This is a genomic window from Oceanobacillus locisalsi (genome assembly GCF_042675985.1).
Lineage (GTDB): Bacteria > Bacillota > Bacilli > Bacillales > Amphibacillaceae > Oceanobacillus > Oceanobacillus locisalsi.
Genome location: NZ_JBHTKK010000011.1, coordinates 57,672 through 115,342, shown reverse-complemented (window position 1 = coordinate 115,342; position 57,671 = coordinate 57,672). Strand labels below are relative to the sequence as shown.

At 40.0% G+C, this 57,671-nt stretch carries 59 protein-coding genes and 2 riboswitches (2 of these 61 cut by a window edge); of the genes, 19 read left to right on the top strand and 40 right to left on the bottom strand.

What is annotated here, in order from left to right:
• Together menD and ACFQ19_RS10705 are read right to left on the bottom strand one after the other, a co-directional pair.
• Positions 1-1,053, bottom strand: the 5' portion of a protein-coding gene (gene menD / locus ACFQ19_RS10710) for a 2-succinyl-5-enolpyruvyl-6-hydroxy-3-cyclohexene-1-carboxylic-acid synthase (RefSeq protein WP_379592071.1). Its footprint begins 693 nt before the window's first position; 1,053 of the gene's 1,746 nt are visible here — the first part of the coding sequence; it begins with the start codon at positions 1,051-1,053; its stop codon lies beyond the left edge, outside the window.
• Between the two features lie 4 nt (positions 1,054-1,057).
• Positions 1,058-2,458 carry an isochorismate synthase gene (locus ACFQ19_RS10705; RefSeq protein ID WP_379592070.1) on the bottom strand — a complete coding sequence of 467 codons (1,401 nt, stop codon included), beginning with the start codon at positions 2,456-2,458 and terminating at the stop codon, positions 1,058-1,060.
• A gap of 291 nt (positions 2,459-2,749) precedes the next feature.
• On the opposite strand from ACFQ19_RS10705, the gene ACFQ19_RS10700 reads away from it, so the two are divergent.
• Complete coding sequence (locus ACFQ19_RS10700) at positions 2,750-3,685, top strand: 1,4-dihydroxy-2-naphthoate polyprenyltransferase (RefSeq protein WP_379592069.1); 936 nt, start codon at positions 2,750-2,752, stop codon at positions 3,683-3,685.
• Positions 3,686-3,718: 33 nt separating this feature from the next.
• A complete protein-coding gene (locus ACFQ19_RS10695) occupies positions 3,719-4,078 on the top strand; it encodes a hypothetical protein (protein WP_379592068.1) in 360 nt (119 codons plus the stop codon).
• Between the two features lie 136 nt (positions 4,079-4,214).
• Here the strand turns inward: ACFQ19_RS10695 and ACFQ19_RS10690 are convergent, their stop codons facing one another.
• Both ACFQ19_RS10690 and ACFQ19_RS10685 read right to left on the bottom strand, forming a co-directional pair.
• Entirely contained in the window at positions 4,215-4,796 is a 582-nt protein-coding gene (locus tag ACFQ19_RS10690) for an ECF transporter S component (protein ID WP_379592067.1), read from the bottom strand.
• A 203-nt stretch (positions 4,797-4,999) separates the two neighbouring features.
• A riboswitch (FMN riboswitch) is annotated at positions 5,000-5,124 on the bottom strand.
• A gap of 87 nt (positions 5,125-5,211) precedes the next feature.
• Positions 5,212-6,276, bottom strand: a complete 1,065-nt coding sequence (locus ACFQ19_RS10685; protein WP_379592066.1) for a M20/M25/M40 family metallo-hydrolase — start codon at positions 6,274-6,276, stop codon at positions 5,212-5,214.
• A 119-nt stretch (positions 6,277-6,395) separates the two neighbouring features.
• Between ACFQ19_RS10685 and ACFQ19_RS10680 the strand changes: the two genes are divergently transcribed.
• From ACFQ19_RS10680 to ACFQ19_RS10665, 4 genes are all read left to right on the top strand, one after another.
• Positions 6,396-6,950, top strand: coding sequence for a thioredoxin family protein (locus tag ACFQ19_RS10680; RefSeq protein WP_379592065.1), 555 nt, complete (start codon positions 6,396-6,398; stop codon positions 6,948-6,950).
• 166 nt (positions 6,951-7,116) lie between these two features.
• Positions 7,117-8,115, top strand: a complete 999-nt coding sequence (locus tag ACFQ19_RS10675) for a potassium channel family protein (RefSeq protein WP_379592064.1) — start codon at positions 7,117-7,119, stop codon at positions 8,113-8,115.
• A 461-nt stretch (positions 8,116-8,576) separates the two neighbouring features.
• Positions 8,577-8,945, top strand: coding sequence for a S1 domain-containing post-transcriptional regulator GSP13 (gene yugI / locus ACFQ19_RS10670; RefSeq protein ID WP_379592063.1), 369 nt, complete (start codon positions 8,577-8,579; stop codon positions 8,943-8,945).
• 202 nt (positions 8,946-9,147) lie between these two features.
• Entirely contained in the window at positions 9,148-10,494 is a 1,347-nt protein-coding gene (locus ACFQ19_RS10665) for a glucose-6-phosphate isomerase (protein WP_379592062.1), read from the top strand.
• 876 nt (positions 10,495-11,370) lie between these two features.
• On the opposite strand, the gene ACFQ19_RS10660 is transcribed toward ACFQ19_RS10665, so the two are convergent.
• Positions 11,371-11,550: a hypothetical protein gene (locus ACFQ19_RS10660; protein ID WP_379592061.1), complete on the bottom strand. Its 180-nt coding sequence runs from the start codon at positions 11,548-11,550 to the stop codon at positions 11,371-11,373.
• 84 nt (positions 11,551-11,634) lie between these two features.
• On the opposite strand from ACFQ19_RS10660, the gene ACFQ19_RS10655 reads away from it, so the two are divergent.
• Positions 11,635-12,822 carry a MalY/PatB family protein gene (locus ACFQ19_RS10655; RefSeq protein WP_379592060.1) on the top strand — a complete coding sequence of 396 codons (1,188 nt, stop codon included), beginning with the start codon at positions 11,635-11,637 and terminating at the stop codon, positions 12,820-12,822.
• Positions 12,823-12,935: 113 nt separating this feature from the next.
• On the opposite strand, the gene ACFQ19_RS10650 is transcribed toward ACFQ19_RS10655, so the two are convergent.
• From ACFQ19_RS10650 to ACFQ19_RS10640, 3 genes are all read right to left on the bottom strand, one after another.
• Positions 12,936-13,544: a superoxide dismutase family protein gene (locus ACFQ19_RS10650; RefSeq protein ID WP_379592059.1), complete on the bottom strand. Its 609-nt coding sequence runs from the start codon at positions 13,542-13,544 to the stop codon at positions 12,936-12,938.
• Between the two features lie 75 nt (positions 13,545-13,619).
• Positions 13,620-13,832, bottom strand: a complete 213-nt coding sequence (locus tag ACFQ19_RS10645) for a hypothetical protein (protein ID WP_379592083.1) — start codon at positions 13,830-13,832, stop codon at positions 13,620-13,622.
• A gap of 89 nt (positions 13,833-13,921) precedes the next feature.
• Positions 13,922-14,185 carry a phosphocarrier protein HPr gene (locus tag ACFQ19_RS10640; protein WP_379592058.1) on the bottom strand — a complete coding sequence of 88 codons (264 nt, stop codon included), beginning with the start codon at positions 14,183-14,185 and terminating at the stop codon, positions 13,922-13,924.
• Positions 14,186-14,394: 209 nt separating this feature from the next.
• Here ACFQ19_RS10640 and deoD point away from each other — a divergent pair, with 209 nt between their 5' ends.
• Together deoD and ACFQ19_RS10630 are read left to right on the top strand one after the other, a co-directional pair.
• Positions 14,395-15,102, top strand: coding sequence for a purine-nucleoside phosphorylase (gene deoD, locus ACFQ19_RS10635; RefSeq protein WP_379592057.1), 708 nt, complete (start codon positions 14,395-14,397; stop codon positions 15,100-15,102).
• A 120-nt stretch (positions 15,103-15,222) separates the two neighbouring features.
• Positions 15,223-15,702, top strand: a complete 480-nt coding sequence (locus ACFQ19_RS10630) for a divergent PAP2 family protein (RefSeq protein WP_379592056.1) — start codon at positions 15,223-15,225, stop codon at positions 15,700-15,702.
• 60 nt (positions 15,703-15,762) lie between these two features.
• Here ACFQ19_RS10630 and ACFQ19_RS10625 read toward each other — a convergent pair whose 3' ends face one another.
• Positions 15,763-16,074 (bottom strand): YuiB family protein, encoded by a 312-nt coding sequence (locus tag ACFQ19_RS10625; protein ID WP_379592055.1) that lies wholly within the window; start codon positions 16,072-16,074, stop codon positions 15,763-15,765.
• Between the two features lie 191 nt (positions 16,075-16,265).
• On the bottom strand, positions 16,266-17,474 hold the full coding sequence (locus ACFQ19_RS10620; RefSeq protein WP_379592054.1) for an NAD(P)/FAD-dependent oxidoreductase: 1,209 nt from the start codon (positions 17,472-17,474) through the stop codon (positions 16,266-16,268).
• 290 nt (positions 17,475-17,764) lie between these two features.
• Here ACFQ19_RS10620 and ACFQ19_RS10615 point away from each other — a divergent pair, with 290 nt between their 5' ends.
• The gene (locus ACFQ19_RS10615; protein ID WP_379592053.1) at positions 17,765-18,748 is read left to right on the top strand and encodes an NAD(P)/FAD-dependent oxidoreductase; all 984 of its coding nucleotides are present in this window, start codon (positions 17,765-17,767) and stop codon (positions 18,746-18,748) included.
• A gap of 241 nt (positions 18,749-18,989) precedes the next feature.
• Here ACFQ19_RS10615 and ACFQ19_RS10610 read toward each other — a convergent pair whose 3' ends face one another.
• The 4 genes from ACFQ19_RS10610 to ACFQ19_RS10595 all read right to left on the bottom strand — a co-directional run bounded on the left by ACFQ19_RS10610 (position 18,990) and on the right by ACFQ19_RS10595 (position 21,809).
• Complete coding sequence (locus ACFQ19_RS10610; protein WP_379592052.1) at positions 18,990-19,871, bottom strand: transcriptional regulator; 882 nt, start codon at positions 19,869-19,871, stop codon at positions 18,990-18,992.
• A gap of 227 nt (positions 19,872-20,098) precedes the next feature.
• Positions 20,099-20,455 carry a HesB/IscA family protein gene (locus ACFQ19_RS10605; RefSeq protein WP_379592051.1) on the bottom strand — a complete coding sequence of 119 codons (357 nt, stop codon included), beginning with the start codon at positions 20,453-20,455 and terminating at the stop codon, positions 20,099-20,101.
• 154 nt (positions 20,456-20,609) lie between these two features.
• A complete protein-coding gene (dapF, locus tag ACFQ19_RS10600; RefSeq protein WP_379592050.1) occupies positions 20,610-21,464 on the bottom strand; it encodes a diaminopimelate epimerase in 855 nt (284 codons plus the stop codon).
• A 3-nt stretch (positions 21,465-21,467) separates the two neighbouring features.
• Positions 21,468-21,809 carry a YuzD family protein gene (locus ACFQ19_RS10595; RefSeq protein WP_379592049.1) on the bottom strand — a complete coding sequence of 114 codons (342 nt, stop codon included), beginning with the start codon at positions 21,807-21,809 and terminating at the stop codon, positions 21,468-21,470.
• A 166-nt stretch (positions 21,810-21,975) separates the two neighbouring features.
• On the opposite strand from ACFQ19_RS10595, the gene ACFQ19_RS10590 reads away from it, so the two are divergent.
• Positions 21,976-22,200, top strand: coding sequence for a NifU family protein (locus tag ACFQ19_RS10590; RefSeq protein WP_080875110.1), 225 nt, complete (start codon positions 21,976-21,978; stop codon positions 22,198-22,200).
• Positions 22,201-22,376: 176 nt separating this feature from the next.
• Here ACFQ19_RS10590 and ACFQ19_RS10585 read toward each other — a convergent pair whose 3' ends face one another.
• Both ACFQ19_RS10585 and ACFQ19_RS10580 read right to left on the bottom strand, forming a co-directional pair.
• The gene (locus ACFQ19_RS10585; RefSeq protein ID WP_379592048.1) at positions 22,377-23,342 is read right to left on the bottom strand and encodes a 2-hydroxyacid dehydrogenase; all 966 of its coding nucleotides are present in this window, start codon (positions 23,340-23,342) and stop codon (positions 22,377-22,379) included.
• A gap of 60 nt (positions 23,343-23,402) precedes the next feature.
• A complete protein-coding gene (locus ACFQ19_RS10580; RefSeq protein WP_379592047.1) occupies positions 23,403-24,368 on the bottom strand; it encodes a hypothetical protein in 966 nt (321 codons plus the stop codon).
• 87 nt (positions 24,369-24,455) lie between these two features.
• Here ACFQ19_RS10580 and ACFQ19_RS10575 point away from each other — a divergent pair, with 87 nt between their 5' ends.
• Positions 24,456-24,974, top strand: coding sequence for a phosphatidylglycerophosphatase A family protein (locus ACFQ19_RS10575; protein ID WP_379592046.1), 519 nt, complete (start codon positions 24,456-24,458; stop codon positions 24,972-24,974).
• A 93-nt stretch (positions 24,975-25,067) separates the two neighbouring features.
• Here the strand turns inward: ACFQ19_RS10575 and ACFQ19_RS10570 are convergent, their stop codons facing one another.
• The 3 genes from ACFQ19_RS10570 to ACFQ19_RS10560 all read right to left on the bottom strand — a co-directional run bounded on the left by ACFQ19_RS10570 (position 25,068) and on the right by ACFQ19_RS10560 (position 27,002).
• Positions 25,068-25,835 (bottom strand): TIGR01457 family HAD-type hydrolase, encoded by a 768-nt coding sequence (locus ACFQ19_RS10570; protein ID WP_379592045.1) that lies wholly within the window; start codon positions 25,833-25,835, stop codon positions 25,068-25,070.
• A gap of 61 nt (positions 25,836-25,896) precedes the next feature.
• The gene (locus tag ACFQ19_RS10565) at positions 25,897-26,535 is read right to left on the bottom strand and encodes a helix-turn-helix transcriptional regulator (RefSeq protein ID WP_379592044.1); all 639 of its coding nucleotides are present in this window, start codon (positions 26,533-26,535) and stop codon (positions 25,897-25,899) included.
• A 29-nt stretch (positions 26,536-26,564) separates the two neighbouring features.
• Positions 26,565-27,002, bottom strand: coding sequence for a DUF86 domain-containing protein (locus tag ACFQ19_RS10560; protein ID WP_379592043.1), 438 nt, complete (start codon positions 27,000-27,002; stop codon positions 26,565-26,567).
• A 169-nt stretch (positions 27,003-27,171) separates the two neighbouring features.
• On the opposite strand from ACFQ19_RS10560, the gene ACFQ19_RS10555 reads away from it, so the two are divergent.
• Both ACFQ19_RS10555 and ACFQ19_RS10550 read left to right on the top strand, forming a co-directional pair.
• Positions 27,172-28,608 carry an amidase gene (locus tag ACFQ19_RS10555; protein WP_379592042.1) on the top strand — a complete coding sequence of 479 codons (1,437 nt, stop codon included), beginning with the start codon at positions 27,172-27,174 and terminating at the stop codon, positions 28,606-28,608.
• Positions 28,609-28,661: 53 nt separating this feature from the next.
• Positions 28,662-28,910 carry a hypothetical protein gene (locus ACFQ19_RS10550; protein WP_379592041.1) on the top strand — a complete coding sequence of 83 codons (249 nt, stop codon included), beginning with the start codon at positions 28,662-28,664 and terminating at the stop codon, positions 28,908-28,910.
• Between the two features lie 68 nt (positions 28,911-28,978).
• On the opposite strand, the gene ACFQ19_RS10545 is transcribed toward ACFQ19_RS10550, so the two are convergent.
• The gene (locus ACFQ19_RS10545) at positions 28,979-29,254 is read right to left on the bottom strand and encodes a YutD family protein (protein WP_379592040.1); all 276 of its coding nucleotides are present in this window, start codon (positions 29,252-29,254) and stop codon (positions 28,979-28,981) included.
• Between the two features lie 143 nt (positions 29,255-29,397).
• On the opposite strand from ACFQ19_RS10545, the gene ACFQ19_RS10540 reads away from it, so the two are divergent.
• Positions 29,398-29,943, top strand: a complete 546-nt coding sequence (locus tag ACFQ19_RS10540; RefSeq protein WP_379592039.1) for a YhcN/YlaJ family sporulation lipoprotein — start codon at positions 29,398-29,400, stop codon at positions 29,941-29,943.
• A gap of 59 nt (positions 29,944-30,002) precedes the next feature.
• Entirely contained in the window at positions 30,003-30,938 is a 936-nt protein-coding gene (locus ACFQ19_RS10535; protein ID WP_379592082.1) for a M23 family metallopeptidase, read from the top strand.
• 63 nt (positions 30,939-31,001) lie between these two features.
• On the opposite strand, the gene ACFQ19_RS10530 is transcribed toward ACFQ19_RS10535, so the two are convergent.
• The 11 genes from ACFQ19_RS10530 to ACFQ19_RS10480 form a co-directional block, all read right to left on the bottom strand.
• Entirely contained in the window at positions 31,002-31,109 is a 108-nt protein-coding gene (locus ACFQ19_RS10530; RefSeq protein WP_379592038.1) for a methionine/alanine import family NSS transporter small subunit, read from the bottom strand.
• 12 nt (positions 31,110-31,121) lie between these two features.
• A complete protein-coding gene (locus ACFQ19_RS10525) occupies positions 31,122-32,645 on the bottom strand; it encodes a sodium-dependent transporter (protein ID WP_379592037.1) in 1,524 nt (507 codons plus the stop codon).
• Positions 32,646-32,905: 260 nt separating this feature from the next.
• Positions 32,906-34,468, bottom strand: a complete 1,563-nt coding sequence (locus ACFQ19_RS10520) for a Na+/H+ antiporter NhaC family protein (protein WP_379592036.1) — start codon at positions 34,466-34,468, stop codon at positions 32,906-32,908.
• 246 nt (positions 34,469-34,714) lie between these two features.
• Positions 34,715-34,892, bottom strand: a riboswitch (Lysine riboswitch).
• Positions 34,893-34,959: 67 nt separating this feature from the next.
• Positions 34,960-35,754, bottom strand: a complete 795-nt coding sequence (gene yunB, locus ACFQ19_RS10515) for a sporulation protein YunB (protein ID WP_379592035.1) — start codon at positions 35,752-35,754, stop codon at positions 34,960-34,962.
• A gap of 146 nt (positions 35,755-35,900) precedes the next feature.
• Positions 35,901-36,209 carry a YunC family protein gene (locus ACFQ19_RS10510; RefSeq protein WP_379592034.1) on the bottom strand — a complete coding sequence of 103 codons (309 nt, stop codon included), beginning with the start codon at positions 36,207-36,209 and terminating at the stop codon, positions 35,901-35,903.
• Between the two features lie 82 nt (positions 36,210-36,291).
• On the bottom strand, positions 36,292-37,686 hold the full coding sequence (locus tag ACFQ19_RS10505) for a bifunctional metallophosphatase/5'-nucleotidase (RefSeq protein ID WP_379592033.1): 1,395 nt from the start codon (positions 37,684-37,686) through the stop codon (positions 36,292-36,294).
• A gap of 12 nt (positions 37,687-37,698) precedes the next feature.
• Positions 37,699-38,538 (bottom strand): sulfite exporter TauE/SafE family protein, encoded by an 840-nt coding sequence (locus ACFQ19_RS10500; RefSeq protein WP_379592032.1) that lies wholly within the window; start codon positions 38,536-38,538, stop codon positions 37,699-37,701.
• A gap of 126 nt (positions 38,539-38,664) precedes the next feature.
• Positions 38,665-39,726, bottom strand: a complete 1,062-nt coding sequence (locus ACFQ19_RS10495; protein WP_379592081.1) for an SPFH domain-containing protein — start codon at positions 39,724-39,726, stop codon at positions 38,665-38,667.
• 51 nt (positions 39,727-39,777) lie between these two features.
• Complete coding sequence (locus tag ACFQ19_RS10490) at positions 39,778-40,557, bottom strand: TPM domain-containing protein (RefSeq protein WP_379592031.1); 780 nt, start codon at positions 40,555-40,557, stop codon at positions 39,778-39,780.
• On the bottom strand, positions 40,554-41,582 hold the full coding sequence (locus tag ACFQ19_RS10485; protein ID WP_379592030.1) for a TFIIB-type zinc ribbon-containing protein: 1,029 nt from the start codon (positions 41,580-41,582) through the stop codon (positions 40,554-40,556). Before ACFQ19_RS10485 ends, ACFQ19_RS10490 begins: the two co-directional genes overlap by 4 nt.
• Before the next feature lie 11 nt (positions 41,583-41,593).
• The gene (locus ACFQ19_RS10480) at positions 41,594-42,103 is read right to left on the bottom strand and encodes a hypothetical protein (RefSeq protein WP_379592029.1); all 510 of its coding nucleotides are present in this window, start codon (positions 42,101-42,103) and stop codon (positions 41,594-41,596) included.
• Positions 42,104-42,654: 551 nt separating this feature from the next.
• On the opposite strand from ACFQ19_RS10480, the gene ACFQ19_RS10475 reads away from it, so the two are divergent.
• The 3 genes from ACFQ19_RS10475 (at position 42,655) to ACFQ19_RS10465 (ending at position 46,378) form a co-directional block, all read left to right on the top strand.
• The gene (locus ACFQ19_RS10475; RefSeq protein ID WP_379592028.1) at positions 42,655-43,632 is read left to right on the top strand and encodes a C40 family peptidase; all 978 of its coding nucleotides are present in this window, start codon (positions 42,655-42,657) and stop codon (positions 43,630-43,632) included.
• Positions 43,633-43,973: 341 nt separating this feature from the next.
• A complete protein-coding gene (locus ACFQ19_RS10470) occupies positions 43,974-44,939 on the top strand; it encodes a bile acid:sodium symporter family protein (protein ID WP_379592027.1) in 966 nt (321 codons plus the stop codon).
• 887 nt (positions 44,940-45,826) lie between these two features.
• A complete protein-coding gene (locus ACFQ19_RS10465; RefSeq protein WP_379592026.1) occupies positions 45,827-46,378 on the top strand; it encodes a GNAT family N-acetyltransferase in 552 nt (183 codons plus the stop codon).
• A 68-nt stretch (positions 46,379-46,446) separates the two neighbouring features.
• Here ACFQ19_RS10465 and ACFQ19_RS10460 read toward each other — a convergent pair whose 3' ends face one another.
• The 9 genes from ACFQ19_RS10460 to ACFQ19_RS10420 form a co-directional block, all read right to left on the bottom strand.
• On the bottom strand, positions 46,447-46,755 hold the full coding sequence (locus ACFQ19_RS10460; RefSeq protein WP_379592025.1) for a hypothetical protein: 309 nt from the start codon (positions 46,753-46,755) through the stop codon (positions 46,447-46,449).
• Between the two features lie 69 nt (positions 46,756-46,824).
• Positions 46,825-47,529 (bottom strand): hypothetical protein, encoded by a 705-nt coding sequence (locus ACFQ19_RS10455; protein ID WP_379592024.1) that lies wholly within the window; start codon positions 47,527-47,529, stop codon positions 46,825-46,827.
• 37 nt (positions 47,530-47,566) lie between these two features.
• A complete protein-coding gene (locus ACFQ19_RS10450) occupies positions 47,567-48,412 on the bottom strand; it encodes an ABC transporter ATP-binding protein (RefSeq protein ID WP_379592023.1) in 846 nt (281 codons plus the stop codon).
• Between the two features lie 287 nt (positions 48,413-48,699).
• Positions 48,700-49,404 (bottom strand): metallophosphoesterase family protein, encoded by a 705-nt coding sequence (locus ACFQ19_RS10445; protein ID WP_379592022.1) that lies wholly within the window; start codon positions 49,402-49,404, stop codon positions 48,700-48,702.
• Positions 49,405-49,591: 187 nt separating this feature from the next.
• Complete coding sequence (locus ACFQ19_RS10440; RefSeq protein WP_379592021.1) at positions 49,592-51,289, bottom strand: SLC13 family permease; 1,698 nt, start codon at positions 51,287-51,289, stop codon at positions 49,592-49,594.
• A 101-nt stretch (positions 51,290-51,390) separates the two neighbouring features.
• Complete coding sequence (locus ACFQ19_RS10435) at positions 51,391-52,089, bottom strand: response regulator (RefSeq protein WP_379592020.1); 699 nt, start codon at positions 52,087-52,089, stop codon at positions 51,391-51,393.
• Complete coding sequence (locus ACFQ19_RS10430; protein ID WP_379592019.1) at positions 52,086-53,699, bottom strand: ATP-binding protein; 1,614 nt, start codon at positions 53,697-53,699, stop codon at positions 52,086-52,088. The genes ACFQ19_RS10435 and ACFQ19_RS10430 overlap by 4 nt, the downstream gene beginning before the upstream one ends.
• 380 nt (positions 53,700-54,079) lie before the next feature.
• Positions 54,080-56,386 (bottom strand): polyprenyl synthetase family protein, encoded by a 2,307-nt coding sequence (locus ACFQ19_RS10425; protein WP_379592018.1) that lies wholly within the window; start codon positions 56,384-56,386, stop codon positions 54,080-54,082.
• Between the two features lie 366 nt (positions 56,387-56,752).
• A protein-coding gene (locus ACFQ19_RS10420; protein ID WP_379592017.1) for a cation-translocating P-type ATPase crosses the window boundary here: on the bottom strand, positions 56,753-57,671 show its end. 1,730 nt of this gene lie beyond the right edge of the window; 919 of the gene's 2,649 nt are visible here — the last part of the coding sequence; its start codon lies beyond the right edge, outside the window — the gene reads right to left on this strand; it ends in the stop codon at positions 56,753-56,755.

The window sequence follows — 57,671 nt, the reverse complement described above, 5'->3', positions numbered from 1 at the left end:
TTTTGCGATTAATTGTTCACATAAGTACTTAGGGTCTGTATAGATGTAGGCTGTGTCATTACCAGTAGGATCACGAAAACCTGCGTCCGCCTCTACCACAAACTGCGGAATAGACAAATGTTCTTTCACAAAAAATAAATATGCTTTGGATACAGGCATGGCACCAAAACGAATGATATAATCCGGCTGCAATTGTGCTCGTATTTCTGCATCACGCAAGAAAGCATCATACGCTTCAATAACATGGCTTTTTTCATGGCCGCCTGTCCGCAGCTGCGATAAGGGGTCTGCTAAAATAGGAATATTCCAGCTTTGAGCTAATTGACATACAGACGCAGCAAAATCCCCATTCATCTCCGGACCGCAGACAAGGAGTCCTTTTTGGGAAGAATGGAAAAGGTCTGCAATTTCCTCTACTTGTTCCTCAGCCAAATGTTTGACCCCTTCTATTCTGTTCATGTCCGTACGCTTGGTGTCTGCTTCTGTATTCCAAATATCAGGAAGCGTGAAATCCGGAGCAAGTGGTTCTCTGAATGGGAAATTCACTTGGACAGGGCCTTTGTTCGCCTGTTCTGTGTATGCAAATGCCTGTGCTGCTTTTCGGCGTGCATACCCAAGCATCTGCGGCGTTGCTTCTGGGACCGCCATTTCATGAAACCATTTGACGTAATCCCCATACATTTTGATTTGCTCAATAGCTTGAGGGGCACCAACTTGACGCAATTCATGCGGACGATCCGCTGTCAAAACCAGAAGCGGCACCCTGCTGTAAAAAGCCTCCACAATCGCAGGATAATAATTCGCAGCAGCTGTACCAGATGTACATACTAAAGCGACCGGCCGATTGGTTTTTTTCGCTAATCCCAAAGCAAAAAAGCCGGCTGAACGCTCATCAATCACAATCCAATCCTTAATCGATGGATGCTCCCTGAATGTCAGTGCTAAGGGAGTAGATCTGGAACCAGGTGAAATAACGACATCTGTCATTCCGTTCCCCGCCAGCTCATCAATAAAATTGGCAGTGTAACGTGTTAAACTCTCTGTGTAATTCATTATTCTAATCCACTCCTAAAACAGATAACATCGGCATTAACTTAATCTTTGTTTCTTCATATTCACTCTCTGGGATGGAATCTTCCACAATGCCGCAGCCCGCAAACAAAGAAGCTTCATCTTGTTGGATCAATGCAGAACGTAAAGCAACTGCAAACTCCCCGTGCTTATTACTGTCCACCCAGCCGATAGGCGCTCCATACCAGCCCCGGTCCAATAATTCATTGTCGCGGATAAATGCCAGCGCATCTTCTCTCGGAGTTCCTCCTAATGCCGGTGTCGGATGAAGTCCGCTGATAATAGAAAAAATATGATGATTCTTTTGGAGCTTGGCCCGTACCGGCGTATATAAATGCTGCAATGTTTTATATTGATGCACAGCCGGCTCATCCGGAACGGTAACATCTGTACAATATGCCTCCATAGTACTGCGGATCATCTGCACGACATAATCATGCTCTTCCCTGTTCTTCGGATCTTCAAAAAGATGGTTCGCTATTGTCTCATCTTCTTCCATGGTTTTTCCGCGCGGCGCCGTGCCAGCCAAACAGGTAGACAATACATCCTCCCCTTTTACTTTCACAAGACGTTCCGGCGTAGCTCCAAGAAAACAATCCTCTCCCATTTCATAGGCAAATACATAGGAATTGGATTGGGTGTCTACAAGGCGTTTCAGAATGTCTGGAACGTTTGCTGACTGGTGAAAACGAAGCCGCACTTCTCTAGCAAGAACAATTTTATCAATTGCTGTATTTTTCATGACGTTTGTTGCTTTTTTTATCGTTTCTTTCCATTGTTCCGGCGCTATTTCCCTTTTACTTAGCACACGCAATACATGGTTATTATCTTGATAAACCGCACTATCTAATAACGTATGACGATAGGTTTGCAATTCCTCCCGCACCGTTTCATATTCTTCTCTTGGAAGAAGAAGACGATTTATAGTAAGGTAATAATTACCATTTGTATGTGTTAAAATATAATTTGGAACGGAGAAATGGTTACTTGGGAAGTTTTCCCATAGTTTGGTCCGCGGTTTTAACGGATCAAATGAAAAACCACCCATCGCCACAACGCCAGTTCCCGACATATGGTACGGGTTAGAAATAACAGCGTTCTTTAATAAAGCATTCCAATCCGCTTCTACTTGCTGATAGCGATTTTTAGAAGCTTCCACAGACAGCTCCACAGCATGCCCTGCTCCCGCCATTTGAAAATCTTCGTCTGCGCTCGACCAAAAGGTGCGCGGAAACGTCAACTCCCCCGCTTTTTCTAAAAATCTATATAAAGGAGCCTGATTTATTTTTTCAGTATAACTAAACAGTCTTTCTTGCTGATCTGTCTGAACAGATTGCATCGCAGCTTCCAAATCAGCTGTAAACTGTTTTTCTTTTACTTCCATCATGATGATAAACCTCCGTAATCATACGTGTTCAAATACTGCATTAAAAATAATATGATTATAGCGCAGTCTTTGAATATCCTTTCATTAATAAGACTGGTAATTTTAATATCTCTCCTTATTTTATGCCCTTTTTGTTACTTTCTCAAGAAAAGCCTTATAATTGATTGAAATCCATCCTTCTTTTCAAATTTTCAGTCGACAATCGGGGCTCTGTCCCGCAAAATTGGATTGACACGCTCTTGCCTCTTCACTAAAATAAATACGATATCGTTTTTTAGGAGGAAGCCCATAATGACGACAAAAGATACAGCTGAGATAAAAGAATTATTGAATGAACGGGAAGGATTTCATAAATGGTGGCGGTTAATGCGACCGCACACACTGACTGCCTCCTTTGTCCCTGTCTTTGTCGGGACAATGATTGCTTTTAACGAAGGAACCATTAATTGGCTGCTGTTTTTGGCCATGATGATTGCTTCTTTACTTATTCAGGCAGCTACCAATATGTTTAATGAATACTATGATTTCGTGCGCGGGTTAGATAACGATCAGTCTGTCGGCATCGGCGGTTCCATTGTGCGTGACGGGATGCACCCGGAACGGATACGTAATATTGCCCTTATTTTTTATGCTATATCCATTGGCATCGGTATCTACATATGTATTGTTTCCAGCTGGTGGATTGCAATTATTGGTTTATTTTGTATGGCAATCGGCTATTTATATACTGGGGGTCCTATTCCGATTTCCTATACACCTTTTGGAGAAATATTCTCCGGTGTTCTGATGGGGTCGGTGATTATCGGAATTACCTATTATATTCAGACCTCCGCCGTTACGATGGAAATGATCTGGATTTCTATCCCAGTAACGATATTTATCGGCTGCATTAACTTTGCGAACAATATCCGGGATCGGGACGGAGATAAAAGAGGCGGAAGAAAAACCATTGCGGTACTTCTCGGCAGGCCAAATTCCATTAATCTGCTTGCCTTCTTGTTTATTGCAGCTTTCGCAATAACCATCATACTGATTTTAATCGGTATTCTCCCTGTATGGTCATTCCTCACTTTATTAAGTGCACTGCCGGCTATCGGTGTAATTAAAGGATTTAAAGGGAAAACGCAAGCTATTGATATGATGCCGGCCATGAAAAATACCGGGAAAACCAATACCATATATGGTCTGCTTTTAGGTATCTCTTTATTGATTTCCGGTTTACTGTAAGCATGGATGTAATCTGAAAGAAAGGATGGTATCATGCAAGCAAAACATTTAACTGAGAAAGATATTGCTCATTTCAAGAAACAACTGCTGGAAATGAGAGAAGAAGCCGAAACATCTACAGAGTCAGCTGACAACCAGGAAGATGAACTTGCTTCAGTGACGATCAATAATCATCCAGCTGATTTAGGTACAGAACAATTTGAACAGGAACGGGATGCCAGTCTGGAATATATGCGGCAAGAAAATTTGCAAGAAATTGATCTTGCCCTGCAAAAAATCGAAGAAGGCACGTACGGATTAAGTGAAAAATCCGGCAAGCCCATTCCTAAAGAAAGACTGGAAGCTTTACCTACCGCAAGAATGCTGGTAGAAGAGGCGTCAGATGCAGAATAACGATCTGAGCTAAAAAAACATCATTTGTATGCGCTAAAGCTTCCATACCTTGTCCGTCAAGACGCAAGCGGCTTTGGCGCAACTTTTCATAAGAAAAGCAGAGACGCTTTACCTGGTCTCTGCTTTTCTTATATTCTTATATAAATCTGGTTCGCTGCTGTTGAATCCAGCTTTGCATTTTTTTAAATAGCGGGATAAACAAAATCGCGATAATAATTCCTTTTATAATATTAAATGGCAGTACACCGCCTATAACGGTAATCCACTTCACTTGGTCAGACATCTCCCAGCCCATAAACCAGCCGTATGCCGGTAAAATAAAGTAGTAATTGAGTACACTCATTCCGACCGCCATAATCACGGTTCCTGCCGCCAGTCCTGTTATCATACCTTTCAGCCCTTTTATACGATGATAAATCAGAGACACCGGCAAAACAATCATAAGTCCTGCCACAAAATTGGATAGAACTCCAATCGGCTCTCCCGAACCGGACACAGCCAGATATAATAAATTTTTAAATCCGACTACCAGCACTCCGGCAATTGGCGAGAATATCAATGACGCGATTAACGCAGGAACATCACTGAAATCTACTTTTAAATAGGGTGTTGGTAAAAAAGGTAATGGAAAATTAATAAAAAATAAAACAAGCGAAACGGTACTTAATAACGCGATAATAATTAACTTTAACAGCTGATTTTTCTTCTTTTTTTGCATCAGCTTTCCTCCTCCATCATTTTTTCGATTCCAACTCGTGATGAAGGTTCGATACTTTTTTATCCCCCAAGCAATTCATAGAAGCAGAAAAATCTTTCTGTTCCCCCGCTAAAAAACCCTAAAGCTCTTGAGGCTTTAGGGTTTGGAGTCATCGCTAAATAAATACGCTAATATACATACGCATTGTTAAATAAAAATAAGCTCGACATCTTCTCCCATCCAGACTATCACTGTCGGTTCCGGAATTTCACCAGATCAACTGCAAATAAATTGCAGCTCGCGGACTATATCCGCCGGTCGGGAATTACACCCTGCCCCGAAGATTGGAATCGAATATTAAATTTAACTTAAGTATACCACATTTATTTCGTTTGGCAAGAGAAAAATGTTGAATTCAATATAGTTTATTTTTCCATTACATATCGTCCTGAAGTGGATCCAGGTTCTCTTTTCCGGTCAGCTTTGCAAGCATCGTAACCAGTAAGTCAACTTCCTGTTCCATATCTTGCTTACTCACTGTTTCTACAGGAGAATGCATGTATCTTAACGGTAAAGATACCAGCGCTACTGGCACGCCTTTCCCTGTATAGCGCATCTTATCCGCGTCTGTTCTTGTCGCTGCAGGTGTCAGTTCATATTGTAAAGGAATCGATTTTTCTGCAGCTGCTTCTTCCAGCCACTGATTCACTTTGCGATGAATAGGTGCACCTTTGGCTAAAACAGGTCCGCCTTCTAAATGAACTTCTACCAACTTTCTCGTATCCACATTTGGATAATCGGTTGCAAATGTAACATCGATACCAATAGCAAAGTCCGGCTCTATCCCTGCCGCTGCAAAATAGGCGCCTCCCATATTGGTTTCTTCATTTACCGTACTCGCACCGTAAACGCCGATTGGAATATCCTTTTCCGAAAGCCTGCGAATCACTTCTGCAACCATGAAAGCTCCCGTACGGTTATCTAATCCTCTCGCTGAAATATATCGGTCCTGTAAAATTTCCGGTTCTGTTTTAAATACACAAAGATCGCCAACCTGTACCTTATGCAGTGCTTCTTCCTTTGTTTGAAAACCGCAGTCCATATATAAGTCCTGCACATCAAAGTCACCTTTTGCCCCGCCTTGGTGCTGTGCATTGACGCCAATAACTCCTGTCACGGTTTCTTGATACCCAAGCACAGTCACTCGCATACCAATAGCCGCTTTCGGATTGATAACGCCCATTTTATCAAAAAATATAAAGCCACGTTCATCGATACGTTGAATAACCAGGCCGATTTCATCACAATGGCCTGCTAAAAGGACTTTAAACGGAGCATCCGGATTTAACACAGCTATCGCATTGCCAACATGGTCTGTTCTGATTTCATCCGCATACTCCTGCACATAATGGATCCATTTCTTTTGAATTGCCATTTCCATGCTTGATGGAGAAGGCGTGTGAAGCAGATCCATTAATACATCATATTGTGTGTCCGTCATATTACTTAAACTCCCAATTACTTCCCTCTCTAGCCTATATATCATGTGCATCTTTTGTTTACCAAATTCACAGAAAAGGGTACACTTACTATATCAAATAATTGAAATGAGGGATACAAATGACATTAAATGCGTGGTATGAAAAAGGGATGAATCCAGATGAATACATTGAAGCGATGGAAGTAAATAAAGAAGATTTATTATACATTTACGATAACTTTTCATTACCTGCAGATGAGGATTTCTTTGAAGAAACAAAAAATAAGAATTTAAGAGCTATTATTCTTACAGAAGACTGGTGCGGAGATGCCATGTTAAATATGCCGGTTCTTCTCAAAATTTCAGAGGCCGTCCAGATGCCTGTGAAAGCCTTGTTGCGGGATGATAACCTTGAATTAATGGACCAATACCTCACTAATGGCACAGCCAGATCCATCCCTATCGTCATTTTTATGGACGCAGAAGGAAATGAAGTCGGGAAATGGGGACCGAGAGCAGAAAAAATCCAGGCCTCTATTGATGAATCCCGGGCGCAATTGCCGCCAAAGGATGCAGAAGACTTCGGAGAAAAGCAAAAACAAATGCATCGCTTTATTACCAAATCGTATCGTGACAATCCGGAAAACTGGTCCATTGTTTATGAAAGTATCAAACAAACAATACAGTCTATCTAATTTTCAACACTGATTCATATTCGCTGAATCAGTGTTTTTATTTGTCTGAAATGATGTGAATAGCATCATTTCCCCTCCATGAACTCCTCCTGAAAACATCTGCCGGCAACGAATAAGCTCTCCTTCTATCAGTCATACTAACCTATACAGATTGGAGGGCTCTCAAATGAATGACCGTTTTCTTAAACTTCTTTACCACCGTGTTCCAAATATTTTAAAACTCCTTTTACTTGTCCTGATTACGATGCCGATTTTCGGATTTCTTATTAATTTAATGGAACCGGATCGTTTTCCTACCGTTTTTGATGGCATCTGGTGGGCGCTTATTACCGGTTCTACTGTCGGTTATGGAGATTTCATACCCGAAACCATACCAGGGAGGCTGCTTGCTGCATTTTTAGTTCTGAGCGGTGGCGGGTTAATTGCATTTTATATTGCCTCCTTATCTACTACTGTCAGTAAACGTGAAAAGAAATCACAGGAAGGCAAACTGGCTTTTCATGGTAATAACCATTATATATTTGTCGGTTTTAACGAACGGACCCGGCGGCTTGTTGATTTAATCATTCGTCATTATTCCAATAAAAAAATTGTTATTATCGACCGCAGTTTGGACAACTTATCCTATACCAAATTACCAGTCCATTATATCAAAGGAAACGCAACAGAAGATGACATTTTACATATGGCGAAAATAAAGGATGCAGCTTGCGTATTTATTGCAGCAGATAATCAAAAAACAGATTATGAATCAGATACCCAGGCAATTCTGACTACCATCGCTATCCGCGGCAATAACCAGGATATTCCAATTGTTTCTGAGATTTTATCTGAAAAGCAAATCGATAATGCCGGCCGCGCCGGAGCTACCACGATAATTCGCTCCAATGATTTTATGAGCAGTCTGTTTTTTCATGAATTAGATCCAGAAGTACAAGCAACCCCTTTTGAAGATATTTACCATCTTTTGACACAACAAAAATTTATCCATCTCCCGCTGCCCGATTCACTGATTGGAAAAACGTATTCGGAAGCTGTCCCCCCCTTTTTAGAAAAAGGGTATATGGTGATTGGTATTCTTCGCGGGAAGGACTATATGCTGCACCCTAAAATTGCATGTGTGCTAAAAGAAAAAGACATCGTTATCTGCATGGTCCATCGATAAGCAGCCTTATTTAAATTGTCAGAGTAGCTAACGCCTAGTGTTTATGGTAAAATAATATATTGTGAAAAAAGGACATGTTCAAAAGATGAAGAAAAAGATTTTAAAATTGACTTACTGGTTTTCTTGCCGAAGTCAATACAGAGCTTACAAAAGCTGCCTTTTCTTTTTCCATCCGCTTTGGATAACGCATAATATATAAATTGAATTAATAAACCTGTCTTTTGTGCTAAAAATTGAAGCCATTTATTTTAGAATTAAGCACCATAACTAGCGAAGGAAAAACACGGAGACTCCTATGGGAAAGCGCAGTGTGAAGACCCCGCAGAAAAAGCGGTTTTCTTTTTCGAGGAGGCTGAGGACAAGCCCATGGAAAGCGTAGTGTTTTTCCGTAGCGAGTGTCAGGAAGGAAAATATTAATTTCAAGTTATATAGAACTGAAAAAGATATAGGAGTTGTTTCATATGACTACAAACGTAGAAATCGGTCAAGTAATAGAAGGAAAAGTAACTGGTATCCAGCCTTATGGTGCCTTTGTCGCCATTGACGGAGATACACAAGGGTTAGTTCATATTTCTGAAATCACCCACGGTTATGTGAAAGATATTAACGATTATTTAAGTGTTGGTGACACAGTTAATGTGAAGATCATCCAAATTGATGAAGAAAAAGGAAAAATTTCTTTATCTATTCGTGCGACAGAAGAAGCACCGGAGGAAACTGCAAAGCAAACGTATACTGCAAAAGATGATGATTCCAGCAATGACTCTGGCGGTTTTAATATTCTTAAAGACAAATTGCAAGACTGGATTGACCAAACAAAAAATAAATAAGCGAATAGGCATCCAAGTATCACATTCCGATTGTGTACTTGGATGCTTTTTTTAGATCTTTTTTCATCTGTTTTCACTTTCGTCAGATTGCATTTAAAAGCCTCTTTTACGAAAGCTCTTCAGGCCTTCCTTCTTGATTTCATCATATTAATGGCTTAAAGTAGAAACAGATATGGAAGCAATTTTAGAGGAGGAAATATAAATGACACATGTAACTTTTAACTATGATAAAGCACTTTCATTTTTTGATAAAGATGAAATGAAAAATTTGTCTCCATTTGTTTTACGTGCTCATCAGATGATTCATGAAAAAATTGGTGCAGGCAATGACTTTTTAGGCTGGGTCGACCTTCCGAAAAATTATGACCAGGAAGAATTTGCACGGATAAAAAAAAGTGCAGAAAAAATTAAAAATGATTCCGATATTCTCCTTGTTATTGGTATCGGCGGTTCTTACCTTGGAGCGAAAGCAGCTGTAGAAATGCTAAACCACTCCTTTCAAAACCTTCTTTCTGCTGAAGAAAGAAATGCGCCTCAAATTATTTTTGCCGGAAATCATTTAAGTTCTACTTATATGAGTGAATTAACTGACATACTAAAAGATAAAGATTTCTCAATTAATGTTATTTCCAAAAGCGGAACAACTACAGAACCTGCTATTGCTTTCCGATTCTTTAAAAACCTGCTGGACGAAAAATATGGTGAAGAAGAAGCGAAAAAACGTATCTACGCAACAACAGACCGACAGCGCGGAGCTTTAAAAACAACAGCGGACGAAGCTGGTTATGAAACATTTGTTATTCCGGACGATGTCGGCGGCCGTTATTCTGTCTTGACCGCGGTAGGACTGCTGCCAATCGCCGCAAGCAATATTGATATTGATGCCATCATGAAAGGTGCGCAGGCAGCGATGGAAGATTTGGCTGTACCTGATTTAAACAGAAACCCAGCTTACCAATATGCAACTGTACGTAACGTCCTGTATCAAAAAGGAAAAGTAACGGAATTGCTTATTAATTATGAACCATCCCTTCAATATTTCTCTGAATGGTGGAAACAGCTATTTGGCGAAAGTGAAGGAAAAGATCAAAAGGGTATTTACCCGTCATCCGCAAACTTCTCAACGGATTTACATTCGCTTGGACAATATATCCAGGAAGGAAGAAGAAATATTTTCGAAACCATCCTCCATGTAAATGAAGCGAAAAAGAATGTAACAGTAGAAGAAGAAGTAAATGATTTAGATGGTTTAAACTATCTGGCAGGCAAGACCATCCATGAAATTAATGATAAAGCATTCCAGGGAACCTTATTGGCACATACAGACGGAGACGTTCCAAACCTGATTGTTGAAGTTCCAAAACTGGACGCTTATACATTCGGTTATTTAGTATACTTTTTTGAAAAAGCATGTGCCGTCAGCGGCTACCTGCTCGGCGTTAATCCATTCGACCAGCCCGGCGTGGAAGCATATAAGAAAAACATGTTTGCATTATTAGGCAAACCCGGTTTTGAAGCTGAAAAAGAAGAACTCGAAAAAAGATTATAAGTGCGTGTTCAAAAAGCCCGATAAATAGGACCAAGAAGTTCAAGGCGACGAGATTTTTTCGAACGGGCTTCCACAGGATGTGGTGACTTCTGCGTTGCCCACACGACGTGGGCGTTCTTAGTAGAAGTTCCTCTATGTTTTATAATACGTGAGTATCGAAAAAATCTCGTCAACGCAGAAATTCGCCGTGTCATTTTTATTGGACTTTTTGAACATCCTCTATAAAGGAAATCTGTGAAAAACTTGATTTTATAGAGAATATCCTCTATAAAATCAAGTTTTTCATATTATATAAGCGGAATGATTAAATCTATCTTTTAAATTTATCTAACTCCATTTACGTACTTTAAAAAGTAACTTCCATTCTATACAGCTGTTGACACAGAGGAGAAGGTAAGGTGCAAGAATACCGCTGCGACGGACCGTTTTGCTTTCCGACGCACAACGGTTTTTGGTGGGACGAGTAAGCGCAGTCCCAGAGGAAAAATACGGAGACTGCTGTGGGAATGCGCAGTGTGTAGACCCCGCAGGAAAAAAGCGAGCTTCTTTTTTCCTACCCGCGGGGCACGACGGACACGACGTCCTAGTATCGACGTTGGTCACAGGACGTGACCGTTCTTAGTCGATGAAAGCGCGACTTTGCTTCTGTCAGCGCCTGACGGCTTGCCAATCAACAAGTCTTCTTTCTACCCGCGGGGCATAAGCGCGACTTTGCTTCTGTCAGCGCCTGACGGCTTGCCAATCAGCAAGTCTTCTTTAAAGGAGGCTGAGCTCGAGGCCCGCGGAAAGCGTAGTGTTTTTCCACAACGGAAGCTATACACCATATCTTGTTCATAAAATAGAAGGATGATGTAACTAAAAGCAAGGTTTATATACTTATTCTAAAGCGTGAAAGTTGAGTAATAAAAATAGAAATTCCAAAAACTTTTTTTTAATTTCCGGTTTATTCTTTTTTACAGCGGGTATTACTATAATTGTAAGGCTTTCTCGTATTCCCCCTGTAGGCAGAGCGTATTTACGCTTTGCCTTTTTTTGTCCAAATAAAGATATCTTCATGTAAGTTTTAAGCTCCCTTTCTATCTTTCTAAAAAATCTTTGTTATAATAGTAAAATGAAATGATGTGAGGAGGCAGAAAAAGAATGAGTATTTTTGAAGAAGTACCTGACCGTAAACAAACAAAATCAGTAAAATGGGATATGCTGCAAACGAAATTCCAATCCGAAGACGTCTTGCCAATGTGGGTAGCGGATATGGACTTTAAGGCTCCTGAAGCAGTGAACCAGGCATTAATTCAACGCGCCGAGCATGGCATTTATGGATATACCGTCATTGATGAAGATGTGACATCCTCTATTATAGATTGGATCAAAAACCGCCATGGATGGCAAATTCAATCTGATTGGCTGAATTATAGCCCAGGCGTTATTAATACGCTACATATGGCGTTACAGGCTTTCACAGATCCAGGGGATAAAATTATGATTCAAACACCTGTTTACACCCCTTTTTATAATATTATCAATGTGCACGACCGTGAAATTGTCAAAAACCCTTTAATTCACCAAGACAATTACTACACGATTGATTTTGAAGATATGGAAAAGAAATTAGCAAGTGGTGTTAAAGCACTTATTTTATGTTCACCGCATAATCCGGTAGGCCGGGTATGGACAGAAGAGGAACTGCGAAAAATGGCCGAACTGTGCTTACAATATGATGCCATGATTTTCTCTGATGAAATTCATGCTGACTTAGTTTTCAAAAACCATAAACACGTGCCAATCGCCAGTTTATCAGAAGAAATTGCTGATAAAACCATTACCTGCATGGCCCCATCTAAAACGTTTAATTTAGCTGGGTTACAGGCTTCCTACGTTATTACAACAAATAAGGAAAATAAACAAAAGTTGGAAAAAGCTTTTCTCCGTCAAGGATTAAATAACAATTTAAACGGAATGGCTGTTACAGCTATGGAAGCTGCTTACCGCCACGGCGAACCTTGGTTGAATGAATTGCTGGATGTTGTGGAAGGTCATATTGCCTATATCAAAGAAATGTTCGCCGCTTATGCACCGGAACTAAAAGTAACACAGTCAGAAGGAACGTACCTTGTCTGGATCGATTGCTCTGAATTGAATATGGATAAAAAAGAATTAAACCAATTTATGATTAATCAAGGACGTGTCGGATTAAATTCCGGACAAGATTACGGGGAAGAAGGAGACGCTTTTATGCGTATTAATGTTGCTTGTCCCCGAGCAACCATTGAAGAAGGCGTGAAACGAATGATTCATGCTGTGGAAGTATGGAGAGAATCAGAAAAATAAAAAGACCTCGATAAACAGCATCCCATCATGCGTAGTGGGATGCTGTTTTATATTAGATGAATGCAGGCAGCCATCTGTTTCATTGGTTTGGTTGACAAATACTCCATATATTTCTAACCGTTTTCTTCTGTTTCCTGCTTATCATTATTTTCGGTCGGATCTGTCGGAGCATCTTCCTCTTCTCCGCTCTGAGAACTTTTACTGATCACTCCGCAAACAATACGTTCTCCTGAATCACCAGCTGGCTGGCTCATGCCGTCGTCCACGCCATCATGAATGATTAAAGAGGTACCATTATCTGCAGTCAAACTATTTTTTCCTCTTTTTAACGTAGCTTCTTCAATCATGAGTTCCTCTTGAACAAATCCATCCCCGTTTGCTTCTATATTGGGAAGGTCGCCGATATGTGGCCCATCCGTCCGCATAAGTCCATGGTTTTTACCATCCGGATTAAAGTGATTCCCGCTAGAAGAAAAGTCAGGCTCTTCACATTTTCCGTATTCATGAACATGTATCGCATGGAAACCAGGACTCAGTCCTTCTACTTCAACATTAACAGCTACGCCGCCGTCTGTTTCATTCAACCTGGCTGTTCCTACCCGATCACCATCCGCATTATACATCTCTACTGTTTCTGAGTTTTCGTGCGGCAGCAGACATCCTGATAAAAGAATCAGTGCCAGCAATGATATGATTACAAACCCTTTACTCCATCTTCGCATCGATAAGCTCCTTTGCTTTTTTCTATAGTTTTGGCAAAGAAGCTATTTTTAATCATGAAAATACCTCCTCCAATCTTACTGATTAGAGGAGGTATTGGTTGCCTGGGTATTTTTCTGCTTTTGTTCTAAAATATCATGGTATTCCTGTTCAAAACGTTCCTGATCTTTCTTTGATTTTTTCATCATCCATCGCATAACAATGACAGCCAAAGCAAAAAAAAGAAGTAATGATATTACCGCAGGAATATATTCCATTTTATCTTCCGGAAAATAAAGGAATGGCATCATCAAACATTCACACCCTTCTGAAGACGATTTCAGCAAATCCTATATGTATGAAAAGCGCCCCAATAGGACGCTTTATACACAGTGTAAACTTATTCACCTAAATGTTCTTTAATAACATCTGCAACACCTTGCAGCGCTTCTTCTTCATCATTTCCGTCTGCGCTTATTTCGATTTCAGCGCCTTTTGGAATGCCTAAAGACATAACACCCATGATGGATTTCAAATTCACGTTTTTGCCTTTATAGCTCACTTCAATTTCAGAATCAAATTGACCGGCTTTATTTACCAGCAATGTAGCCGGACGGGCATGTACCCCAGTTTCAGCAGTAATTTTAAATGTTTGTGCTTTCATTATATACAACATCCTTTCTTTTTTTTGAAAATCTCTATCGTTTATGTACTTATTAGTTATTTCACATAAACCTACGTTCTATTATATACAAAAACCGCGAAATATGAAATAATAATACACTTTTTTTATGAAAATGTATTCATTTGTTTTTCCAAAACCTTTATGATACCTTTGTCTTAAGGCTAAAATCAATCATGGAGGTATGTGAAATGAGTGTACATATTGGTGCAAAGCAAGGTGAAATAGCGGATAAAATTCTATTGCCAGGAGATCCGTTGCGGGCGAAATATATCGCTGAAAATTATTTGGAGGATCCAAAACTCTATAATGAAGTCAGAGGGATGTATGGTTACACAGGAACTTACAAAGGAGAACGCGTCTCTGTCCAAGGCACCGGCATGGGAGTACCTTCTATTTCCATCTATGTCAATGAACTGATTCAGAGTTATGATGTTAAAAAACTTATCCGCGTCGGCACATGCGGAGCAATCCAAAAAGATGTCAACGTTCGTGATGTCATTCTGGCGCAAGCAGCAACGACAGATTCCCAAATGAATAAGATGGTCTTTAATGGAATCGATTACTCCCCGATTTCTGATTTTGAATTATTAAAAAGCGCCTATGAGGAAGGAACCGAAAAAGGACTGCAGCTGCGCGTCGGAAATGTATTTACAAGTGATACATTTTATCGCGATAATGCCAAGGAAGTAAATGAATTACTTGCTAAATATCAAGTCCTTGCCATCGAAATGGAGTCCACTGCGCTGTATACATTAGCTGCAAAATACGGACGGCAGGCGTTATCCATTCTCACGGTATCTGACCATATCATTACTGGAGAAGAAACAACAGCGGAAGAGCGTCAGACATCCTTCCATGAAATGATGGAAATTGCTCTGGATACGATTATTCAATAATTGCCGGAATGATATTTCATCACCGGCAGCTGCTCGTGCAAGCTTTCTTTTCATATGTTACAGACTATGGTAAAATAACAGAAAATTGATGCGTTGCTCAGGAAGGAAGAACCCTCATCCATGACTTTATTAACGAATTTCCCATTATGGGCTGCTCTCGCTGCCATTGTATTTGCACAAGTTATAAAAATACCTATTAAACTGATTTTTACCAAAGAATTTCAGCCCGGACTTGCCTTCAGTACAGGAGGTATGCCAAGCAGCCATTCTGCAGCGGTTACTTCCTTAGCTACCGCTGTCGGTATCGCAGAAGGAGTATCATCCAGTGTGTTTGCACTTGCTTGTATATTCAGTGTTATTACCATGTTTGATGCTTCCGGAGTTCGCAGACAGGCCGGTGAACAAGCCATTGTGATTAATCAGCTCGTCCGTGATTTCCAATTAATCACAAACAGTGCCAAAGACTGGAGCAAAAAGAAAGAAAATGAAAAAAAGCAGGAACTCAAAGAATTACTGGGCCATCAGCCGATAGAAGTATTTTTCGGTGCAATCACAGGAATTATCATTGCCTTCTCTCTGGCGCCGCTTTTTTCTTACTAATTATAAAGAAGAACAACGCTTCCCTATAAGCATTGTTCTTCTTTTTTATATAATAACATTTTAAAACATCTGGTAACCGCTTTTTCGTAAAAACCGGATTACATAACCGGATACAATTGTTCCGATAAAACCGGCTAATAAAATCACAATATCAGCAACAGTTAAGCCGACAATCCGGTCTCCAAGTGCTGAAAAAGATTCTTCCGGGCTTGTAAAATAGCTGAAAAAAGACACATTATCTATGATAAAAATCATAATAATCGGATATAAGCATGCCATCAGCCATGTTTTTCTTAATAACATATTTAATATAAAAGCAACACCAAAAAAGATAACAAAATATAATATAACAGAAACAACTAATTGAACCATTTTTTCCCTCCGTCCTTACCAAGGATGCATACAAAGCACATTTTATCTTAAAATAGCAAAAAAGCAAAGCAGCATTTGCTAACCTTTGCTTTTTTGTCAATTTATTATTGAAAATATGAGAATACAACAACGTATCATTTGCATTCACTTTCCTTGTAAATGATAAGAAAGAAACAGCCTGGATTATTCCTCTATAACAAATGGAAGTGCCCTTTTTTCAGCAGCAATTGCCATCCGCCTAGTTGATATAGATAATGGTTGTCATGTATTCGTTTGACTACCACCGCTTTCCAGCCAAATACCCTTCTATTCTGTACAGTTGCCACACCATCATCTCTTCCTAAGGTTGCAAACATCCCCTGTTTCACTGGCCGGCAAGACGTCAGTTCTTTATTTCTCAGTCTGGAAGCAATATTTTTTGCAGTAACAGCCGCCTCTTCAATTGCTTTTTTCGCTGTCGGAGAAATTTCTTCTCCATTTTCATTCGTAACATAAGCAGATTCCCCAACGACAAATATCGAATCATCTATTGTAGAAAGCATATTAGAGTGTACTTCGATTTTTTTATTTTTCAAAGCAAGTCCCGCTTTTTCAAATACCGGGTTCGCTTGTACGCCTCCCGTCCAAATAAAGGTATGCGTAGGGATTTTGCGCTCAGTTTCCTCTGTTTCATAAATGACTTTATTGTCCTGATAAGCTTTCAATTGATCGGAGTGTATAATCTCCACTCCCCTGGATTGTAAAGAAGTGGCTGCATAATGTTCCAATTCTTTATCAAATCCCGGCAAAAGAGAATTCTTTTCTGCAAGCATATATAAACGTACCTGCGTTTTTTCAATATCAAATTCCCTGCATATATCTGGTATTTGGTGAACCAATTCTCCGGCAAATTCAACTCCGAGAATCCCTCCGCCGCCAATCACAATATTTAATTTACTGTCATCCTTCTTATCAGCATTCGCATAGCTGGCAAAATTGTACTCGATATGTTCACGGACAAAACGGGCGCTGTTAATATCCGTAATCGAATAAGCATGCTCTTCCAGCCCCGGAATTCCCTCAGCTCTCGGCTCAAAACCAAGACCGATAACGAGCAAATCATAATGCAGTTCTCTATTTTTTAATCTTACCTTTTTAGCATCTCTTTTAATTGACATAACGTCATCTATGATAAAATTTATTTTTGAACGATTAATGATATCTTTGATTTTTATTTTGGAGCGGTCCTGATGCAGCGTACCAGCAGCATTTTCATGCAGACAGCTTGCCTGAAAATGATAGTCATATTTATGAACTAATGTAATCTCTGCTTCATTCTGCCTCAGCTGCTTCTGAAGTTTTACTGCTGTCATTATACCTCCATAACCCGCTCCTAGTATTACAATATGCGGTTTATTCATGGTTTTCCACGACTCCTATTCATTATTATCATTCGTATGAAACATGCGTAATAGAACGTATTTTGTCATATAAATAACTTCATTTTGTAATCAAACTGTAATAATACTAACCTATCTTAAATGCTGCCATCAAAAATAGCAAGTTTAAAAATCTCTATTTTATCTGCAGGGATAGAAAGAATATAGACATCTCTCTTTTTCACAGTTCTTTTAAAGCGATATAATTCAAACCAAAACGAGTTTATGATACCATAGAAATGGTAAACGTATAGATAGAAAAGAGGTATCGTATGGAGAAAGTTTTTGATGTAACCATCATTGGAGCTGGACCTGCTGGTTTGTTCACTGCCTTTTACGGCGGTATGCGTCAAGCCAGTGTTAAGATAATAGAAAGCCTTCCTCATACTGGAGGGCAGTTAACGGCATTATACCCGGAGAAATATATATATGACGTTGCAGGATTTCCTAAAGTTCGTGCGCAGGAGCTTATCGATCAATTAGAGGAACAGGCAAATTTATTCGACCCTGAAATTGTGCTTGGTCAGGCGATTGAAACAGTAGAACGCTTAGAAGATGATAGTTTTCGTTTGGTGTCCAATACCGGGGAAGAACATTTTACAAAAACAATGATCATCACTGCCGGTAACGGCGCATTTCAGCCGAGAAGATTGAATGTAGGCGATAGTGAAGCATTCGAGGGAACAAACTTACATTACTATGTGACAGATATGAGCAAATATAAGAATAAGCATGTTGCCATTTTAGGCGGCGGAGATTCAGCGGTAGATTGGGCATTGATGCTGGAGCAAGTGGCTTCGAAAGTAACATTGATTCACCGGCGTGATCAATTCCGGGCACATGAACATAGTGTTGAGCAATTAGAAGCATCTACGGTGGAAAGACTAACCCCTTATGCTCCTACAGCAATTGTCGCAGGCACCCATATTGAAAAACTTATTCTGCAGAAAATAAAAGAAGACGAACTGGTTGAATTAGAAGTAGATGACGTCATTTGCAGTTATGGATTTGTATCCAGTCTCGGACCGATTAAAGATTGGGGATTGGAAATCGAAAAAAATAGTATTGTGGTTAACTCAAAAATGGAAACCAATATTCCGGGAATATATGCCGCTGGAGATGTTTGTACGTATGATGGCAAGGTGAAGCTGATTGCGACAGGATTTGGTGAAGGACCGACAGCGGTTAATAATGCAAAAAATTACTTGGATCCAAAAGCAAGAATACAGCCGAAGCACTCTACTGCGATGTTTTAAGAAGGTTTGCACAAAAGATTGGCAAAGATATACTGCCAATCTTTTTTCGTGAACTTTTTTAAACGGTTCATTACGGGTCCATTCATGAGGCAGGCTGTTAGTTGAATTATATCTAAATACAACCTTCCAAACAAGCAGGAACTGCAGAAGCCAAATCTCTTCAACTGGAAGCTCGCAGGTAAAAAAGAGAACTTCCAGTTTTGTATCTATCCGCACAGAAAAAGTCACCCAGATTTACGCTTCATTTATTTTCATGTTTCAACTTCTTAATCTCTTCCACCTCTAAGCCTGTTTTTTTAGCTATAAGTTCCGGAGAAAGAACGTCTAATAGGTCTTTAGCAATTTTAATTCTTTCTTTTTGTTGAGCATTCTGTTGCGCTTTTTCTACCGCTCTTTCTACCGCTTCTTTTTTCTCTTCCTCAAAGGCTCTGCCTACTTTTGTCATTCTTAACCACTCCTTTACTTGTTTAGCATATTCTTCATCAATAAACTTATCCGTAGATGTCAGAATTCCTGCTATAGCTTGTACCTGCTGGTTATCATCTTCTATTTCTTTAGCTGTCTCAATAGAATCATGTATGACATCATCTCGATTTCTTTCGCTCTTCATCAAAGGAAGGATGCTCAACTTGAATAAATCATCCTGTGTTAATTGCTGCTCATTTCTTATTTTATTCTTTATATTTTCCAAAGTTTCATCACCGTTAAATTGGTATAATAAAACGGGATTGGAATTGATTTTTAAATCCCCTATACTTAATTCATTTTTTGTGCTGGTAACTTCACTCGTATATACGACAACAATTCGTATCCTTCTTACCTGCTTTTCTTTCTGAAAATATCTTTGAGAGATTCTGTGCACATACCTTATATACTTTAGATGATTTTCAACATAATTATTATCACTTTCGTACTCTAACATTAAAACAGAATCGTCTTCCAATTGAAAGACTGTATCAGACCGTTTTTCATTCGCGGTAACCTCTGGAAATTCGTTTGGCAATAATCTTTTGATTCTTGGTAAATTTTTCACTCCTAAAACATCCAGTGTCGAATTTTGATACAAATCACTTAAATATTTAAACAAAATATCCTTGTTCTGATATGCTATACCTTCTGACACTTATCATCATCCTTTACCATTATTATAACATACTCAAATATAAATCAGATCATGTTCTTATTCATTCTCTGTGTACAGAAGTTCTAAAGAAAAAAGCCTTCCCAAAAATTTATATTTTCAACATAAACTGCTTGGAAAGGCTTATCATTTTCAACCTTGATTTTTTATTTCTACATTTGTCACGATTATTTTATTTTCATTCTTACACATCAAATGGATGGCACCTATTAACAATCGCCCGGCGCGCCAGCATTCTGTTCCGTACGGAAGGAAGAACCGCACCCGCAAGATACGATGGCATTCGGATTATCGATGCTAAATCCGCCGCCCATCATATTTTCTTTATAATCAATCTTTGTTCCTTCAATAATCGGAATATCCTGATTGAAAAAGACCATTGGTATCTCATTGATGGTTTCAATAACATCCAATTCTTCATTCACTTCATCCGCAAAACCTAACGAATACGACAGACCGCTGCATCCTCCTCCTTTTATACCAAAACGGAGCAATGCATCTCCCGGCTCATCCTTTATCATTTCTTTAATCTGTGCACTCGCACGATCAGTCAGTTCAATAATCATCTTCTGAACCTCCTTTTCTTTGTAGATCCATAAAAGTTCAAAATGAAAATAAAAGCATGCTTTGAAAAAAAGCTCTAATCTTTTATCCATCTTCTTTAAACATATATTCTAATTTCAGTATACACTTGTACTTGTCAGAATCAAGTAATTGATTTTATGCGTTAAAAATTCCTGAAGCAATCGTCTCTGCGCCGCCGGTCATCCAGATGTGCCCGTCTTCTTTCCACTCAATCATTAAATCGCCGCCGGCTAAATGAACAACAATTTGTTTTCCTTTGGTTACTTTATCATTCAGCGTTGCTGCAACAACAGCTGCACACGCACCCGTTCCGCATGCTTCGGTAACGCCTGATCCGCGCTCCCAGACACGAAAATGGATTTCCTCATCTGATACAATTTCAATAAACTCTGTATTAACGCCCTCAGGAAAGCGTTCATCCTTTTCGATAATCGGGCCGAGTGTGGTCAGCGGAGCTTCGTCAATTGCATCCACCACTGTGATCACATGCGGATTTCCCATGGAAACAGCTGTCACTTGTAAGGTCGTGTCTGCCACTGGGAAAGGTTCGTCAATAACAGTTGTACCTGCTTCACCAAGCATCGGAATCTGTTCTCTTTGTAAAATAGGTTCTCCCATATCAATGGTTACTTTTTCTACTTCTTGTCCGCTATTCTTATGAACAATAGCTTGCACAATATTTGCTTTTGTCTGGATTGTAAATTCTGATTTTTTTACAATGCCTGTTTCATAGGCGTATTTTGCCGTACAGCGCAGTCCGTTCCCGCAGTTCATTCCTTCCGAACCGTCCTTATTAAAAATACGCATGCCGACATCTGCTGTTTCTGCAGGATGTATCAGAATCATCCCGTCTGAACCGATGCCTGTATTCTGGTTCGACATTTTAACAGCCAGTTCAGACAGCCTATCCTCAGGCAATTCGGTATGGAAAAGGTCAATATAAATATAATTATTTCCCAGGCCATGCATTTTGGTAAAAGGTATTTTCATCTGCTATTCTCCTTCTGCTCCGCTTTCTTTTACGGGTAATCCCTGCTGTTCCAGTGCATGATAAATTGGTTTTAAACGCGGGATACCTTCAGCTGCCATTGTATCATTTATCCAAACGATCGGATAAAAAAGGTCCTCCTCTATTATTTTATCCACATAGGTCTGTTCTGCAAGGTCTGGTTGTGGTTGGTTGATATCAATATAACGATATTGAACATCGTCTGTAACATACTTTCTTCCAATTGCTGCCTGGAGCCATTCATACGTGTCTTTGGAGCTTGGCGCACCGACACAGCTTGCACAGATTTGTTCACTTCCATAGACAGTTATCGTTACAGCAGGCATTTTACACACTCCCCTCCCTAAACGCTATCATCCTCTATACGAATCATTTTACAAAATAAACGGAAAAAGATAAAATAAAATTAACTTACTAATTGAAAATCATTTTCAACTAGATTTTTACGCTAAACTGCGTTATAATAAATTTGCGGGAAAGGAGTAGGTTAATATGCAAGAGCAAGTACAAGAAGTATTAAGCAAGCTTCGTCCATTTTTATTGCGTGATGGTGGAGACGTCGAATTAATTGACGTTGATGATGATGGTGTTGTTTTATTGCGCCTTATGGGAGCATGCGGCAATTGCCCGAGCTCAACCATTACCTTAAAAGCAGGAATTGAACGTGCATTGATGGCGGAAGTTCCTGGCGTATCAGAAATCGAACAGGTTTTTTAATTCTTATTCATATAAAACGGAGTGTGTTCTGCTGTTTCACAGAAACCCTCCGTTTTTATTTACCGCGAAAAACACCGATAGACTCACAGTTTAAATAATGATTTTTATATTTCTATTCTTCAAATCAACTGCACCCCTTCTATGGGAGAAAATCCAATCTCCCACAGAACTTGCCTTTATGAAATCGGTGTTATTGCTTCTTTTCCGCTGACAACCGCCTCGATATTATCCATACACAGATGAATCATTTTCGTTCTTGTTTCTACACTGGCTGATCCAATATGCGGAAGACATACAGCATTCTTTAAACCGACCAATGGATGATCTGCCCCAATCGGCTCTTCCTCAAAGACATCCAGTCCTGCAGACCGGATTTCTCCTGTTTGAAGTGCATGCACTAACGCTTCTTCATCCACTACTTTTCCACGCGAAATATTGACAAAGACAGCGCTTGATTTCATTTTTTCAAAAGCAGTCTGATTAAACATTTTATCCGTTTCCGCTGTATGCGGGACAACCGTTACAATAAAATCAGAAGTCTGAAGCAGTTCATCGAAATCGACATATGTTGCATGCAATCGTTCTTCTGCGTCTTTTTTGCGGGAGCGGTTATGGTATTGAATATTCATATCAAATCCAGCCGCACGCTTGGCTATCCCCTCTCCAATTCTGCCCATACCGACAATTCCCAGTGTTTTTCCTTGAATGTCTGTTCCAGCAAAGTAAAACGGCGCCCATGATTGCCATTGATCCTGCTTCACCCAATCATTTGCTTCTGTTAATCTTCTGGCAGCAGCCATCATCAATAAAAAACCTAAATCTGCCGTTGTTTCTGATAAAACATCCGGTGTATTCGTTGCAACAACATCATGTGCTTTACATGCTGCAAGATCGATATTATCGTATCCGACAGCCATATTGGCGACCACCTTTAAATGCGGCGCTTGAGACAGCAGATCCTCATCAATCGTATCACTTAATACAGCAAATAACGCATCCGCATCAGCTACCTCTTGATAAAGCGTTTCTTTCGGTACGGCTTCCTCTTCCTTTTCCCACATCCGAATCTCTAACTGATCTTGGTATGCTTTGAGATATGTTGCATCAATTTTGCGTGTAATATAAACCTTTGGCTTGGACATATGCTGCTATTCTCCTTTCCATAACGAAACAAAGATTTCTATTTTTTTGTTTATTTGGACTTATAACCAGCTTATCATAGGAATCCGCCAATCGGAAACATCAACACCCACCGTTTCATAAAAACGTGCCAGTCTTCGTTCATATGTTTCTTGATGGTTTAATAATTGCTGCAACGCCCGAAAGTCCGGATATTGGAAAGCTCCCTCCAAAAAATCATATACATGTACTGGAAAAGATAACCTGGCAAAAATCAATCTCCATGCAAATACGGATAATGGCTGGTAGTTCTGATAATCATTTAAAAACTGATTTATTTCTGTATCTGATTTGTTTTGTAAATAAGCATACCGGATATACTCTGCAACATCACGTGTCGGATGATCATATACTAATTCATCCGTCCAAATAATCTTTTTTTCAGAACTGCTCCACCTGGAGAACCCGATGGTACTCTGATCGGTCTGTAAAATTCGCTGCTCCTTTTCACTTTCCCGCAAATACTGAATCGCATTCTCGCTGATTCCAACAATATAAGGCAACACATCCATCACTTCCGATAAATACTTGCTTGCCGTTTCTTCCTTTGCCTGCCTCGTTAATTCGCTTTCAAAAAAGGTAATTTTTTCTTCCCAAAGCTTTCTCCACTGTCCATAGCTCGAAATCATCTTTGGTTCGTATTGAAAACCGCTGCCGATACGATGGATGTCGCCCAGCATTTTTCCTGGGCTTTCCTTCCTGTATATCTGTGTACTATCCTCCAACACAAGCACCATCCACCATTCATTACCATAATTGGTGAACCATTCTCCATTTATATTTCGGACGGGATAAGCAACATGATAGATTCCGTTTTCTCTTAAAAAATAAGCTAATGTCGCTTGTTCCATTAATATCATTTCCTTGTTCCCGGCAGGAATGGTAAAATAATGATAATGCTCTTTTTGATAAGCTTCACGCTCTTCGATGAATTGCTTCCCTTCCACCTGGATGGCATATTGGCTGCGGAGCATTTCTGACATAGGCATCAACAAACTCCCCCTTATCGTATATATTAACTATATGAAGGAAAGGGCTATACAATCCTATTAAATCGAAAAAAGGTGTGTTTTAAAATGACAAAATATACAAGCAAAACAGAACTGGAAGTAAGAGCAAGACAACTTTTAAAAGAACGCGGCGTGAAAATAGAAGATATTGCAGAATTAGTGTATTATCTGCAATCAAAATATCATCAAGGTTTAACAATGGACACATGTCGTTATAATGTCAATCGGGTATTAACGAAAAGAGAAGTACAAAACGCTGTCATAACAGGTATTGAATTAGACATGCTGGCGGAGCAAAAACAACTCAGCGAACCGTTACAGGAGACGATCGCAATTGATGAAGGATTATACGGCATTGATGAAGTGATTGCCCTGTCCATTGTTAATGTTTACGGTTCTATCGGTTTTACAAACTTCGGTTACATCGATAAACAAAAACCAGGTATTTTAGAAAAATTAAATGATAAAAGCAGCGGAGAGATTCATACATTTTTAGATGATATCGTCGGCGCTGTAGCAGCTGCAGCATCCAGCCGTCTGGCTCATGGAGATGCAGAGAACGAGCATGAAGAGCTGGACGGATAAACCGGGCATTTTTAAATGAACATCACAGCAAGGATTGCGGACAAAAAGAAAGCATTCACTCTCCTGCATCAATAGGAGATGAATGCTTTCTTTTTACTCCATATTCCATTCTGATAAATTCTCGATAATATACGTCGGCTGTTTTTCTAAGGTGGAGAGCTCCTCTTTTTTGGTTACACCGGTATGGACAAATAAGGTATCCACTTCTGCATTGAATCCGGACTGAATGTCCGTTTGGTAATTATCCCCTACCATCAGCACATCTTCTTTCGGTAAACCAAGTACCTCCAGCGCTTCATTCATAATAATCGTATCCGGTTTACCGATAAAAACAGGATCCTGTTGTGTGCTAGTCTGAACCAATGCTGTAAAAGCCCCGTTCCCTGGCCCCATCCCATTTTCTGTAGGGATAGCATGATCCCGGTTGGTAGAGATAAAGGCTGCTCCATTTCGAATAGCAATACACGCTGTAGCCAGCTTATCATACGTAATATCTTTATCCATACCGACGACAACCGCATCAACATGGATAGCATCGACTAACTGAATCCCCTGCTTTTCTAACGCATCCTTCAGACCGCTCTGACCAATGCAATAGCAAGTTTCAATCAATTGGTCTTTTAAATAGTTCGCTGTAGCCATACTGCTTGTTACAACTTGATTCGCATTCGCCTGAATCCCTAAATGATTCAGTTTTTCAGCTACATCATGCGTACTTTTCGTAGAATTATTCGTTACAAATACATACGGTATATTTCTTTCTGCTAACCGCGTTATAAAAGGGGCCGCTTCCGGAATAACTTCATCCCCTTTGTACATGGTTCCATCTAAATCAATAAGATATCCTTTATATTTACTCACAATCGTACACCTCTATCTTGATATGACATTGCTGCATGGAGCGAATAAATTGATGACGCTTTTACTTATCGGATGCCCCGGTAATATACCATTGGCAGTACGTTTTCCCATCCACCAGCAACGACATTGTCTTTACTCTTTGATCCGGAAATAAGGATTCATACATTTCTTTTTCATGCTGACACATGATCGGATAATCCTTTGCCACTTCTAAAAAAGGACAGTGGAAATTATTTAATTGAAATCCTTCTCTTCCTTTATCCTCCACTTGAAACATATAACCGCTCCGGTTTTGCATATCTTTTAACGCAGCAATCTTCTCTTCTGTAGTGGAACATGCGTCTAAACGCTGTTTTAACTGTACTTTTTCTTTCGCAGATTGCTTTTGAAGCAAGTCATGGATAAGCTGGGTTCCCTGCAATGCTTCTAGATCATGAAGCAAATCTAAAGAAAGTTCTTTATAGCGGTCAGGAAAACTTTCCTGGCTTTTTTCGGTTAAGCGGTAGGTATGATAAGGACGGCCAATCTCTTTTTTATGTTGCTTCACTTCAATAAACGCTTCTTGCACAAGCGTATGAAGCTGCTTCCGTACAGCAGTCTCCGAAATCGTAAAGTGCTCCATCATCGCATCCATCGTTAACTCGCCTTGCTTTTTTAACAATTGGATAATCTTATCTTTCGTCGAGACACGTTTTCCCATCCGCTTAACCTCCCGTTTACACGCACTTTTTATTTATTCATAAAGGCATTCGCCACGCCCAGCTCATTTTGTAAATATATTTGAATCCGTTCCGAAAAAAGCGTGAATACATCCATGTTTTCCTGCATAAACTGCGCTAATTTCGGATGGTCTATATTCTGATAATCATGTACTAAAGGTTTACGCCAGTGAATAAGCTTTTTATAAACATCTTCTTCCGCTGCAGGAAGGACCTTTTCATCCACTAAAATGTCTATAATATCCTCATAACTTCCCGGGTCCCTCATAATAAAACCATCTATCATCATATTGCCAATATCCAGTACACCTTCTATAAAAACATGAGCCATGCGTTCTAAAGCAAGATGCTCTACTTTGCTGTTATAAGAATGACTTTGAAAAGTTTTTAAAATGTCATTCACAAATGTAAGGGTGTAATTTATTTTTTGCTGATCTACAAAATACATCATGATTCCCCCAAAAACGTCTATACTAAAGAATATTCAAATCACTACTATTATCATACCATATTTTTTAACGTTATTTCACTGGACTTTCTTGTTCAAAGCGAATCATGCTTTCTTTTTCAAAAAACATGGTATAGTAAGTTTAATACGTTTGAAGGGGTAAATGCGGATGGAAAAAAAACATATTTTAAAAATGGATGCAACGAGCATTGCGTCCGCCATAAAAAAGAAGCAACTGACCTCTGTGGAAGCTGTCACAGCTTTTATTGAGCAAATTAAAGCTGTTAATCCTTCCATCAATGCTGTTGTAGAAGATCGGTTTGCTAAAGCATTGCAAGAGGCGCAGGAAGCAGATCATTTGCTTCAAAATCAGACGCCTTCCGGTAAATTACATGGTGTGCCAATCAGTATCAAGGAATGTTTCCATGTGAAGGGGATGAAAACAACCGGCGGGCTGGAGCACAGGCAGGATCTTATTTATCAAGAAGATGCAGAAGTTGTCCGCCTGTTAAAAAAAGAAGGAGCCATTATTCTCGGGAAAACAAACACTCCGGCACTGTGCTTCTGCCAGGAAACAGATAATAAACTATACGGCAGAACCAATAACCCGTGGAATCTCAACAAAACCGCCGGAGGCTCAAGCGGCGGAGAAGGTGCTTTGCTCGCTGCCGGCGGTGCTCCAGTCGGAATTGGATCTGATATTGGCGGTTCGATTCGTTTTCCATCTCATTTTAACGGCGTGATCGGTTTCAAACCTGGAAAAGACACGGTCTCGACAGAAGGGCATTTTCCAGAAGTACAGCATGACCTGCAACAGCGTATGCTTACTGCCGGACCCATGGGAAAAACTGTAGCAGATATGCAGCTGATTTATGATATCATCGCTCCATCAGCACCCAAGTCCCAAACATTACATGCATTTAAAATGGAAATATTGCCAATCAATCTGGGTTACCCGCTCTCTACAAGAACAGGACAGTTATTAGAGGAACTGGAAAATTTCCTGGAGAGAATTTACAGTGTCCAGCAAATTATGCCGCCGTATTTCAGAGACAGCGCGTTAATTTGGCAGGAAATCATGTCGATCAACGGAAGCAAACTGGTGGAAGATGAAGCTTTCAATAATGACCGCTCCGGATTGGTACGTTCTTTCTTAAAAGAAAAACTGAGCCAGCGCACGAAAGTACATCCATATTTATCCTGGGCCATCATGGGGGCAAAAATGTTTAAGCCTTCTCAAAAAAGAGTCCGGGAAATCGCCGGCATTCTTCAGCAGGGAGATGAACTGCTGAAAACATATTTCGCCAAACGGCTGCTGATTCTGCCTGTTTATTATCAAGCAGCATCCGATCATGGTCAGGTTTTCAAAGAAATATTTTCTATCCGTAAAACCTATCTGCAATATATGCCTTATACCGCGTATGCCAATGTATGGGGGCTTCCTTCTCTGACAATACCCGCTGGAGAGGATGAAAACCATTTGCCGATCGGCATACAAATTATCAGCGGAAACGGCAATGAAGATGCCATTTTTCGGCTGGGTAAATTGCTTACAAAACGATTTCGGGGATATAAATTAGCCGAAGTGAATAATGGTAATTATTAAAAGTGTTATTCCCCCTCCTTCTGCACAAACTGAATCAGGAGGAGGGGAAAACTATGCCGAAAAAAGATTATCAAGAACTTTCAACTGTTCAAAAACAACATGACACCATCATTCCAGAAGAATTTCCAGAAGGATCATACGGTTCAGATATTCGGGAAAATGAACCCGTTTCCGGAAAATCAACCGATTGGGAAGAAGGACAGCACCGCTCAAGCGCCTTCACCTATGCCGATAAAGAGCAGCATAAAAAACTGCAGCGAAGAGCCCCCGGCGCACATCCCTTAGGAGAAAAAGATGAGTAGGTAACATTTTTATCAAAAAAAAGAAGTTCAAAAGCCCTTCTTATTCGGAGAAGATATTTTGAACTTCTTTATTTCTGCACTTTTTCCAATACAAAATAAGCACAGCCAAAATTACAATATTCGTAAATGTAATCCTCAAAGCAGCTGATTTTAGCATCGATTGGAGCCTTGGCATGATTATCATGATAAAACCCCTTTAACCGAAGCTGTTCATACGCCCAATCACCTACGATAAAATCGTATTTGGATAAAACCTCTGAATAGCGATCTTTGACAACTTCTGCCTCGAAGCCATTTTTATTTTCTTCAATCAGCTCATATGTTTTTCCATTTAATTCAATCATGAGAGGACATCCACTCCTTATTCATTATCCCTAGTTTATCATAGAATCCATTAGAAAAACCAGAAAAAATTACCTGCATGATTTGTGCCCTTTTTCCAAAACTAAGATGTAAGAAATAGACCTTAGAAAGGAGAAATATAAATATGAAAACAAAATTAGGCATTATTTTATTTAGTTTTGTTATACCGCTTGCTGCTTGTGCACCTAATCAAAATAACAGCGAACCTAACCCCTTAGATCCAAACAACAGAACGCCGGAAATGGAATCAGATACAAATGAGCCATCCCGGGATAAAATCGGTTTTGTACGTTACACCCAGGATGAATTTGATCAAAAAAATGCATCTGAACCGAAAGAAATCCGTATAGACAGGAACGAGACTGCTGAAATGATTACCAGCATCTTATTACAAAATCCGGATTTTGAAGAAGTAGCAACATTGGTAACGGATGAAGAAGCTTTAATCGCATTTAAAGCTTCCGATAATATATCAAAGGAAACCGCTATTGACAATGCAGAAAAAACAGCAAAGTCTATTCTGCCTGGATATTATACGATTCATGCTTCAAACAACACCAGTTTGATTCATAATATTGAAACGCTCCATTATTCTGTGATGGAAAATCAGAATACAGATATTAACCCGCTTGTACAGGAGATCGTCGATACGATGAAAAAAGATGATTAAAAGGACACTTATTTCCTAAGGAGGTGATTCAACTGGCAAAAAAACGCACAATTACAATCCTGGTGTTCTGTATTATTCTCTTTTGTCAACCAGCCTCTTTTGTACATGCTGAATCAGAAGATCACATCTATACAGAAAGAATGGCTTTATATAAAAAAGTGGAAAGCCTCACACAAGTACCTTGGTATTATTTTGCAGCAATGGATAATTACGAACGCAATACCCTCCCTTCCTCAGAAGACGAAAAAGTTATCTCTATCCAATTTGATGAGACAGAATGGTTTGGTCTGGGCAACGCCGCTCAATCCACCGAACAAGAAGTCATCCAGCAATTCGGAGGGGTCGGTAAAGACGGAAACGATGATAACCAGGCAGATCCCGATGATCCGGAAGATATTCTTCATACGATGGCACAGCATATATTAACATATGGTTTGGATAAAGATGATGTTAAAATTGCGCTCTGGCAGCATTATAAACGTGATTTGACCGTACAGACGATAATGAACACTGCTAAAGTATTTCAAAAGTTTGGCGATATTCATCTGACAGACCGGTCTTTCCCATTGGATACGGGATATAATTACAGTTACCGCAGTACTTGGGGAGACCGCCGCGGATTTGGCGGATTACGGATTCATGAAGGTACAGACATTTTTGCATCTTATGGCGTACCGGTGCATTCTACCACCTATGGTGTCGTGGAAATGATGGGGTGGAACTTATATGGAGGATGGCGTATCGGTATTCGTGATATTTATAATATTTATCACTACTATGCGCATATGAGCGGTTACGAAGATGAAATACAAGTGGGACAAGTCGTAAAACCTGGAGATGTATTGGGAAGTGTCGGTTCTACCGGTTACGGTCCGCCTGGGACATCTGGAAAATTTCCGCCGCATCTGCATTACGGAATGTATAAAGATAATGGATACAGCGAATTTTCATTTGATCCACATCCGTATATAAGAAAATGGGAACGAATGGATTAAAAAAATGGTGTGCATCTCTTTTACGTGCAGGATGCACACCATTTTTATATAGATTATACACCGTTAAACGTTTTCTCTTCCTTTCCGAATGGCATTCCAGATACTAGCTATTAGTCCGCCCCATATCACAAGGATACCGATAATCATGACAATAATTGCTGAAACGCTCATATCTATCTCCTCCTAATTATCATTATAATCAGATAATGAATCATCTGATTTCCATTTTGTTAATGCCAGGATAATTCCAAGCACGAGCACACCGATAACAACTGCCCAGCCTGAATAATTAATGAAGGCATTAGAGTAATTTTCATAATTACCGGATTCTGTATCAAATTCTCTTAGTAAATTCAACTTAAAGAGTCCAAACATCATATAGCCCATAACAATTGGTGTAATAACAGCTATACTGATCGTCCACCATGCACCTAAACGGATGTCCGAAATGTCATTGGCATGATTTTTAAGGACATTGGTTCTGCGCAGAATCCATGCTATCAGCACGACTTCCACCATACCTATCATAGCAACTCCGAACTGATTAATGAAATAATCGACATTATCTAAGAAATACATACCGCCCCGGGATGCATAAATTAAGGAAACCAGTGCTGCGAGGCCTCCGCCGATAAGAACCGCTTTGGAACGTGTAATTTTAAATTTATCTACTATTGCTGCCACGTACGCTTCCGTAATAGACATCAAAGAGGTAAGCCCGGCAAGTGTCAGCGATATAAAGAAAAACGCGCCGAACAAGCCATTAAATGCTGGCAATTCATTGATAATCGCCGGAAAAACAACGAAAGCAAGCCCTACTCCTCCGGCTACAACTTCTTCAATACTTACCCCGGCAGAAGAAGCCATGAATCCTAAAATTCCAAATACCCCAATTCCCGCTAACAATTCAAAACCGGAATTACCAAAACCAACGATAAACGCATTATTCGTTATATCTGATTTTTTAGGTAAATAACTGGAATACGTAATCATAATCGCAAATGCAATCGATAAGCTGAAGAAAATTTGGCCATAGGCAGCTATCCATACTCCCGGTGACAGGATTTGACTGAAATCAGGTGTAAAAAATGCATTCAATCCATCTAATGCTCCTGGTAATGTGACTGCTCTGATAACAATAATTAAAAATAAGATAAGAAGTAAAGGAATGAAAATGCGATTTGCCATCTCTATTCCTTTTTTAACTCCCCGGAATAGAATACCTAATACCAGCAGCCAAACAATAATTAACGGAATAAGCACACCTGGAACGAGGCCGCCGAATTGCCCGGGAATTTCTGCTAACTGCAGGTGCTCTCCAAATAAAAATGCTTCTGTATCTTCTCCCCAGGACTGATTAAACGAGAAAATAGAATAAGATATTGCCCAGGCAATAATCACAGAATAATACGTTGAAATTACAAATGCGACTAGGACAGCCCACCATCCGATAAATTCTGTTTTCTTATTCATTCTCCGAAATGTTAAAGGTGCAGAACCGCGATACTTCTGCCCCATGGTGAATTCCATAATTAAAATTGGAATACCGGCAGTCAGTAACGCAAATAAATAAGGAATAAAAAATGCTCCGCCGCCATTTTCATAAGCAACAGCTGGAAAACGCCATATATTTCCTAAACCAACCGCTGAACCGACAGCCGCTAAAATAAACCCCGCCCTTGTCCCCCACTGTGAACGTGTTTCCATTCATCATACCCCCTTTTAATAAATAGCCATAGCATGAAAGTAAGTTTTGAAAGCCGCTTCTCATTGCTTATAATAACGGTTTTCTTTATTCAAAAATTGATTTAAAAATAATAGCAAAAATCATTACTTTCAGACTATTTTAATTGTATTATATCCTTTCTGCCAGTTTTGTCAAATGTTATTATTTGGATTTGCCATGCCTTCCTTTGTTTGCTCCATGGCAAAGGCTTGGAATACTAAAATGTATTCCAAGCCTCCCATTATGATGCCTTCTTTTTTTCTTTAATAAATAATACATGCGTCAGCCAGATAATTCCTGCTAATAAAAGTATCGTCACACCTAATGCTATCCAGACAGAATGAGTGATTCCAATCACGCAGAAACCGATGAACGCCGCAAAAGCAGCGATAATAGCATAGGGAAGCTGAGTAAGAACATGATCGATATGATGTGCTCCTGCCCCCGTTGCAGATAAAACCGTTGTATCAGAAATTGGCGTACAATGGTCTCCAAAAACGGCTCCTGCAAGCACAGCTGCCAATGCAGGCAATAATAACGTCATATCCGTATTTGCCATGATTTCCACAGCGATGGGAAGCATAATACCAAAAGTTCCCCATGAAGACCCTGTTGCCAAGGCCATTAATCCCGCAATCAAGAACAAAATCGCCGGAAGAAAATCAGGTGAAACAGATGCGTTATTGACTACACCCGCCAAATAACTTCCTGTCTCCAATTCTCCAATAATCGCACCAATCATCCAGGCAAGAATTAAAATATTAATTGCCGGAATCATCGTCTTAAAACCTTCTATAAAAATCTGCTGTAACCTTGAACGCGGATGGCTTTGCTGGATATGAAAAATAACAGAAGCTATCACTGCTGCAATCCCGCCGATAATTAAGGAAAGGTTGACGTTTGTATTTGCAAAAGCGTCCAGAATAGATGCACTGCCTTCTGTTTCCATGATACCCGTTCCAACCATTGCAATGACTGTCACGGCAAATAATACGATAATCGGAACAATCAGATGAAAGATTTTCCCCTCTTCATGCGGGTCAAATACATCACTCAAATCGCCTGAAACTTGATTTCTTTTTGGATCCAGCAATGCTCCGTCTTCTTTTGCTCTTTTTTCATGTGTATACATGGAACCAATATCAAAATGGAAATACGCAACAATAAACACAAGAATAATAGAAGCAATCGCGTAAAAATTAAGTGGGATCATTTGTATAAATGCTTCCATCGGCTGAATATCTGTAATGCCATTCGCTACAAATAAACCGCCTAATAAGCCGATAATATATGCTCCCCAGCTGGATATCGGCGCGATGACCGTCACCGGCGCAGAACTGGAATCAATATAGTACGCCAGTTTTGCACGGGAAATTTTTTGCCGATCGGTAACAGGTCTGGCAATCTGACCTACTGCTAAACTATTAAAATAATCATCAATAAAAATAATCAATCCGGTAATGATAGTCATCACTTCCGCGCCAGTACGGGTCTTCACCCGTGCAAGCATCCAGTCTCCAAATGCTTTCGCTCCGCCGGAAGACTGTAAAAATGCAGTAAGCACCCCTAAGAATAGCAGAAAAAGAATGAGTAATATATTGCCGGTTACAAGCGCTCCATCTGCATAAAAAATCGTGTAAAATACGGTCCATATTTCCTGGATGGTTCCCCATATATGAAAATCATTTAATAATAATGCTCCAACCAAAATACCTGTGCCAATAGAAATAAGCACTTTTCTTGTTGCGATCACTAATATCAGCATGACAACTGCAGGCAAAAGTGACCAATACGTAGCTTCCATGTTTAAACCCCCATCTATTCATTTCCTGTATCTTCAAATCATGCATAAAGGTAATCATACAGCATGGCATCATGAGCCAATATCTTTTTTTAACCTATGCATGAACTGTGTCGAAAAAAGAAGGCAGACAGGGATATTCACACTTCTCCACGGTTCGTACGATTATACAAATTTCCCTGTAAACGCAAAAAAACAATGATAGAAAATAACCTACCATTGTTTCAACAATTCACGTTATCCTCCATTTCGATCAATAGTTCTCCATGTAATGTTTTTTACATGACAGCATATAACTTTTTCAGTTACATGCCAGCAATATAAAGTAAGACTCCTCTATATGCTTCGGCAAACCAACCTTTTCCCAGCTTTCCCTGTTGTCATTCTCCAGCCGGGTACTTATCTGATTTGCACCTCTACCTCACCGATCTGTTAGGTATTATTCAAATGTCTATTTTAATAGCTTCTGCGCCCATTTGTACTATACTACATATTTACTCCCTCTGCAAATCCTCTTTTGGAATAGCAATATCCGGCGTGTTTCCGTCCCCTCCGTAAAAATCAGGCACTTTCCCCATAATGGCTCCTCCATCTAAATATAATTCCGTATGTACCGTTCTTACTTCGGAAGTAAAAGGCACGATAATTTGTACATCAGCTTCGACATTAATATATAAAGACACCCAGGCTCCGTTAATGCCAAACTCTTCTTCCTCACTGACCACGTTCGTCCGGACCGCTCCGATTACTTCCATATTAATCGGTATTCTTGGCCCTAAATTAGCCAGTACAGAATTTCCAGTTACTTGCCCTAATGGAATCTCAATTAATGTTGGATCTATTTCAGCTCTTCCTTCTGCACCGCCTTCATATTCAGATGGCTCTTGCAGATTATGATCAAATTCAAGCTGCTCTCCCCGATTTACATGAGCAAAAAACTCCTCCACCCGGTCAGTAGCAACCCGATTAATTTCACTGATAATTGCCGGATCCCTGTTATATGTTACCAAATTCCCTTCGTTATCATATGTGATGTTAAGAATATCATCAAATCCATATTCCTCTACATAATATACAGCTGTATTAATCGCTCTTGTAGCAAATTCATCTGCTCTTCTTTCCGCTATATCAATTACGATTGGTTCAATCTTCACGTTAATTAAATAAAAACTGAAACCAACCGCAGCAAAAAATAAAATAAAAGTCAACACTAGAACAGAGCGTCGAGATGGAGGTATTCTTCTTTTTCGGCTTTTTCGATAGCGGTATCGCTTTTTAAATTTCAACACAACGACCCCCTTCTTCATAATTTATGCAAGGATTGAAGGAGATTAGAACTGAAGTCTTTTTCATTCTTATTCAAATTTATTCGACTGCATTAAAAAACACTTCTTCTGTTTCATATCCGAAACAAAAGAAGTGCCTCCCAAGTGTATTATGATATTTTAAGCAATGCTTCTTTCCCTGTCATTCCAACTTCCCAACCATGCTCTTTGGATGCGTCCGTTACTTTTTGCAACGGCGCATGCAGCAACTGGTCAATGGTTCGTACTCCCATTGCCCGCCCGGCAATGACATTTCTTTCTTTCAGTTTAGGTATTTCATTAAAAATGTCCACATCAAGCGCTGCGCACATAATATATCCGACATCATTACTAATGGTCAATAAAGTCGTTTGCGGCAATTCTACACTCACTGCAGTAAAAATAATCCCATCCACCTCAAGAGGTTCTACCGTAATCATTATAAAAGCCCCCTCTGTTTTTCTCTCGTGATAAGTGTATGCAGAGGGGAAGCAGAACGTCACAGGCAGACCCAGAAATATCTTAATGCTGTTTCACAGCGTAAGCCAGCAGATCACGTAAAAATTCCGGGACGAAATATTGCTTTTTCGCAGAACGGGAGATTTCCGGCAAAAACTGTCCAAAAGTAAACGTATCTGCAGTGGCAACATAATACACTTTATCCGGATGGATTGGATACCCATCTTCCGCATAGACCTGTTTCACATAGATCTCCCCATTGCGATGAGAAGCCGTCTCCACTTGAATACCAGAGAAAATCATCTTTCCTAAAATCTCTCCCCGGAATCCAAAACCTTTTAATTTCAATTCTGTGAAAGCAGGAGACAAGGCAGCTCTGACGGTTTCCACGATTTGATCTCCTTTTAAATCGACCAGAACAGGATTAATGGGATGCGGACAGATACGGTGAATATCCCCTTTGGTAATCGGCCCTGCCGGCAGTGAATGTAATAACACACCAGCATTCAGCATGGAAATATCCGCATTGGTCCACCTTCGCAGAACTTTGGTTAAAGATTGGATAATCGGTGTCTCTGCGAACCATTTTACCTCCAGAGGCTGTTCCACATTTGCTACCACTTGATTCAAATAATGGTTGGCCTGTTCCGATAATTGTTGTAACTGTGCTTCTGTTTCCAGATCCTTCGCACTATCATGCAAACCGACGGCATCTGCTCTTTTGGAAATAACTTTTTGTTTCTCATGATTCCAGATAAGCTCTACTTCACCGGCATAGTAGCAGTGCTTTCCAGCAGCTGTGATCAAGGTCTGATTTACTACTTCCCCTTCTTCCAATAGGTGGTGCGTATGCCCGCCGATAATGACATCAATATCCGGATAGCGCCGGGAGATTTCTTGATCCACGGAAATCCCCAAATGAGAAAGGAGAACAATGATATCCGATTGTTTTTTTAATTCCTCTAAATAGCGGTCTATCATGTCAAATTCATTTTCCACATGCCATCCAAGCAGATCATAAAATGCATTAAACGGCGCTGTCAGTCCAAAAAATCCTATCCGGACACCGCTTTTGGTTGTTAATAGATGCATCCGTTTTAACCAAAATGGTGTAAAATCATCCCTGCTGAATAAATTACTGCAAACGACCTGAAAGTCAGCCTGGTCATACAGTCGATACAATTCTTGATGGGACAAGGTAATTCCTTCATTATTTCCCAGCGTGACGATATCATAATCTGCTTCATTCAGCAGCTCCACATTAGCCAGACCGCTGGATGCTTCCGTCACTGGATGAGAACGGTCAACATGATCCCCGATATCCACCGTAAAGTAAGCTTCCTTCCTTTCTTCTCTTAATCCCCGTTTCTCTTTTAAAAAAGCCGCTACTCTTGGCCATTGTCCAAAATTACTATGCAAATCATTGGTATAGTAAAGGTAAATTTTCTCATCTTTCATATTCCAACGCTCCTAACCAATTCCTTGTAAAATCATACGAATTCCCATGATAATCAATAAAATCCGCAAAAACAGCTCTAATAAGGAGCTAGAAATCTTTTGATTTATTAATGCGCCAATCTTGCCGCCAATCCACGCACCCGGTATAAAGAACAGGACATACGCCCATGCGACATTGCCGAGCGCTACATGGGCGATACTTCCAAACAAGCTGACGAAAATAATCATAAACATGGATGTCGCTGTGGCAATATGGGCAGGGAATCCAAAAACAAGCAGCATAACCGGCACCATAATAGCTCCTCCGCCTATACCAAAAAAGCCTGACAGCATCCCGACAATGAACGCAATGATCAACGCAGGAACAGCCCGAATGTTATATGTATACACTTGCGACCCTAATTTTGCTTGACGGGCCCCTTTTTCTGATATATCTACCTTTTTGGGCTGTATGCCTCTTAATTGCCGATAAAAAAGGATTGCTGCGATCAATATAATTAATATGCCAAAATAAATATAAAAAGTATTTGCCTGCACAAATTGATTCAGCCAAGCTCCGCACATACTTCCCGGGATGCTGCCAATCAAAAAGAGACCGCCAGCTTTATAATCAATCCGTTTTGTTTTTGCAAAAGATAACGCCGAGGAAATACCTGTAAAGAACATAACAAATAAAGACATAGCTACCACTGTTTGGGGTGTAACCCATTCAAAGCCTTCGATATTTCCACTTGCAAGAAAAAGCAATGGAATTAAAACCACTCCGCCGCCAAGTCCAGCTAGACTTCCTACAAAAGCTGCCAACATAGCGATAGTGAAACAAATCATAATAACTAATAACAATCTGCGCACACCTTCTTTCTATATGTCATCATACCATATTGTTAAAGAGATGAAAGGAATCGGGATTTTTCTGCTATGCAAAAGAAGGATACTTCCTGTCGGACAGCACCCTTCTCTTCTATCCATATTTTGTATTTACACTAGCTTATGTCCGCAATTCCCGCAAAAATTCATTCCTTGTGTTTTATTTCCGCAATTCGGGCAGAAATTCGGAATCGTACTGCTTCTGTCATTGTCCGAAACAGGTGGTTGGTTGCCGTTCTGTTGATTTTGTTGCTGATTCTGGTTCTGTTGTCCAGGTTGATTTTGCTGCCCGCCTTGATTGGGCTGCTGTTGCTGATTGCCGGTACTTTGCTCGTTCGCACCGCTCATCATTTCTTTCGCCATATTCATTCCCATCATCATTCCGGCCATGTCCGTTGCCGAATTACCACCTTCTGAATTCCCGGAAGCAATCGCATCCGTCATAGCGACATCTTTATAACGGCCCATATCGCCAATCATGCCGTGTGACGCGGTTTTGGTAATCATATCCTGAATTTCTTTTGGATAATTAAAGCTCATAATTTGAAAACCGGTAATCTCAAAGCCATCCTTATTGACCTGCATATCCAAGTCTTCTCTAATCCCTTCACCGATTTCAAAGGAATTCGCCTGCAAATTAAACATATCCTTGCCTTCTCTAGTAATCCACTTCATTAATAATTGGTCTAAAATCGCAGTGATACGCAGCCGGATATCTTCTACAAGGTAACTATCTTTCACCCCGGCAATATTATCAATTAATTTCACATAATCTTTGACAGTGAATTGAAACGTTCCGTTCGCCCGGATTGGTATTCCGCCAGGCAGCTGCTGGGAAGGGATATTTATCGCATTCTTCGTCCCCCACTTCACGGTGAACTCTTTTGTATTGACAAACAGCACTTCTACCCGCATTCCACTGTTAAATCCAAATTTAAAACCTTTCAGCGTGGATAAGAAAGGAATAATATCCGAGTCAATTTCATACTCACCCTCCTCTTTAAAAACGCCCTCTATTTTTCCCTGATCAAAAAAGATCGCATCCTGCCCGGGGCGAATAATGAGTTTACTTCCTTTTTTCACCTCGTTGTTATTCCATTTCCAGAAAATCATGTCATCACGAAATTCATCCCATTCGACAACATTTGCCATCTGTCCTCTAAAAAAGCCCATCATGCTTTTCATCCTTTCTATATTTTCGATACCTTTTATTTCAAACCATCATTAAAATTTCGCCCGTCCGGAAGATCGGGAGTGTCCGCCGCCAGTCATTCTGCCACCGCCTCCGCGTCCCCCGCCAGAGTTCTTTTGAATTTTCGTTTTTGTCACGGATTTTCGTAAATATCTGTCTGATTTACTTTTTACACGAGAATTATCCGCATCCAGATACGTACTTGCATTTGTAGTCACGCGTCCGCCCATATTAAAAATCATGGAGCCGACGATAGCACCTCCAATTATAACAGCCGCCAGCAAATGAAACCACGTTTGCAAAAAAATACTGTCAGGATTGATCATTGGGTTTACGCCCATATACTGCTCTACCTTCTCAAAATACAGTAAACTGGCATCATAAAAATCACCATTTGCTAAATCAGGAACTAAATCATCTGCAAGCTGTTGTGCACGATCAGAATCCACATATTCTTCTCCTTTATAAAAACCGCCAATTGCAACGTCATTATCTCCAGGGCCACCTGAAAAATCTAAACCCATCATAACGGTATCGCCATGTTCCTTATCGTAACCAGGCCCCTGCTCATCGTAAAAATCATCTATATAATCATCTATATCTGCGGAGTCTGACTCATCCTTTGTCAAAATAAGAATATCAATCTCGTTCTCTTCACTATACTCCGCTGCTCGTTGTTCCAAATCTGTACGTTCATTTTCCGTAAATATGTCTGCATTATCATAAATATATTGTTTTTCCGCAAAAACTGCAGGCACAACAAAGAAAGATATAAGTACGAATATACTGGCAAGAAGGATATATTTTCTCATAGAATATCACCGCCCAGCATGATTGCGATTGCTTTCATTAAAACAAACGAACCGCCGGCAATGCTGGAAAACCAGATTGCTGCCTTCGAATAGCTCAGCGGTGGCTTGCCGACAATTTTTCCGGTCTGCCCATTCATTGCAAAGGTATGCTCTTGCTGGTCAAAATCATAATACACCATCCAGACAGGTAAAAGAACATAGTAGCTATTTGCCTGCTTCGTGCGAATATTTTTCTGCTGATAGCTGACAGAACTGTATCCCCGGATAGTTGAAGCAATATACGTATCCAGAAAACCTCTAATTTTTGCCTTCACCCGGTCAAATAATTCCTCATCTGTGTAATTATATTTTTCCGCTAAGTATCCTGCTAAATAAGGTGTTTTAAAACTTTCCAGCTTGTTATAATCATAGGGCTCCAGTTTATCCATCAACTCATCATTCATTTTTTCCGATGCATCGACAGGCACTTTTAAATAGCTGACATCGATGTCTCGATAGACACGGTAATACTTGGTTTCTGTATAACGATAATCTCCGCGCCGATACGTTCGTACTTTGGTTCCTGTTGCTTTGACATCGACATCGTTATCTAAATCATACATCCAAAACGGGACATACATTCCGGTGATATTTTTCACCCGGTCGGCTGTCATAAAACCTTTTGGCGTTAAACGGCCATTCTTACACCATTTTTTAAATGCTTGCATCGCTTCTTCTTTACTAATGGTAAAGGGAATCACTTTCGCCGGAGCCAAATCGCCCGACAAGCGATCCGCAAGAACTACCCCAGCCCCGCAAAAACTGCATGAGGTTGCTGTGGTATCTGCATCTGTCAAAACAACCGCCCCGCAATTTTCACAATGGTATTCTTTCGCTTCATCTGCTTCAAAAGATTGGGATATGTTCACGTCGTCATACGTATCAATATGCTCCGCATGACCGCAACTGTCACAAGCCAAACGTCCAGAACGACTATCATATTCCATATCCGCTCCGCAGCTGGGACATTTATAATGTACTAACATCCTTTTTCACCTCATTTTTCTGACCGCAATTCAAGCAATGCCTCTGCCTCCGCAAGCTCAAACTGAATCTTCTCTTCTTCTTCTGTTGTAAATTTCTCTATCTCTGCTTTATTTTTATTTGCTGATGCTTCTATTTCCAGCGCGTCCATTCGAGCAAAAGTTTCTGAAAAAATCTGGTTCATGCGCTCATAACTTTGCTGGAAAGGCACCAACTGTGCTTCTAAATCATATTTTTGATTTTGTAATTTTTCAATTTCTTTACGCGCTGTCTCTTGCTGCATTTGAAACCGGCTTTTTTCATGTGACTGCGCTGTTTTTTCCTTATACCTTTCAAATTTCTCGACAAGCCCTTGCTGTTCTAATATCTTTTCATCTGTTCTTGTAATGTTTATTTGCACGGTATCTATTTTGGCTTGCATCTCTCGCATCACTTTATCCATTTCCTTTTTGTGTTTTTGCAAGTTTTGCCTGTTCTGCTTCGTTTCCCGTTCGGATGAATAAAATCCTTTAAAAAAACGCACCCGCCTCATCCCTTCCTTACCTGTTTATATAATAGTACGAAAAAAATCGTGAAAGGTTTCACCAGCATTTTTTGGCACTTATCCGGAGCTAACCAATTACTTAAAAGGATACCTTATTTCCGCTCAGATTTCTAACTACTTTTTTTAAAATTTCGTTTTCTTTTACATTCTTGTAATATTTACCGTCTTTAGAAATGAAAATGAAATGAAAAAATCGCATAATTATCGAAAAATGCTGATATGTGACAGTTTCATTTATGTCGATTCATGTAATATAACTTAATAATTTGTTACCATTCTTTAAAAATGTGGTTATTGTCTTGTGATGTGTCTATGTTATGTTATACATAGTGAAAGATTGAAGTTCAGCAGGACATTTACTGGACAAAAATCAAGGTGTTTCGTTCGTAATCTACCATTCCATTCAATTTGTACTCCCCATAAAGCTATAATGGTAGATTTACGGACGAGCCACCGTGATGAAGTGAAATCTTCTACATAGGTTTCGTTTTTTCAAAACATTATATTACAATTCTTAAGGAGGAATTCTTTTGGCACCATCGAATCTTAGCGCAAAAAAATATGTTATTTCTACTGCATTTGCAACCACGCTTGCACTTACACCAGTAGTAGCTTCCAGCGTTTTTGCAAATGCGGGAGAAGGATCAACAGAAGGAGATATCACCTACGAAGAAAGTAGCCTCCCTGAAACACAAGAGGAACAGTCTTCTGAGGAACAAACACCTTCAGCTTCCGTTAATTCTAATTCTTCTCTTGTTCAGCAAGGTGATTCAGGGCAAGAGGTAGAAAACATACAAAGCAATCTGCAAAATCAAGGTTACTCTTCTAGTAATGTAGACGGTATTTTCGGAGACCTTACAGAGCAAGACGTAAGAGATTTCCAAGCTGATCAAGGTTTACAAGAGGATGGCATTGTTGGAGAGAATACTTCCAGTGCACTAGGAGGTTCTGTTGAATCAGGTTCAGATTCTGATTCTGATTCTGGAGAAGCTTCAGAACCTGAAACAAGTGAGGATGAAGCAACAGAAGAAGAATCTCAAGATGATATTGTTATTGAGGAAGTAAATAACGATGATTCTGGCGAAGATGAAGTTGGACCGCAAAATGAAGAAACAGCTTCAGCAAGCGGACAAGCTATCGCTGACGCAGCTGAAAGTGCCCTAGGCATCCCATATCAATTTGGAGCATATACGCCAGGAGATTCTAATCCTTCTGCATTAGACAGCAGCGGATTAATCAACTATACGTTTGACCAAGTAGGTATCGATGTTTCCCGTACACATAATGAGATGTGGGCAAATGACGGCGTACATGTAGATTCTCCAAGCGTTGGCGATGTAGTCTTCTTTGAAGGAACTTACGATACAGCTGGTGCATCTCACAGCGGAATCTATATTGGTAATAATCGTATGATTCATGCAAGCAGCGGCAACGGTCAAATGATGGAAGCTGATATAAATGCTGACTATTGGCAGCAGCATTATCTTGGAGCTAAATCTTTCAATTAATCATTTAAAAAACAAGCGCGATGATTTGCGCTTGTTTTTTTATATCTTCTTTTCTATCATTTTTGAAATACAAAATTTGATATAGACTTTTTAAATTTTTTGCGATATACTTGTCAACAATTTCTTAGAAGGGTTTCCGTTAAAAGAGGATAACGATTACTTTTACATAGAAAATTTTCAGATTAATACAATATTATTTGTTACATCGTTTTTATCTATCATTTTGTTTATTCATACGGAGAGACTACTAGCTGCCTATAGACAGTTGCAAAAGGATGTACGAAACAAATTACGGAGCCCTATTCTATTTTAGATTAGAGTAAGGGAGTATTTTATAACACATGAAAGCATTAATCCGTCTCAGTAATTTTTCGAATAAGTATTTTGCATTTATCACTATTTTAATCGCTGTGGCCGCATTCTTGATGCCCAGTGGGTTTAACTGGCTAAATAACATAATGACCATTTTGCTTGGAATCGTCATGTTTGGAATGGGGCTCACCATGACACCAAAAGATTTTAAATTGGTTTTAACCAAACCTGTACCTGTCATTATTGGTGTTATTCTGCAATTTACTATCATGCCATTACTTGCATTTGGAATTGCAAAACTTTTGAATTTACCGCCAGCTCTAGCAGCTGGAATTATTTTAGTAGGTTCTGTTCCTGGTGGTACGGCATCGAACGTCATGGTATATCTTGCTAAAGGAAATGTCGCATTATCCATTACGATGACATCCGTATCCACCATGCTGGCGCCGATTATGACACCGGTACTTTTGTACCTTCTAGCCGGGCAATGGATTCCAGTAGATCCATTTGCAATGTTCCTTTCCATCATTCAAGTGATCATTATTCCTATCGTTTTAGGAATTATTTTTCAAAGGTTCTTCCCAACAGCGGTTGGAAAAAGCATAGAAGTATTGCCGCTCATTTCGGTAATAGCTATCTCAGGTGTCGTAGCAGCCGTCGTTTCAGGGAATACAGAAAATATCGCATCTTCAGGTTTGCTCATTTTTGTAACGGTTCTCTTGCACAATTGGTCCGGACTGCTTCTTGGGTTTTTAGTTGCCACCCTATTGCGTTTTAATGAAGAAACAAGAAGAGCAATATCCATCGAAGTCGGCATTCAAAATGCTGGATTAGGCACCACCTTAGCGAGCGCTCATTTTGCAGCACAGCCATTGACCGCCTTGCCTGGCGCCATTGCAGTTGTGATGCACGTAATCAGCGGTTCGATCCTTGCATCTATCTGGTCAAGAATACCGTTGAAAAAGAAAAAATCAAACAAAAGAGAAATTGCTTAATTAATCAACTTTCGCATCTAAGAATAAGCATATACATCTTGCTGTTCCAGGATAAACAGACTCTCTATTATCATGCTTGCTTTTCGTTCAATCATCCTGCTATTTTTTGAACAGGATATGGTGTATAGCTTCCGCTCCGGCCAAGCCCTCCGCTTTCCGACGTACAACGGTTTTTGATGGGGCGAGTAACCGCAGTCCCAGGACGTACTAGTGCAGACGTTGCAACAACGGTTTTAATGGGGTGAGTAAGCGCAACCCCAGGACGTTGCGTTCTTAGTCTGCCATGGGGACGGCTTCAGCTAACTTGAAAAGAAGACCGCTTTTCAAGTGGATCTTCAGCTCGCCCTGCGATGCACACGAGGTGCAAGTGCAAGCGTTGTGACAGGAGTCACGGTTTTAGCTTGCAAACCACTTTGGAGTCTACGTGGTTGGCCTGCGCTCTAATAGGACGCTACAGCGTTTGGGAGAAATAACATCCTGATGAAGTGAAATGAAATAATAGCTTTTATGCACAGAAAGGAATGATTGCTGAACATTTTTACTATGCACCACGAAAAATGTGTTCTGTCTAATCTACTTTTGTCTGTTCAACTATTTCATATATTGAACACCCCACCAGCGGAGGCGGACCGTTTTGACTCCTGAGGGATCAGCACCCTCTGAAGATCCACTTTTGCCAAGCGCTCTTCTTGGCAAAAGTTAGCTGAAGAGCGTGCCCCTAGGAAAGCAAAACGGTCCGCCGCAGCGGTATTCTTACACCTTACCTACTTATCTGTGCTAACAGCTGTATAGAAGGAGCAATCATTCCTTGTCCTTGGAAAGGAAGACACTTTTTAACATACGAAAATTGAGTTAATTAAAAACAAAATCAAGAGGAGATTTACCAATTGAAGTATACAGATAACAATCTAACTATCCGGCCAATTGAAGAAAACGATCTGCCCCGTCTGTGGGAACTGATTTTTAAAGAAGAAAAACCAGAATGGAAAAAATGGGACGCCCCCTATTTTCCACACCAAGCAAAATCATATGAAACATTTCTATCCGAACAAGCGCACTGGGTAACTTCTGAAAAACACCGTGTGATTGAAATGGATGGCCATATCCGAGGTACTGTTTCTTATTATTGGGAACATGAACCCTCATATTGGCTGGAAATGGGCATTGTCTTACATGAAGCAGATTCCTGGGGAAAAGGAGTCGGCACCCGGGCTTTAAAATTATGGATAAATCACCTTTTTAATCAGTTACCGCTTGAGCGTGTCGGTTTAACAACATGGTCCGGTAATAAGCGGATGATTCGAGTTGCAGAAAAACTCGGCATGCAGATGGAAGCACGCATTCGCAAAGTCCGGTATTATAACGGAGAATACTATGACTCTATCCGCATGGGCATGCTGCGCGAGGAATGGGAACAACAGCATTATAATACATCTTAATATAAAAGACAGACCTGGTTTTCGAAGCAGGCCTGTCTTTTGCTCACTCTATTAGATATCCATTCAATTTATAAGACACCTTTTGTTATCTTCCCTAATACTTTATGAAGCAAATCTAAACTGAAAAAGAGTACAAAAATCACAATGACCGAAAACGCAGCATGACGGAGAAAAGTAAACGGAATAAAGCTGACCAGCCAATTTCCAACATAATACACAAGTACAAATGCCACCGCAACCGTGATAATATACGAAAGAATGATGCCGATGATTTGCATATAATCAAGTTTTGAATACGTTTCTTTCAACTCTTTTCTGTTTTTCCAAAAACCAGCTGCCAATAACATACCACTTAAAACAGAAAATATACCAGCCAAGAAACTCCATCTCTATTTCTATTGTATCTATTCTTGCTGCTTATCTAACTCATATCATGCCAACACACATCAACGTCTTCTGTTTGCTATGATAAGAAACAGAAACATAATAATGCCAGTATACATCGCAATCCATAAAAATGGAAAATAAGATAAACTGGATAAGGTTTCTTCTTCCCATTGAAATAACGGCTGCTGGGTAACTGTGGCCGGCGGCAGTATCCATGTGATGTATTTGATAGAAGCAGGTAAAGCATTGCGGATACCGAGTGCAGCAATCGAAAGAATGATCGTCAGAGCCAAGCCGCCATAAGCATTGATAGCACTTTCCATCATTCCTTTACTGAAAAAGGCAGCAACACAAACTCCGAGCATAGCTAAAAGCATATGATTGATAAAAGCTACGAAGCCAACATGAAAAGTGACAGAATCAGAAAACAGATTAAAAATAATGGGATAAAGAAATGCAAACACCGCCAACAGCAGCGCAATCAGCCAAACGGCGGTTAATTTTGCCACATAATACCGATAGCTGCTTCTTACATGTACCATCATCAGCTGCCTTTGTACATGCGAATCCAGCGACAAGACACTGATACATAACCAAGCAGATACGATAAACAAAAATAATGACGTAATCGCATAACTATCGACAATTGGATTCGGCTTGTATGTATAAAAAATGAAAATGAGCACCACAAAAGTCGAAATCGGCGGAAAATACTTATGGGAACGGATATAATCATGTAAGCTGTATTGGATAACTTCTTTCAAACAAACATCTCCTTCTATGTAAAACGACAAGACACCTTTATTGTTCTTCATCCCTTTTTAAATCGATATTGCCGACAGACTCCACACTTCCCTGCAATGCCAGAATTTTGGTCAGAATCTGATTACTATTTTCTGAACGGACAGATAACAATAGGTTGTCTTCCCGTTGTACTATATCCAATATTTCCTTCCATTCCTGTACATCGGTAACGTTTATCCCCTTCACTTCAATCTGTTTGATTACCTCTTTTTCCGATGCCTGTTCTTCTTGTAAATGTCCATCTTTGATGTAATAAGTATGGTCAACAACATTTTCAAAAGAGGAGGCTTCATGATAAGTTAATAATGTTGTTGTGCCCTGTTCTTTTAACTCACTCAGAATAGAGACGAATTCCTGCTGCGCGGGAAAATCCAGCCCGGATAAAGGTTCATCTAAAATCAATACATCCGGCTGCTGCAGGATAGCTTGCATAATACCTACCTTCTGGATATTCCCTTTAGATAACGTATTGATTCTGCGGTCACGCCATGTATGTAATTGGAACCGATGCAGTAATGACGCCATACGCTGTTTGAGCACAGCTTCCGGAATACCGTTTATCTTTCCGATATAATGCAAATATTCTTCCGGAGTAAAACGAAGATACTTCGGGAACCGTTCTGGCACATACCCTATCCGAATGTTCTTATCAACATATATGACCTGCCCTGCATCCGGGCGTTCAATTCCTGCTGCAATACGTAAAAAGGTGCTTTTCCCGCTGCCATTCCCGCCTAATAGAGCAATAATCTGTTTTTCTTTTACATGCAGGGAAACATCGCGTAATACATTTTTCTTTCCGTATGTTTTCTTGATATCTTTTAATGCTACGAGTTGATTCATACCCTTCTCCTTATCGTATTATTTGATTTATACCAAATATACATCTTAACATCTGAACTATTTCCTCACCTTGTCGATACCAAACTGCTTATGAATACCTTTATCATATCATTATTTTCCCAACTGTTATACACGGGAGGTTCATCGAATATATTTTCAACAGCGATAAACAAATAATCGTAACCGCGCCCCGACTGCAAGAAATGCTTCAGACGATGGCTGCGATTACGATTTGATGGCATATACGAAGCGGAGATTGCTGCCTCTTTTTCACCCTGCCTTCAACGTTACGTTAAAACATTGGCTATAAATGCTGTATTCGGATAATCAAAGTTGTTTAGCTGTTCGATCACTTTTTCTGTATTATATTGTACCCTGGCTATCGAACATTCGAAACTGTTCTCTGTAATATCCACGATAGCATAAGAGGCCATATTCAGCCCGTCAAAAGGCAAGCCGACACTGCCGGTATTAATGAGGCACTTCCCATCGATATACCGAATATATGATTTATGGATATGCGCATAAATATGAATATCCGCTTCCTTCGCCATTAATTTCTCTTTTAGTACTTCATCACTTTCTGTCGGCTGCACTACTTCAAATAAGCTTTCCGGTGTGGCATGAAAGGCATGTATATTCACTCTCCCGAATGCCAGATTTAATTCTTCCGGCAGATTGTTTAAATAATCCAGATCCTCTTCCGCTAATTTGGCATGAGACCAATCACGTTCTTTGTTCATAATGGAATATGCTTCATCTGGGACCTCTCCGGCACGTATACCGCGGACAACCCATTCATCTGCATTTCCTTTGATAACTTCTGTATTTGTTTCCCTTACTAAATCAAGTGCGCGTTTCGGTTCGGGTCCTCTGAAGCAGAGATCGCCGAGAATATACGTTTTATCAATGTTTTTTTCTTTTATATCTTGCAATACAGCATCAAATGCTTCTGCATTGCCATGTATATCAGATACAAATGCCAGTCTCATGACTTTTCCTCCTCTAAAAGAATAAAATGAATTGCAATTCTCCTTTCCTATTACCGTATACAAAAAGTTTCAAACCCATTTGAATAACAACCTCTTATACATTCTGATATAATCACCACAATAAAGCCTGCCAGAAATACAGAAGTTCCTGACAAGCTTTATTGTTACTCTATTTTACTGTCATAAATCAATTCCCTTCCAAAAACACATCAGGAATCGTATTCAAATCAATTCCCCATACTACAGGGACAAAATAATAAACACATAGCACAATAACGGCTGTTGCTACTATATTTACCCAAAATCCGGTTTTTATCATCTCGATAATTTTCAATTTTCCTGTCCCAAAAATAATCGCATTTGGCGGTGTTCCGACCGGCAGCATAAAGGCACAGTTCGCTGCTAAGGCACATGGAATCATCAGTGCAAATGGATGTATATTTAAAGCGACTGCCAAGGCACCAACGACTGGTAAAATCATGGTCGCTGTTGCTGTATTCGATGTGATTTCAGTCAGAGCCATAATCATCAGCGTAGCAGCTGAAATAATAACGAATAAATGCAAGCCGTCTAAAACGGTCAACTGTTGGCCCAGCCAATCAGACAGGCCTGTCTGCGTAAACCCTGCCGCAATCGCTAAACCGCCGCCAAACAGTAACAGCACGCCCCAGGGAATGTCTCGAGAATCTTTCCAGGACAAGATACGCAATTCTTTTTTAGCAGGAATCGCAAATAATAATATTGCTGCGACTACTGCAATCATCCCGTCAGAAATTCCTGGAATGTTGATAATCACACCATCTTCTGTCCAGAAAAAATCTCTTGTAATCCACATGAATGCTGCAAATAGAAATACAATGGAGACCATTTTTTCTTCATAGCTTGTCTTACCTAATTTGTTTCTTTCTTGTTGAATTAATTCTTTTCCGCCAGGCAATTGTTTAATCTCCGTTTTGAATGCAAATTTATCTATATATATCCATGCGAAGAAAATCATGAATACGACAACTGGAAAAGCGAATAGCATCCATGTCGCAAACGAAATATTTACACCGAATAATTCATCCAGCTGCCCTGCCAGAATAATATTTGGAGGAGTTCCAATTAACGTTCCAAGACCGCCGATTGTTCCAGCGTACCCTATCCCGAAAATAAGCGATTTCTCAAACTTCGGCAATTCTTTTTCTTCTGGTTTTCCTTTTAAGACACTTGCGACCTGTGCTGTAATAGCCAGTCCCATCGGAATCATCATCATAACGGCAGCTGTATTGGAAACCCACATCGATAAAAATCCGGTTGCCGCCATAAACCCTAGTAAAATGCGTTGTATACTCGTTCCAATGACAGAAATAATAAAAAGAGCAATACGTTTATGCAAATTCCATTTTTCCATCGCTGTAGCAATAAAAAAACCGCCTAAAAATAGAAAAATAATATCATTCCCATAAGAAGAAGCGACGTCCTCCCCTTCCATTGCTCCTGTAATTGGCAAGAGAATCAATGGTAACAGGGAAGTAGCCGGTATAGGCAGCGCTTCTGTAATCCACCATGTTGCAACCCATAAGGTAATGGCAAGTACAGATTTTCCTTCTGTAGATAATCCTTCCGGCTGAAACAAAAGCATCGTTAAAGCAAATAATAACGGACCTAAGATGAAACCAATGATTTGTGCTCTGGAATATGGCTTTTTCGGAGGCTCGTTCCCGGAGTTTCCAGGCTCATTTTGTGCTTGCTTGGCATCTTCCTTCTCCGCAGTTTCTTGGTATCGATCAGTATCTTCCCTTTTCACAGCGTCCTTTTTATGTATGGCAAAAACATTTAATACACTTTTCGTACGTGTATGCTGTTTCCAAAGTTCCTGCCATGTCGACGTTAAATAATTCATTTATTCCACTCCTTTTTAAATTGAAAACGCTTCCCAAAAGTGGTTATTCTTTATTTTCATCGATTTTATTGCGTTTGTATATATTTTTTAACTAATCGAAACTAAAATTGACGAAGATTGTCTTTTCCTGCCTGCGAGAGTTTATATTGCTGCAGCGGGCGTCCAAAACTGTGATAAATCACATTTTTTTCAAGCAGTTTTTGTTCTTCAAAAAAGCGCAGATACTTTCGTAAAGAAACATGGGAAATCTGCGCATAAGCACTTAATTCTGCCGCAGACAGCCAATCTTCCTGCTCCTTCATAACCGTTAATATATTCCGGCATGTTTCCTTTGTAATGCCTTTTGGCAAGTCTTCCGGTTGTAACACCGGTTGTTCTCTCGGGTGAAATAAACGATCGACTTCTGCTTGCTGCACCTTTCCTTCCGTTGTTTTTACCGTCTGGCGGTAGCGTACAAGCGACTCTTCGAAACGTTCAAAGGTAAATGGCTTTAAAAGGTAATCCACCACGCCATAACGATAACCTGTTTGAAGTGATGATTGATTATTGGCAGAAGTAATTAAAATAACGTCCACATTAATTTCTTCAGCACGAATCTGTTTTAATAAATCCAGCCCATTTTGCTGCTGTAAATAGATGTCCAGTAAAATTAAATCCACATCCGGCTGTTTCGCCAGTTCTAAACCTTCCTCAACTGTTTCAACGCTTCCGGCACAGCAAAACCCATCTACTTTTTCAATATATTTCTGATGAAACTTAGAAATCAACGGCTCATCTTCAATGATTGCTATATGTATCATCGTGCATTATTCCCTTCTTCCTCATGATGTTCATATGGCATTTTTATTTGTAAACAAACACCTGCACCGATATCCGATTGAATATGATAGCTGCCGTTTCCTGCTTTTACAGCCTGTAGCATAATCGTCATTCCGTATCCGCGATGCAGTCCTTTGGTGGAATAACCTGTTTCTAATATAGAAGGTAATTCTTTTACATCAAAGCCTATACCATTATCCCGAATTTCGTAATACAGTTCTCCGTCCACCACATCAAATAGGAGGGTCATCTTTTTTTCTTCCTGCCCCGCCATCGCATCGACCGCATTTTCCAAGCTATTTCCAATAATCGTAATCCACCGGTCCACCATGATTGGATCTGAAAGACTCGGCCACTTATGTTCCCCCTGAATGTCTACAGCTATTTGCAGCTGCTCCAAACGTTCTAATTTAGTCAATAAATAGCCGGCAATAGCTGCATCATCCATATGTGCAGAAATGACACCTGTTTCCCGCTGATAAATTTTCGACAAGCTGTCCACATATTCCGCCAGTTCTTCATAGGATTCTGTATGAACCATCGCGCCGATAATATGAAGTTTATTCATAAACTCATGTGTCTGTATCCGCAGTGCATGGGCATAAGATTCTACGCCAGACAGCTTCTTCATTACCGCATCCAGCTCATTCCGGTCCCGAAACGTGACAAGTGCACCGCCATGTCCTTGATCTACTTCAAACGAAACAATATTGGTAATCATTTCTAGACTTTCTAAGTGCACCACTTTATCATAGACGGTTTTTTCTCCTTGTATGAAATCCCCGCTGTGCAGTTCCGGCCAAACATCGACGATTTGTTGACCAATTATATCTATCTGACGACCAGCACGCTCCATCATCTTTTTGGCTGATGGATTGGCAATGATAACCTCATGAGCTGCATTTATTGCAATAACCCCTTCACTGACACTGTCAAGCATTGCTTCCCGTTCTTCCATCATATACGCAATCTCCGGAGGTTCTAAATCAAACAGCGTTTTTTTCAGCTTTCTAGCTAAAAAATAAGACCCAATCAGCCCAATGCCCAGACTTACAATCGTTCCTAAGATAGTTACTTTGACACTATCCCACACTGCCTGATGAAGCACCTCTGTTGTAATTCCTACAGAAACTGCTCCAATTTGAGTTCCTGTCTGATTATACACCGGTTCAAAAGCACGCATCGACGGTCCCAATGTGCCGACAGCTTCAGAAGTATAACGCTTCCCTTCAAAGACATCATCGACATCCCCGCCGGCAAAATTTTCTCCTATCCGGTCAGGAACAGGATGTGTCAGACGAATTCCTTCCATATCCATCAGTACAATGTACTGTAAATGATTATTTTCCCGAATGTCGTTTGTGAGCGTATGAAGCGTTTCATCAGCTTCCCCTTCTTCAAGCGCATCCACCACCAGCGGCATACCAGCAAAATGATTTGCGCTTAAAGCAGCTTTATCAGAAAGGGCTTCTTTTGTTTCGGATGCTTGATTATAACCAATCAACAAACCTGTCACAAGCAGCGTTAAACAAATTAATCCACTTGTGAATAACATCATTTGAAACATGAACGGCATACCTTTCTTCTTCATACCGCCGCCTCCTCTCTATCTAAAAGCGAATCGTTTTTTATTATTTGAAAACATCTCTTCCCAAGACATAATATAGCTTATTTACATCTTTTCTACAACGCAGCTCATACTAATCAATAAGGGGGTGTTCTCATGAGTGTCGATAAAGGCAAAAAGAAGAAGAAGAAAAATAAAGAAGAATTGAATGCCATGAAAGGCGGCAAAGAAAGACATCGCAGAAATCGTTCTTAAATTAGAATACACATCATTTTATATGTTAAAAACGCTCGGTGTTAAGTAATAAAGACTCCGGGCTCCCTTGCTATGTAAAACACCGGATAAATGTTACATCCTGCATCAGAATGCCGCATTTACCCGGATGATAAGACCGTTTTTTCTATTTAACGCTCGCGCAATATCAGATAATCCAACAGCTGATAAAAGAAAGGAATATCCGGAAGCAGGGCTAATTCTTGCCGGGCTGCCAAATAATGCTCCCACATTTCCTTTTGCGCTGCTTCTCTGCCAAGAATGGACACAAAGGTCGAATTATTATTTCGATCATCATTTCCCGTTTGCTTCCCTAATACATCCGAATCACCTGTTATATCCAATACATCATCTTTAATTTGAAAAGCGATACCTGCGTGACGCGCAAAACGTTTGACGCTCTGTTTCCGCTCTTCCGATGCTCCGGCAACAATCAGGGGCATCATCCAAGCCGCTTCAAACCCAAGAGCTGTTTTATACATCGATAATGATTCCAGTTCTTCCAGGGTTAATGATTTCCCTCTGGTGTGTAAATCAAAAAATTGACCCTGACACATATTTTGCGTTGTTCTGGTCGAATAAGCAATCAATTCCAGCAGTCTGCTTGAATCTTGATGTTCGATATTAGCCTGCTCCTCAACAGCCCGCTGCGTTAGCCAGAGTCCTGTCAGCTCTGCAGTCGCAGGATTATATTTTTGATGCAGTGTCTCCTTGCCCCTTCGCTCCGGTGCATTATCCTGTGAAGGCAAATCGTCAAAAATAAGCGAGGCTGTATGCATATACTCTATCGATTTCACTAACGGCAATACCAGGTGGTCTGGCAAATCGTATCCCTCTTTTGCCATTATCCAAGTCATCATCGGCCGTAACCGCTTGGCATTGCCCGACAAGCTATAATCAGCCGCTTCTTCTAAAGCACCACCCTCCGATTCAAACCGAAGATGCTCCTCTATCTGGTCCTTGACTTCCTGTATTTTCGTCTTGAATTGTTTCTTAGATGCCTCATTTTGTTTTAATGTTGTTAAAAATTGATCCCGTATCCATTTATCAAAAAAAGCGACATGTTGATTACGGTTCACGATTTTTTCCAACGCTTTCTCTAAATCCGTATCAAAAGAAAATTGCTGCATCAGCTCCTGGTAGCGTTCTTTTCCCAGTCTTTCTTTTAATCGTTTGAAACCATTTATTGCCCGGTCCAGAATCATATTTCTTATTTCTGGTTTTCCCGGATACACTTTATGGATAAAATAATAAATGACTGACCAATACATAGCAAAAGGATTGATTAAGTCGTTACGTTGATGCTGATATGTTATAAAGTACGTATATGGCGTGACATTTTTATTAACAAGGTCTTCCTCCAAATCGGTCAAATCATCTGCAAGCTGATTATATAAACCGTAATGAAACATGTTCGACTCAATATGATCCCCTTCAGCAAACGGCTTAAAGGAACGAATAATCAATCGGGACGAAGCTGATTTTAATATCACGGAAGTATAGAGTGCTTCATCGGTATAATCGGGGTTATCCAATTGTTTTTCCCGGTCCAGTTCCTGGGCTTCAAAAAATAGATACGCATTTTCCAGGAAAAGCTGTCTGCTTTCCGCCGGCTGGCAAGATTGTAAATATTGAAATGCCTCGGACAGTTCTTGGTGGACAGCAGAAATGAACTCCCAGTGATTATCCTGCCAATCAGAGGCTTTTACCGGAAGCACTTCTCCCGTTAACAATGTTTGTTTGATAAAATAAGCAAACGTCTTTTTCTCGGAGACTGTTAATACATCTGCATCCAGAATATCATCAATAAATGGATAGGTTAACCCATAGTAGTAACCAGTACGAATCGCCTGATCCAACAGCTCCCTTCTCATGCTTTTCGAAGGCTCCCCGTCTAATTCTTCTAATGCATGCATGATAACACCGGCAATAATCTTCATGATCTTTCTTCTGGCTTCCTGCTTATTCACTTGCTCAGGAAGAATAGAAGAAATATGCTGCAGCTTATCCATTACCCAGAAAAAAGCCTCTTCCAGTGATTCTTTTTTTGCCATTTGATATAACTCAGTCATATGGAAAGGAACATGCTGCTTTTTCCGATGTAAATAGTTCTTCACACTTTCAGTAACCTCAGCGATTCTGTTTTGCATTGTAAGTGACGTAATATCCCGGCCAAGGTCGCGAAAATAGATATATGATATACTCCGGTGTAAATACGAATCGAGCTGGCCTGTCTTTGCTAAATAGGAAAGAAAAGCTCTATTTGGAGGGCTCCCGCCTTTATCAAAATGAATCCACGATTTCTTTTTGTCCTGCTGATATTGATAAAGCGTCTCTGTCAATGTTGCCGCAAAATCCTTTTGTTGTATTTGAGCTTGCAATGTATGAAAATACGCTTTTGCCTGCTTTTGTTTCGCCTGTGAATAATTTTTTTCCATTAGCCTGTTCCGTCCTTCATATTTTGTTAAGTAATTAAGTATATCATGAAACAAGGCAAACAATAATTTCTGAAGCAAAAACTTAACGGAATCTTTACATTATGAACATCATTTATCTTACTCTCTCTGCGTTTTTAGCCGCTCCTCCTGCTCCAGCTGAATAGCTTTTGGAACATATAATTTAAAAGCCAATAAATCGAAAGAAAAGCCGCGGTCGCCATACACTTCACCTGCTAATCTTTGTCTACAGATGTATGGAGGAAATTATTTCCTCCTGTACCTATGGAATGGAAGTTACGTAACAATAAATAATAAAGACCTTTTATGCATTGCAGCAAATAGCAATGCATAAAAGGTCTTTGTCATTTATTCCGTTTTTGAAAAGTATTTCAATATCATTTTAACGATTTCCATTGCAATCACAGCTGCAACTGCTAAACCTGTAGCAATTCCCCATTCTGCCAAACCAAATACAGCAGGAATATTAAATACATCTCTGGAAAATGGTAGTAATGTAATGCCATATAATGCAAATCCGAGGACAACCGCTCCAATTACATACTTATTAGCAAAGAATCCCAATTTGATGGACGTCTGTGTATTCGAACGTGCTGCAAAAGTCTGCAACGTCCGTGACATAATCAGCGTGGTAAACGCCATTGCTACACCCATCTCATTCGAATCAGCTAAGCCAATATAGAAGGAAATAATTACAACCACAGCAATCAAAATACCGCGTGTTAAAACAGTCCGGAGCGTACCGCCCGCAAATATGCCTTCATTCACCGGCCGCGGTTTCCTTTTCATTACACCAGCTTCCGATTTTTCCATACCTAAAGCAATTGCAGGCAGCGAGTCATTGACTAAGTTAATAAATAACAGCTGCAAGGCTGTAAATGGATTCGGCAGATTGAAAATAACAGCATACAGAATTGCAAGGATTGCTCCGAGGTTCCCGGCAAATAAATAACCAATAGCTTTTTTAATATTATCAAATACCGTTCTCCCGACCTGAACTGCATTGACAATTGATACAAAATTATCATCGGTCAGAATCATTGCCGAGGAGTCTTTGGAAACATCCGTACCGCTTCCCATGGCAATACCGATATCTGCCTGTTTTAAAGCTGGTGCATCATTTACCCCGTCACCTGTCATAGCTGTGACAGCACTTCGTTGCTGCCAAGCGCGTACGATTCTGATTTTATTTTCTGGAGAAACGCGGGCATACACCGAAATTTGTTCAATTTTTTCTTCTAATGCTTCATCTGACATTTTATCGAGA

Excerpts from the sequence above, each read along its gene's own strand:
- ACFQ19_RS10520 (WP_379592036.1), bottom strand. The coding sequence starts at position 34,468 with ATGGAAGCTACGTATTGGTCACTTTTGCCTGCAGTTGTCATGCTGATA.
- ACFQ19_RS10675 (WP_379592064.1), top strand. The coding sequence starts at position 7,117 with ATGAATGACCGTTTTCTTAAACTTCTTTACCACCGTGTTCCAAATATT.
- ACFQ19_RS10590 (WP_080875110.1), top strand. The coding sequence starts at position 21,976 with ATGCAAGAGCAAGTACAAGAAGTATTAAGCAAGCTTCGTCCATTTTTA.
- ACFQ19_RS10435 (WP_379592020.1), bottom strand. The coding sequence starts at position 52,089 with ATGATACATATAGCAATCATTGAAGATGAGCCGTTGATTTCTAAGTTT.
- ACFQ19_RS10575 (WP_379592046.1), top strand. The coding sequence starts at position 24,456 with ATGACAAAATATACAAGCAAAACAGAACTGGAAGTAAGAGCAAGACAA.
- ACFQ19_RS10425 (WP_379592018.1), bottom strand. The coding sequence starts at position 56,386 with ATGGAAAAAAATTATTCACAGGCGAAACAAAAGCAGGCAAAAGCGTAT.
- ACFQ19_RS10620 (WP_379592054.1), bottom strand. The coding sequence starts at position 17,474 with ATGAATAAACCGCATATTGTAATACTAGGAGCGGGTTATGGAGGTATA.
- ACFQ19_RS10695 (WP_379592068.1), top strand. The coding sequence starts at position 3,719 with ATGCAAGCAAAACATTTAACTGAGAAAGATATTGCTCATTTCAAGAAA.
- ACFQ19_RS10585 (WP_379592048.1), bottom strand. The coding sequence starts at position 23,342 with ATGTCCAAGCCAAAGGTTTATATTACACGCAAAATTGATGCAACATAT.
- yugI (WP_379592063.1), top strand. The coding sequence starts at position 8,577 with ATGACTACAAACGTAGAAATCGGTCAAGTAATAGAAGGAAAAGTAACT.
- deoD (WP_379592057.1), top strand. The coding sequence starts at position 14,395 with ATGAGTGTACATATTGGTGCAAAGCAAGGTGAAATAGCGGATAAAATT.
- ACFQ19_RS10680 (WP_379592065.1), top strand. The coding sequence starts at position 6,396 with ATGACATTAAATGCGTGGTATGAAAAAGGGATGAATCCAGATGAATAC.
- ACFQ19_RS10430 (WP_379592019.1), bottom strand. The coding sequence starts at position 53,699 with ATGAAGAAGAAAGGTATGCCGTTCATGTTTCAAATGATGTTATTCACA.
- ACFQ19_RS10660 (WP_379592061.1), bottom strand. The coding sequence starts at position 11,550 with ATGAAGATATCTTTATTTGGACAAAAAAAGGCAAAGCGTAAATACGCT.
- ACFQ19_RS10540 (WP_379592039.1), top strand. The coding sequence starts at position 29,398 with ATGAAAACAAAATTAGGCATTATTTTATTTAGTTTTGTTATACCGCTT.
- ACFQ19_RS10525 (WP_379592037.1), bottom strand. The coding sequence starts at position 32,645 with ATGGAAACACGTTCACAGTGGGGGACAAGGGCGGGGTTTATTTTAGCG.
- ACFQ19_RS10625 (WP_379592055.1), bottom strand. The coding sequence starts at position 16,074 with ATGGTTCAATTAGTTGTTTCTGTTATATTATATTTTGTTATCTTTTTT.
- ACFQ19_RS10640 (WP_379592058.1), bottom strand. The coding sequence starts at position 14,185 with ATGAAAGCACAAACATTTAAAATTACTGCTGAAACTGGGGTACATGCC.
- ACFQ19_RS10450 (WP_379592023.1), bottom strand. The coding sequence starts at position 48,412 with ATGAATCAACTCGTAGCATTAAAAGATATCAAGAAAACATACGGAAAG.
- ACFQ19_RS10580 (WP_379592047.1), bottom strand. The coding sequence starts at position 24,368 with ATGCCTATGTCAGAAATGCTCCGCAGCCAATATGCCATCCAGGTGGAA.
- ACFQ19_RS10605 (WP_379592051.1), bottom strand. The coding sequence starts at position 20,455 with ATGATTATTGAACTGACTGATCGTGCGAGTGCACAGATTAAAGAAATG.
- dapF (WP_379592050.1), bottom strand. The coding sequence starts at position 21,464 with ATGAAAATACCTTTTACCAAAATGCATGGCCTGGGAAATAATTATATT.
- ACFQ19_RS10445 (WP_379592022.1), bottom strand. The coding sequence starts at position 49,404 with ATGAGACTGGCATTTGTATCTGATATACATGGCAATGCAGAAGCATTT.
- ACFQ19_RS10505 (WP_379592033.1), bottom strand. The coding sequence starts at position 37,686 with ATGAAAGATGAGAAAATTTACCTTTACTATACCAATGATTTGCATAGT.
- ACFQ19_RS10595 (WP_379592049.1), bottom strand. The coding sequence starts at position 21,809 with ATGCCTGCTGTAACGATAACTGTCTATGGAAGTGAACAAATCTGTGCA.
- ACFQ19_RS10555 (WP_379592042.1), top strand. The coding sequence starts at position 27,172 with ATGGAAAAAAAACATATTTTAAAAATGGATGCAACGAGCATTGCGTCC.
- ACFQ19_RS10665 (WP_379592062.1), top strand. The coding sequence starts at position 9,148 with ATGACACATGTAACTTTTAACTATGATAAAGCACTTTCATTTTTTGAT.
- ACFQ19_RS10495 (WP_379592081.1), bottom strand. The coding sequence starts at position 39,726 with ATGGGCTTTTTTAGAGGACAGATGGCAAATGTTGTCGAATGGGATGAA.
- ACFQ19_RS10485 (WP_379592030.1), bottom strand. The coding sequence starts at position 41,582 with ATGTTAGTACATTATAAATGTCCCAGCTGCGGAGCGGATATGGAATAT.
- ACFQ19_RS10545 (WP_379592040.1), bottom strand. The coding sequence starts at position 29,254 with ATGATTGAATTAAATGGAAAAACATATGAGCTGATTGAAGAAAATAAA.
- ACFQ19_RS10510 (WP_379592034.1), bottom strand. The coding sequence starts at position 36,209 with ATGATTACGGTAGAACCTCTTGAGGTGGATGGGATTATTTTTACTGCA.
- ACFQ19_RS10490 (WP_379592031.1), bottom strand. The coding sequence starts at position 40,557 with ATGAGAAAATATATCCTTCTTGCCAGTATATTCGTACTTATATCTTTC.
- ACFQ19_RS10565 (WP_379592044.1), bottom strand. The coding sequence starts at position 26,535 with ATGGGAAAACGTGTCTCGACGAAAGATAAGATTATCCAATTGTTAAAA.
- ACFQ19_RS10550 (WP_379592041.1), top strand. The coding sequence starts at position 28,662 with ATGCCGAAAAAAGATTATCAAGAACTTTCAACTGTTCAAAAACAACAT.
- ACFQ19_RS10690 (WP_379592067.1), bottom strand. The coding sequence starts at position 4,796 with ATGCAAAAAAAGAAGAAAAATCAGCTGTTAAAGTTAATTATTATCGCG.
- ACFQ19_RS10685 (WP_379592066.1), bottom strand. The coding sequence starts at position 6,276 with ATGACGGACACACAATATGATGTATTAATGGATCTGCTTCACACGCCT.
- ACFQ19_RS10615 (WP_379592053.1), top strand. The coding sequence starts at position 17,765 with ATGGAGAAAGTTTTTGATGTAACCATCATTGGAGCTGGACCTGCTGGT.
- ACFQ19_RS10645 (WP_379592083.1), bottom strand. The coding sequence starts at position 13,832 with ATGATGCCATTCCTTTATTTTCCGGAAGATAAAATGGAATATATTCCT.
- ACFQ19_RS10560 (WP_379592043.1), bottom strand. The coding sequence starts at position 27,002 with ATGTATTTTGTAGATCAGCAAAAAATAAATTACACCCTTACATTTGTG.
- ACFQ19_RS10655 (WP_379592060.1), top strand. The coding sequence starts at position 11,635 with ATGAGTATTTTTGAAGAAGTACCTGACCGTAAACAAACAAAATCAGTA.
- ACFQ19_RS10705 (WP_379592070.1), bottom strand. The coding sequence starts at position 2,458 with ATGATGGAAGTAAAAGAAAAACAGTTTACAGCTGATTTGGAAGCTGCG.
- ACFQ19_RS10470 (WP_379592027.1), top strand. The coding sequence starts at position 43,974 with ATGAAAGCATTAATCCGTCTCAGTAATTTTTCGAATAAGTATTTTGCA.
- ACFQ19_RS10630 (WP_379592056.1), top strand. The coding sequence starts at position 15,223 with ATGACTTTATTAACGAATTTCCCATTATGGGCTGCTCTCGCTGCCATT.
- ACFQ19_RS10650 (WP_379592059.1), bottom strand. The coding sequence starts at position 13,544 with ATGCGAAGATGGAGTAAAGGGTTTGTAATCATATCATTGCTGGCACTG.
- ACFQ19_RS10530 (WP_379592038.1), bottom strand. The coding sequence starts at position 31,109 with ATGAGCGTTTCAGCAATTATTGTCATGATTATCGGTATCCTTGTGATA.
- ACFQ19_RS10440 (WP_379592021.1), bottom strand. The coding sequence starts at position 51,289 with ATGAATTATTTAACGTCGACATGGCAGGAACTTTGGAAACAGCATACA.
- ACFQ19_RS10700 (WP_379592069.1), top strand. The coding sequence starts at position 2,750 with ATGACGACAAAAGATACAGCTGAGATAAAAGAATTATTGAATGAACGG.